Source organism: Streptomyces sp. NPDC006487, from assembly GCF_042870555.1.
GTDB lineage: Bacteria > Actinomycetota > Actinomycetes > Streptomycetales > Streptomycetaceae > Streptomyces.
Genome location: NZ_JBIAHN010000017.1, coordinates 90,246 through 147,242, shown reverse-complemented (window position 1 = coordinate 147,242; position 56,997 = coordinate 90,246). Strand labels below are relative to the sequence as shown.

Below are 56,997 nucleotides of genomic sequence, written 5' to 3'. Positions count from 1 at the left end.
GCTCCACGCCACCACCCACCGCACCCTCCACACAGAGGCGTCCGCCGTGCTCGCGCAGGTCGAGGAAGAAGTGCGTGGTCGCACCGGACCGCTTGAGGCCGTGGATGCGGTCGTCGGGGTAGCCGGCGGCGTTCAGGGCCGCCCTGACCTTGGCCGGGGTGGGCTCCACGATCTTCTCGACGGCCAGGTAGACGTGCTGCTCGTGGCTGACGCCCGCGCACCAGTCGCGGCCGTTCAGCTCCACCTCCGGGCCCGCCGTGGGCGAGCTCGGCACGACGCCCGTGTCCACCGGCTCCTCACCGGGTGGTGCCGGCGGGGGAGTGCTCGGCGCGCCCACGGGCTTGGCGCTCGACGGGGGGCATGCCTGCGCGATGTGCTCCCGCATCTCCGCGAGGGCCGGAGAGGACAGGCTTCCCATGGGCTTCGCGGCAGCTGCCGGGGCGGCCGCCGCGGCAGCCCCGTTGGGCTCGCCGCCGCCGGTCGCCTTCGCCGTGCCGCACGCGCCGAGTGACAGCACGGCGAGGGCCGTCAGGGCGACGGGGAGCAGCGGCCGGCGCGCGGAGCGGGCGAACGCACTGGTGGAGCCATGGGTTCGGGTCATGCGGACAGTCTCCGATCATGCCGAGCCCGGCGCGTGAGTACGCGTACTCACCTGGGCGGGGGTACCTGCTCAAGCTCCGGGCGTGCGCGGACCGGTCGCGACGGCCCCGCCGCGCAGGTTCCGTGCGTACGCCAGGAACGCCGTCAGGCCCACCTCGAAGGCGGCCTCGGCGCGCCCCGGGCCCTGTGCGGCCAGGGCCTGTGCGAGCAGCGGGGTGCTCGGGGTCGGTTCCCACATGGCGTCCGGGGCCGCGAGGTCCAGGGCCGAGCCCAGGACCAGGTTCTCCAGGCCCGTGAGCAGCGGCATCACCTGCTCCGCGGCGAAGCCGGCCCCGAGCAGGAGGGCCACGGCCCGTTCGTACTGCGCGAGCACCGCGGGCGCCCGTACCGGGGTGGTCATCAGCAGCGGGATGGCCCGCGGATAGGCGGCGAAGGCGGCCCGGTACGAGCGGGCCCAGGCCTCCAGCGCCCGGTCCCAGTGCTCCGGGGCGGCCAGGGTGTCGCCGTCGATCGCGGCGCACACCCGCTCCCGGATCAGCTCGATCACCCCGGCCCGGCCGTCCACATGGTGATACAGCGACCCGGTCTGCACCCCGAGCGCCCGGGCGATCCGGGGGACGCTGAACTCGCCCTGTTCGGCGAGCAGTTGCAGGGCGGCAGCGCCGATCCGCTCCCGGTCGAGCAGTGGGGTGCGCGGCCGCGCCATCGTATTTCTCCCGCCGTCAGGTCTTCCCGTACGTCAAAACCGGAGGCTACATTGCCGCAAACCGAAAGCCTTTAGGTTTTTGCTCCCCCGCCGCCTGCCGTTCGCAGAAGGGTGCTCCCGCATGCCCGAAACAGCCGAGCCGCCAAGATCCGGAACAAGCACCGGTACCGACCTGCGCCGCGGCGCGCTCGGTACCGCCGACATCTCCTTCTTCGTCGTCTCCGCCGCCGCCCCGCTCACCGTCATGGCCGGCGTCGCCCCCGTGGCGATCCTCCTCGGCGGCATCGGCGCCCCTGCCGGCTACCTCCTCGCCGGCCTCACCCTCGCGGTCTTCGCCGTCGGCTTCACCACCATGAGCCGCCACGTCCGCAGCGGCGGCGCCTTCTACGCCTACATCGCCCGCGGCCTCGGCAAGCGCGTCGGCATCGGCGCCGCCCTGCTCGCCCTCATCGGCTACAACGGCATGGAGATCGGCGTCTACGGCCTCCTCGGCACCACCACCGCCGGCACCGGGCGGGCCCTCGCCGGCCTCGACATCCCCTGGCTTCCCGTCTCCCTCGCCGGCCTCGTCCTCATCTGGTACGGCGGTTTCCGCTCCATCGACTTCGGCGCCAAGCTGCTCGGCGTCCTGCTCGTCGCCGAAACCGGGATCCTGGTCCTGCTCGCGGGCGGAGTCCTCCTCGAGGGCGGCGCCCACGGACTCTCCGCCGGATCGTTCGCCCCCGGCGCGGTGCTCGTCCCCGGCACCGCCGCCGTCCTGGCCTTCGCCTTCGCCGCGTTCACCGGCTTCGAGTCCACCGTCATCTACCGCCGCGAGGCCCGCGACCCCGACCGGACCATCCCGCGCGCCACCTACATCGCCGTCGCCTTCCTCGGCCTGTTCTACGCCTTCATCGTGTGGACCGTCATCCAGGCCTTCGGCTCCGAGGAAGTCCTCGCCGCGGCGGCCGAGGACCCCGCCGGCCTCTTCTTCACCGCCATCACCACCTACGTGGGCCCCTGGGCGGCCGACCTGATGCACGTCTTCATCGTCACCAGCGTCATCGCCTCCCTCCTCGCCTTCCACAACGCCATCAACCGGTACGCGCTCGCCCTCGCCGAGGAGGGCGTCCTGCCGGCCGCCCTCGGCCGGATCCACCCGCGCCACGGTTCCCCGTACGTCGCCGGCCTCGCCCAGACCGCGCTCGGCGCCGTCATCGTCCTCGCGTTCGCCCTCGCCGGGGCCGACCCGTACCAGCAGCTCCTGCTCTGGGTGAACACTCCGGGCATGATCGGGCTCATGGCACTGATGCTGCTCGCCGCCATCGCCGTACCCGTCTACTTCCGCCGCGTCCGGCATGGGGAAGGGCCCTGGCGGACCCTCGTCGCGCCCGTCACCGCCGCCGTGCTGCTGGCCGTCGCGATCTGCCTGGTCGTCTCCAAGGTGGCCCTCTTCACCATGGCCTCCACCACCGTCAACACCCTCCTCGTGGCCCTCGTCCCCGCCGTCTTCCTCGCCGGGCTCGCCCTCGCCCAGCGCCTGAAGACCCGCCGCCCCGAGGTCTACGCCCGATTCGCCGCAGAGCCCGCAGCCGAAGAGCCCGCGGCCGAAGAATCCGCAACCGAAGCCCCCCAAGGAGCAGAGCCGTGCCCGCTGCCGACACCGTCCTCACCGGAGCCCGCGTCCGCACCCTCGACCCCGCCCGCCCCGAGGCCCGCGCGGTAGCCGTCCTCGGCGGCGAGATCGTCGCCGTCGGGGACGAGGCCGACGTCCGCGACTGGCGCGGCCCCGGCACCGAGACCGTCGACCTCGGCGGCGCCACCCTCACCCCCGGCCTCACCGACGCCCACAGCCACCCCGTCTGGGGCATCGAGATGGCCACCGGTACGGACCTCTCCGCCGTCACCGACCTCGACCGGCTCCGCGCCGCCCTGCGCACCGCGGAGCGGGGCCCCGGCGGCTGGGTCACCGGCTTCGGCCTCGACCACAACGCCTTCGGCGGGCGCCCCGTCGACAAGGCCCTGATCGAGGAGGCCCTCGCCGGAGCCCCGGCCTTCCTGCGCCTCTACGACGGCCACTCCGCCCTCGCCTCCGGCGCGGCCCTGGCCGCCGCCGGGATCACCGGGCCCCGCGCCTTCGCCCAGCGCTCCGAGATCGTCTGCGACCCCGACGGGCGGCCCACCGGCCACCTCGTCGAACACGCCGCCATGGCCCTGGTCGGCTCGCTCGCGCCGAAGCCCACGTACACCGAGCGCCGCGAACGCCTCACCCGGCTGCTCGGCGACATGGCCGCCACCGGCCTGACCGGCGCACACGTCATGGACCTCGGCGACGGGGACGTGCCGGCCCTGCTGGCGACCGCCGAGTACGAGGGCGACCTGCCGCTGCGCCTGAACCTGTCGCCCTGGTGCATGCCGGGTGCCACCGGGGAGGACCTGGAGGAGCTGATCGAGCTCCAGCGGCTCACGGGCCGCCACTGGAAGGTCGGCGGGGTGAAGTTCTTCATGGACGGCACCGTCGAGGGCGGCACCGCCTGGCTGGAGCACGCCGACTGCCACGGCCGGGGCACCGACGCCTTCTGGCCCGACCCGCTCGCGTACGCCGAGGCGGTACGGGTCCTCGACGCGGCCGGGGTACGCACCGCGACGCACGCCATCGGCGACGCGGCGGTCCGCCACGTCCTGGACACCGTGGAAGCGCTGGGCCCGCGGGGCCGGATGCGGCACCGGATCGAGCACATCGAGACGGTCCCGGACGGCCAGCTGAAGCGGTTCGCGGAGCTCGGGGTGATCGCCTCGATGCAGCCGCCGCACACCGCGTACACCCGGGCCGACCACAGCGACGAGTGGTCCAAGCGGCTGGGGGAGGAACGGGCCGGCCGCGCCTGGCGCTGCCGGGACCTGCGCGAGGCGGGCGCGGTGCTCGCCCTGGGCTCGGACTGGCCCATCGCCCACTACGACGCCCGCCAGGTCCTGGCCACCGCCCGCGACCCCCGCGGTGCGGCCTCGGCGGGTACGGGGGCCTGGACCGGGGCGGCCCTGAGCGGGCTGATGGCCCTGGAGGGCATGACCTCGCACGCCGCGCTGGCGGCGGGGGAGGAGGCGGTGGCGGGCCGGATCGCGGCCGGCTTCCGGGCGGACCTGACCGCCTTCGGCGTGGACCCGGTTCGGGCTCCGGCGGACGAGCTGGCCGCAGTGCCGGTCCGGCTCACCATGTCGGGAGGCCGGATCACCCACAGGGAGGGGTGAGAGGCGCAGGACAGCTCACTGCCGACGGGCGCTCAGCGCCGGAAGCGGCCCAGCGCCGGGTGGTTCAGCACGGCCGCCGTCACCGGATGGCGGCCGGTTTCCTCGGGCCGGCGCGGCAGCCGGTGCGGGAGGGACCCGTACCAGGCGCGGGAGACGGCGTAGCCGAAGGCCAGGCAGAGCATGCCGCCGACGGCGTCGAGCCAGAAGTGGTTGGCGGTCGCCACGATCACGATCAGGGTCGCCGTCGGGTAGAGCAGGCCCAGGATCCGGGCCCAGGGGGCGGAGGCGACCGCGAAGATCGTCAGCCCGCACCAGAGCGACCACCCTATGTGCATGGACGGCATGGCCGCGTACTGGTTGGACATGTGCTTGAGGTTGCCCGAGGCCATGGAGCCCCAGGTGTGGTGGACCAGCACGGTATCGACGAAGTTCTGCCCGTTCATCAGCCGGGGCGGCGCGAGCGGGTAGAAGTAGTAGCCGACCAGGGCCACGCCCGTGGTGGCGAAGAGGACGAGCCGCGTCGCCGCGTAACGCCCGGGATGAAAGCGGTAGATCCAGACCAGCACGCCGATGGTCATGACGAAGTGGAGCGTGGCGTAGTAGTAGTTCATGCCCACCACGAGCCAGGTCACCGAATTGACGGCGTGGTTGACCCTCTCCTCCACGGCGATGCCGAGCGCCTGCTCCGCCTTCCAGATCCAGTCGGCGTTCGCGAGCGCGGCCGCCTTCTGTTCGGGCACGGCGTTGCGGATCAGCGAGTACGTCCAGTAGCTGACCGCGATCAGCAGGACCTCGAACCAGATCCGGGGTCGCCGGGGGACGCGCAGCCTGGAGAGCAGTGCGCGCTCGGACGACTCCGGGCGGTCCTTGCTCTCGGTCACGGGGGGTGACGAGACGTCCGTCCGGGTATCCAGTGTCTTCACGCTCGCTTCACCCATAGGAAAAGAGTCTGCCAGATGCGGACTCGCCTCCGATCATCCCTTGGGACGGTCTTGGCCGCAGCCTCTCCGCCTCTGGGACGAGCGGAGGCCTTACGTCCCTAGGGGAAACGGCAGGGGCGTCCCTCAGGGGCGCGCGGCCCCGCGGCCCTGCTGGGGGCCCGAGGCGGTGGAACCGCGGACGACCAGCTCGGGGAGGAACACGAACTCGCTGTGCGGGGCCGGCGTACCGCCGATCTCCTCCAGCAGGGTCCGCACCGCGGCCTGGCCCATGGCCTGCACGGGCTGGCGGATGGTGGTCAGCGGCGGATCCGTGAACGCTATGAGCGGGGAGTCGTCGAAGCCGACCACCGACACGTCCTGCGGGACCTTGAGCCCCCGCTGCCGGGCCGCCCGGATCGCGCCGAGCGCCATCATGTCGCTCGCGCACACCACCGCCGTGCAGCCGCGCGAGATCAGCGCGGCCGCGGCGGCCTGGCCGCCCTCCAGCGTGTAGAGGGAGTGCTGGATCAGCTCCTCGACCTCGTCCTCGCCGAGCCCGAGCCGTTCCTTCATGCCGAGGCGGAACCCCTCGATCTTGCGGAGCACCGGCACGAACCGCTTGGGTCCGACGGCCAGCCCGATCCGGGTGTGCCCGAGCGCGGTCAGGTGCGTCACCGCGAGCTGCATCGCGGCCCGGTCGTCGGGGGAGACGAAGGGGGCCTGCACCTTCTCGGAGAAGCCGTTGATGAGGACGTACGGGACGCCCTGTCCGCGGAGTTGGTCGTAGCGGCCCATGTCGGCCGTGGTGTCCGCGTGCAGTCCGGAGACGAAGATGATCCCGGAGACCCCGCGTTCGACGAGCATCTCCACGAGCTCGTCCTCGGTGGACCCGCCGGGGGTCTGCGTGGCCAGCACCGGGGTGTAGCCCTGCCGGGTCAGCGCCTGGCCGATGACCTGGGCCAGCGCCGGGAAGATGGGGTTGTCGAGCTCGGGGGTTATCAGGCCGACGAGCCCCGCGCTGCGCTGGCGCAGCCGTACGGGGCGTTCGTAGCCGAGCACGTCGAGTGCGGCCAGCACGGATTCACGGGTGCCTGCGGCCACACCGGGCTTGCCGTTGAGCACGCGGCTGACTGTGGCTTCGCTGACCCCCGCCTGGGCTGCGATGTCGGCTAGCCGTGCGGTCACGGGATTGGACTGTACCGGTCGGACGTTCACAATGACCACCACGTGCACGAATCCGGGGGAAGCCGGACGGTGCGGCCGTCCGTCTCCACCGGGGCGCTGGACAGGACGGGGCGCCCGGGCGAGGGCAGTTCGAGCGGGACCGGCCGGGTGTTGAGCGTGCAAGCGAAGCCGGGGCGGGTGAAGAGCAGCACGCCCTCGGGCGCGGGCAGCCACTGCATCCCGGGCTCCGCGGGCGCCCCGAGGCCCGGCATCGCGCGGCGCAGTTCCAGGGCCGCGCGGTAGAGCTCCAGGGTGGAGTGGGGGTCGCCGGTCTGCGCGGCGACGCTGAGCCCGCCCCAGCCGGCCGGCTGCGGGAGCCAGCTCCCGGCCGGCCCGAAGTCGTAGGGGGGCTCCTCGCCGGACCACGGGATCGGCACCCGGCAGCCGTCGCGCAGCCCGTCCTGCCCGGCGCTCCGGGTGAAGGCCGGGTCCTGGCGGACGGCGTCCGGGAGGTCGGTCACCTCGGGGAGGCCGAGCTCCTCGCCCTGGTAGACGTACGCCGATCCGGGCAGGGCCAGCATCAGCAGCGCGGCCGCCCGGGCCCGGGCCAGGCTGCCGTATCGGGTGCGGTGGCGCACGACGTCGTGGTTGGACAGCACCCAGGTGGTCGGCGCGCCCACCGAGGCGGTGGCGGCCAGGGACTCGTCGATGACGGTCCGCAGCGCGGTGGTGTCCCACGGGCAGTTCAGGAACCGGAAGTTGAAGGCCTGGTGCAGCTCGTCGGGGCGGACGTACAGTGCGAGCCGCTCGGAGGTGGGGGCCCAGGCCTCGGCGACACCGATGCGCGGGACCTCGTAGGAATCGAGCAGCCGCCGCCAGGAGCGGTGGATCTCGTGGACCCCGTCCTGGTCGAAGAAGGGGAGCGGCTCGGTGCCGATGAGGGTGGCCTGCGCGCCGCGGCCGATGTCCGGCAGGCCCGGGGCCTTGACCATGCCGTGCGCCACGTCCACCCGGAACCCGTCGACGCCGAGGTCGAGCCAGAAGCGCAGGACGGCGGAGAACTCCTCGGCGACCTCCGGGTTCTCCCAGTTCAGGTCGGGCTGCTCGGGGGCGAAGAGGTGCAGGTACCAGGCGCCGTCGGGGGTCCGGCTCCAGGCGGGGCCGCCGAAGACCGACTCCCAGTCGTTGGGCGGGAGCTCCCCGGCGGGCCCCCGGCCCGGGTGGAAGTGGTAGCGGTCGCGGGCCCCCGGCTCCCCGGCCAGCGCAGCCCGGAACCAGACGTGCTGCTCGGAGGTGTGGTTCGGGACCACGTCCACGATGACGCGCAGCCCCAGCGCGTGTGCGGCGCGGATGAGGTCGTCGGCGTCGGAGAGGTCCCCGAAGAGCGGGTCGACGGCCCGGTAGTCGGCGACGTCGTAGCCGCCGTCCGCCTGCGGGGAGACGTAGAAGGGGGTCAGCCACACCGCGTCGACCCCGAGCCGGGCCAGGTGGGGCAGGTGCTCGCGGACCCCGCGCAGGTCACCGATCCCGTCGCCGTCGCTGTCCGCGAAGGAACGTACGTACACCTGGTAGATGACGGCATCGCGCCACCAGCCGCCGCTCGCGGTGGCGTTGCTGGAAGCGCTTGCAAGCCGGGAGGCGGTCAACTCGTGGGTCATATCGGGTCAACGCGTGTACGCACCCCCTGGTTGCGGGCCCGGACAGTCGAAGAGGCTTCGAACTAACAGCAAGCTGCGGCAACCGTCCGGACACGTGGATGTAACGATCAACCCTTCTTGCAGAAACTTCCCGCAAGGTCTTTCGGTCGGCTTTCAGGCTTGTTACGTTCTCGGCAACTCGGGACCGCGAGGCGCGGCCGGGATCATCGAAGGAGTTCATATGCGGCGTGGCATAGCGGCCACCGCGCTGGTCGCGGCTCTGGCGCTCGCGGCGACGGCTTGCGGCGGTGACACCAAGGACGGCGGCAGCAGCGGCGCCAAGGCCGACGGGGAGCTCTCCGGCACGGTCACGTGGTGGGACACCTCGAACGACGCCGAGAAGGCGTCCTTCCAGAAGATCGCCGAGGCGTTCACCGCCAAGCACCCCAAGGTGACCGTCAAGTACGTCAACGTCCCGTACGGCGACGCGCAGAACAAGGTCAAGAACGCCTTCAGCAGCGGCTCCGAGGCCCCTGACGTGATCCGTGCCGACGTGGGCTGGGTCGCCGACTTCGCCTCCCTCGGCTACCTCGCCGAGGTCCCGGCCGACACGGCCAAGAAGGTCGACGCAGACTTCCTGCCCCAGGCCGCGGCCAGCGGCAAGTACGAGGGCAAGACCTACGCCGTCCCGCAGGTCATCGACACCATGGGCCTCTTCTACAACAAGAAGATGCTCGCCGACGCCGGCGTCGAGCCCCCCAAGACGCTGGAAGAGGTGAAGACCGCCGCCGCGGCCATCAAGGCCAAGACCGGCAAGGCCGGCCTCTACCTGCGCGGCGACGACTCCTACTGGTTCCTCCCCCTCATCTACGGAGAGGGCGGCGACCTCGTCGACGCGAAGACCAAGACGGTCACCGTCGACAACGCGGCGGGCGTCAAGGCCTTCAAGGCCGCCCGCGACCTGGTCACCTCGGGTGCGGCGATCACCAACGCCACCGACGGCTGGGTCAACATGCAGACCGCCTTCAAGTCGGGCGAGGCCGCGATGATGATCAACGGCCCCTGGGCCGTGGCCGACAGCTACGCGGGCGACCAGTTCAAGGACAAGGCCAACCTCGGCATCGCCGCGGTCCCGGCCGGCTCCGTCAAGGCGGGCGCCCCGCAGGGCGGCCACGACCTCGCCGTCTACGCGGGCTCCAAGAACATCGCCGCGGCGAACGCCTTCGTCGACTACATGACCTCGCAGGAGGTGCAGGTCCAGTCCGCCAAGGAGCTGAGCCTGCTCCCGACCCGGACCGCCGCCTACGAGCAGCCCGACGTCAAGTCCAGCGAGATGGTCCAGTTCTTCAAGCCGGCCGTGGACAAGGCCGTCGAGCGCGCCTGGATCCCGGAGAACGGATCCCTCTTCGCGCCGCTCCAGGTCGAATACACCAAGGCGATCACCGGGGCGTCGAGCCCGGAGGACGCGGCCAAGGCGGCCGGCGTCGAATTCCGCAAGATCCTCAAGGGCTGGAAGTAACGGAAACCATGGCTGCTCACACCAGCCAGTCGGTGGCGAAGGCCGCGGGCAGCGAGACCGGTCCTGATGCCGGTCCCGCCGCCCGCGGCCGGAGCCGCAGGACTGACAACAGGAACCGTCCCGGGCTGAAGCGGGCCCTGGCCACCCACTGGTACGCCTGGGCCATGATCACCCCCGTGGTGCTCGTGCTCGGCGTCATCATCGGCTGGCCCCTGGTCCGCGGCGTCTACCTGTCGCTGACCGACGCCACCGAACGCAACGTCGGCCGCACCATCGGCGCCAACCACATCGAGGCGTCGTACGAGTTCATCGGGCTCGACAACTACGCCGCCGTCCTGGCCGACCCGGTGTTCCTGCAGCGGCTGGTGTGGACGGTCCTGTGGACCGTCGCCTGCGTCTCGATCACCTTCGCGCTCGGCCTCGGCCTGGCCACCGTGCTCAACCGCGAGTTCAAGGGCCGCGCCGCCTACCGGATGGCGCTCATCCTGCCCTGGGCGGTGCCCGGATTCGTCTCCGTCTTCGCCTGGCGGTTCCTCTTCAACCGCGACAACGGCATCCTCAACAAGATCCTCGAAGGCGGCGGCATCTCCGCCGTCCCGTGGCTCGACGACCCGACCTGGGCCAAGATCGCCGTCATCTCCGTCAACGTCTGGCTCGGCGTCCCCTTCATGATGGTCGCCCTGCTCGGCGGAATGCAGTCGATCCCCGGCGAGCTCTACGAGGCCGCCGAGATGGACGGGGCCTCCCCCTGGCAGCGGTTCCGCCACATCACCCTGCCCGGGCTGCGCACGGTCAGCATGACCGTGATCCTGCTCTCCACCATCTGGACCTTCAACATGTTCCCGGTGATCTTCCTGCTCACCCGGGGCGGCCCGGGCGACTCCACCGAGATCCTGGTGACCCAGGCCTTCCGCGAGGCGTTCGTGTCGAGCCCGCGCGACTTCGCCGGCTCGGCGACCTGGGGCGTACTGATCCTCCTGCTGCTCATGATCTTCGCGCTGGTCTACCGGCGCTCGCTGCGCAAGCAGGGAGAGGTGTGGTGACCGTGACGACCAACTCCGCGCGTTCCGAGCGTTCCGCGCGGGCGGCTTCTGCCCGCCCCCGCGGCAAGCGCTCCCCGCTCGCCTCCGTCGGCCTGCACTCCACCCTGGCCGTCGCCTCCGTGATCGCCGTCTTCCCGGTGCTGTGGGTCCTGCTGACCTCGCTCAAGCCGGCCAAGCACGCCATCTCCACGGACTTCGTCAAGGAACCGACCCTCGACAACTACCACTACCTGGTGGAGTCGACCTCCTTCCTCTCCTGGTTCGGCAACTCCGTCCTGGTCGCCGGCATCACCACCGTCCTCGGGGTGTTCATCGCCGCCACCACCGGATACGCCGTCAGCCGCTTCAAGTTCCCCGGAATGAAGCCGCTGATGTGGACCCTGCTCATCACGCAGATGTTCCCGATGGCCATCCTCATCGTCCCGCTCTACAACCTCATGGGCGACCTGGGGCTGCTCAACCAGCCGCTCGGCCTGGTGATCACGTACCTCACCATCGCCGTGCCGTTCTGCGCCTGGATGATGAAGGGCTTCTTCGACACCATCCCGGTCGAGATCGACGAATCCGGCCGCGTCGACGGGCTCAACCCCTTCGGCACCTTCTGGCGCCTGATCCTCCCGCTCGCCAAGCCCGGCCTCGCCGTCACCGGCTTCTACGCCTTCATCACCGCCTGGGGCGAGGTCGCGTACGCCTCCGCCTTCATGGTCGGCGAGGACAACCTCACCCTGGCCGGCGGCCTGCAGACCTTCGTCACCCAGTACACCTCCAACTGGGGCGCGATGAGCGCGGCTTCCATCCTCATCGCCATCCCCGCGGCGTTCTTCTTCCTCTTCGCCCAGCGTCACCTCGTCGCCGGGATGACGGCAGGCGCGACCAAGGGCTGACCGCCCCGCGCGCACGGGCCGACCACCCGATGCCTGCCCCCTCTCACCCCCGGCCCGATCTCCCAAGGACGACATGACCCAGCACCTCGCCGCCCTGCCTTCGAGCAGTGGCATCCCCACCTCCCCCGGCACCCAGCCCGGCTGGTGGAGAGAAGCGGTGATCTACCAGGTCTATCCGCGCAGCTTCGCCGACTCCAACGGGGACGGCATGGGGGACCTCGAAGGCATCCGCAGCCGACTGCCCTACCTGAAGGACCTGGGCGTCGACGCCGTGTGGCTCAGCCCCTTCTACGCCTCCCCGCAGGCCGACGCCGGCTACGACGTCGCCGACTACCGGGCCATCGACCCGATGTTCGGCAGCCTCCACGACGCCGACGCCGTGATCCGCGAAGCCCACGCGCTGGACCTGCGGATCATCGTGGATCTGGTCCCCAACCACTGCTCCGACCAGCACGAATGGTTCAAGCAGGCGCTGCGCGAGGGCCCGGGGTCCCCGCTGCGCGAGCGCTTCCACTTCCGCCCGGGCCGGGGCGACGGCGGCGGCGAGCCCCCCAACGACTGGGAGTCCATCTTCGGCGGACCCGCCTGGACCCGGGTCGCCGACGGCGAGTGGTACCTGCACCTCTTCGCGCCCGAGCAGCCCGACTTCAACTGGGAACACCCGGCCGTCCAGGACGAGTTCCGCTCGATCCTGCGCTTCTGGCTGGACCTCGGCGCCGACGGCTTCCGCATCGACGTGGCCCACGGTCTGGTCAAGGCCCCCGGCCTGCCCGACCTCGGCCGCGGCGAACAGCTCAAGCTGCTCGGCAACCAGGTGCTGCCCTTCTTCGACCAGGACGGCGTCCACGAGATCTACCGCTCCTGGCGCCGGGTCCTCGACGAGTACGCGGGCGACCGCATCGGCGTCGCCGAGGCCTGGACGCCCAGCGCCGACCGGACGGCCATGTACCTGCGGCCCGACGAGCTGCACCAGGCCTTCAACTTCCACTACCTGAACACCGGGTGGGACGCCGAGGCGCTGCGCGCCACCATCGACGAGTCCCTCGACGCGATGCGCCCGGTGGGCGCGCCCACGACGTGGGTGCTGTCGAACCACGACGTGGTGCGCCACGTCACGAGGTACGGGGGAGGGGCCGAGGGACTGGCCCGGGCGCGGGCGGCCGCGCTGCTGATGCTGGCCCTGCCCGGATCGGCGTACGTCTACCAGGGCGAGGAGCTCGGCCTGCCGGAGGTCCTCGACCTGCCCGACGGGGTGCGGCAGGACCCGGCCTTCACACGGGGTGCCGGGCAGGACGGGATGCGCGACGGCTGCCGCGTACCGATCCCGTGGTCCGGTACGCAGGCCCCGTACGGCTTCGGCGACGGCGGCAGCTGGCTGCCGCAGCCGGCCGAGTGGGCGGGCCTGAGCGTGGCCGCGCAGACCGGGGACCCGGACTCGACGCTGGAGCTCTACCGCTCCGCGCTGCACCTGCGCCGCTCGCACCCGGAGCTGGGCGCCGGCGACGCGGTGGAGTGGCTGGAGGCCCCGGCGGGCGTCCTGGCCTTCCGCCGGGGGGAGTTCACCTGCACGGTCAACACCACGGGCGGGCCGGTGCGGATGCCCGCGCCGGGCACCGTACTCCTGGCGAGCGGGCCCCTGCCCGACCCGTCGGAGCTGCCGGCCGACACGGCGGTGTGGTGGCGGGGATGACCTCCCCGCTGCGGCTGACGGACATCGCCGCGCAGGCCGCGGTCAGCGAGGCGACCGTCAGCCGCGTGCTCAACGGCAAGGCCGGCGTGGCCTCCGGCACCCGGCACAAGGTGCTGGCCGCCATGGACCTGCTGGGCTACGAACGCCCGGTCCGGCTGCGCCGGCGCAGCAACGGCCTGGTCGGCCTGCTGACCCCGGAGCTGACCAACCCCATCTTCCCGGCGTTCGCCCAGGTCATCGAGCAGACCCTCGCGGGCCACGGCTACACCCCGGTGCTGTGCACGCAGACCCCGGGCGGGGCCACCGAGGACGAGCTGGTGGAGCAGCTCGAGGAGCGCGGGGTCACCGGCATCGTGTTCCTGTCGGGGCTGCACGCGGACTCCTCGGCGGACCCTTCGCGCTACCAGCGGCTCGCGGCGCGGGGGGTCCCCTTCGTCCTCATCAACGGGTTCAACGAGCAGGTCCAGGCCCCCTTCATCTCCCCGGACGACCGCGCGGCGGCGGACATGGCGGTCCGTCACCTGGAGGACCTGGGCCACCGCAGGATCGGCCTGGCCATCGGCCCGACCCGCTACGTCCCGTCGGCCCGCAAGGAGGCGGGTTTCGTCGCGGCCCTCCCCTCGGCCGCGGCCGATGGGCTGATCCAGCGCACCCTCTTCACGGTCGAGGGCGGCCATGCGGCGGGCGGAGCCCTGCTGGACCGGGGCTGCACGGGCATCGTCTGCGGCAGCGACCCGATGGCCCTGGGCGTCATACGGGCCGCCCGCGAGCGGGGCCTGCGCGTCCCGGAGGACGTCTCGGTGGTCGGCTTCGACGACTCCCCGCTCATCGCGTTCACGGACCCCCCGCTGACGACGGTCCGCCAGCCGGTCCGCGCCATGGCCACGGCGGCGGTGGGCGCCCTCCTGGAAGCGGTCGCCGGAACCCCGGTCCAGCGCACCGAGTACGTCTTCCAGCCGGAGCTGGTGGTCCGGGGCTCGACGGGGCAGGGACCCGGGGCGTAGCGCGGGGCCGGTCACGGAAGCGGCGCGGTGCGGCACGGCGGGCTGAAGTCGACCGCCGTGAAGTGCCGGGTCCATTGGGCCCTGGTGATCCGGGGGTGCGCGCTGTCGCAGATGCGGGCGGTGACCCTGTTCAGATCGGTGTCCCACATGCGGATCGTGAAGTCGTTGCCGCCGGTGGACAGGGTGGCGCCGTCCGGGCTGAACGCCACGGCCGGTACGGGGTTCGCGTGGCCGGTGAGAACGGTGGGGGTCGTCGCTCCGGGCACGTCCCAGAGCAGGGCCTTGCCGTCCGCGGCCCCGGCTGCCAGGCGGCGGCCGGCCGGGTCGAAGGCCAGCCGGTAGAGCCAGGAGCCGGACGCCGGCAGCCGCCGCACTCCGGTCGGGCGGCCGATGGTGTCGATGTTCATCAGCCACACCGTCTTGTCCGTGCGGTGGAAGGCGGCCAGTCTCCGGCCGTCGGGACTGAACACTCCGCCGGTCAGCGGGTCCGACCGGTACGGGGACGGCAGTTCCCGCGGGCTGCGCGGATCGCCGATGTCCCACAACCGCAGGGAACCGGACTCTCCGCTGCTCGTCACCAGCGTCCGGCCGTCCGGACGGAACGAAGCCATGGTGACGTCCGGCCCGTCCTCGGCGATCCGGCCCAGCCTCCTGGGACTGCCCGGATCGGTCAGGTCCCACAGTCCGGCCGTGCCCAGGGCCCAGACGGCCAGCAGCCGGCCGTTCGGAGCGAAGCCGGCGCCGCCGACTTCGCCGGCGCCGGGGCTGAGGACCGAAGCCAGACGCGGTTTGCGGGGATCGGTCACGTCCCAGACGCGGACGGTGGCGTCCTCGCTCGCCGTGACGAGGGTGCGCCCGTCGGGGCTGAACGCCACGCACCGGACGAACCGGGTGTGCCCCCGCAGGACCGACAGCGGCCACAGGGCCCGGCCGCCCGTGACCTGCCACAGCCGTGCGGTGCCGTCCCAGCTGGCGCTGGCGAGCAGTCGGCCGCCGGGGCCGTACGCCAGGGACGTGACCACGTCGTCGTGGGTCGCGAGGGACAGGTCCCGCAGGTCCAGCAGCCGGTCGGAGTTGGCGAGCACGAGGCCGTCCGGGCTGAACGCGGCCTGGTAGAAGCCTCCCTGGAGCGTGCTGGTCCGTTTCGGGCCGGCGGGGGTGGCGGGGGTGGCCACATCCCAGAACTGGGTGGACCCCCCCACCGAGACGAGCGTGCTGCCGTCCGGGCTGAACGCCACGGACCAGACGATCGCGGGATGGCCGAGCAGGACGGCCGGTGGCTCCCTTCGCGTGAGGTCCCAGACCCGTGCGGTGCGGTCCCAGCTTCCGGTCGCCACGGTCCTGCCGTCGGGGCGGAAGGCGGCCGAGGTCACCGTGTCGGTGTGTCCGCGCAGGACGTCCCGGAGGGCGGGCTGGGCGGGGTCGGTGACGTCCCACAGCCTGACGGTGGTGTCGCCGGTGGTCGCCAGCGTGTGGCCGTCCGGGCTGAACGTCACCGAGGTCACCGCGTGGGTGTGGCCCGGCAGGGTGGCCAGCAGCCGGGGGTGGCGGGGATCGTTCACCTCCCACAGCCGCGCCGCGCCGTCATCGTGGCCGGTGGCCAGGACACCGCCCGGCCGGTACGCCACCCAGGTCGGCCCGGACCGCTGGTCCGGCAGCGTGCTCAGCTCGGCGGGTGCCCGCCGGTCGGTCACGTCCCACAGCCGCACCGAGCGTTCGCTCGCCGTGGCCAGGACGCGGCCGCCCTCGCCGAACGCCACCGACATCAGCCGCTCCGGCTGGTTCACGACGGCCAGCTGTACGGGGTGGTGGGCCTCCCGGACGTCCCACAGCCGAACCGTGCGGTCCCAGCTCGCGGTGGCCAGGACCCGGCCCTCGGGAGCGAGGGAGACCGCGACCACGTCGGAGGTGTGGCCGGTGACACGGCTCGTGTACGGCGTCGCGAACGCGCTCATGAGCTGGTCGCGGACGTCGCCCGTGGCCGCCAGCCGGTACGCCGCCAGGTTCAGTTGCGCCGAGAGGGATGGGTCCTGCCGCCGCACCTCGGCCGCGTCCGCGGCGGCCTTGCGGGCAATGGCCACGTTGCGCTGGCGGATGGCCGAGTCGCGCGAGTCGACTGCCAGTCCGCCCGCGGTCGCCGCGATGACCACCAGGACCGTGAGCAGCGTGACCAGCTGCCGCAGGCGGACCGACCGGCGCCTGACCGCCGCCATCTCGCCGGCCTGCGCTGCCCGGCCCGCGTCGAGGAAGCGCCGCTCCCTGGAGGTCAGGCGGCTGCCGTCCGCGGCGGCCAGGTCCAGTGCCGCGGCCAGACGGGCACCCCGGTAGAGGGCGTGCGGGTCGCGGTCCTGCGCCTCCCATCCGGCGGTCGCGTCGGTGAGCTGCCGATGCAGGAGCAGCCGGTCCCGGTCCTCGGTCAGCCAGCCGCGCAGCCTCGGCCAGCACCGGATGATCGCCTCGTGGGTGATCTCGACGCACCCTTCGTCCAGGGTCACCAGCCGTTGCCGGGCCAGGGATTCGAGCACGAAGTCCGTGTCGGGGGTCGGGTCCAGCTCGTCCCTGGTGATGCGGCGCCGGGTGTCCTCCGTTCCGTCGCCCAGCGCGGTCAGCCGGAGGAACAGGGATCGGGCGAGGTCCTGCTGTACGGGGGACAGCCCCCGGTAGGCGGCCTCGGCGGTCTGCGCGAGCGCGTGCTGGATGCCGCCGGCCGCCAGATAACCGTCCAGGGTGAGGCGGCTGCCGCTGCGACGCCGCCAGGTCTCGACCATCGCGTGCGAGACCAGCGGCAAGGCACCCGGCTGACCGGTCGCGTCCGCGACCACGGCCGCCAGCAGCGGGCCGGTCACCGTGCAGTCGGCGAGCATCGCCGGCCGGGTGACGGCCTCGCGCAGTTCCTGACTGCTCATCGGTCCGACCGCGATCTGGGCGTCGCGCACCGCCTCGACCAGCCGGGGGTCCTGGACGCAGTGGCCGTAGAAATCGGCGCGCACGCCGAGCACCACCCGGGTGCGGCTGGTCTCCGACCCGGTGGCCGCGATCAGCATGGCGATGAACGCGTCCCGTTCGTCCCGGTCCGCGCAGAGGGTGAAGACCTCTTCGAACTGGTCGACCACGATCAGCACGTCGACGTCCGGGGCCCGGTCGATCACGGTCTGCCGGATCCGCAGGTGCAGCGCCGCGGGATCGCCCAGCAGCTCGGCCACCAGCGAGCCGGGAGCCACGCCCGTCTCCGAGGCCAGGTGGACGGCGCACTCCTCCACGGGATGCGAGCCCGGCGTGAACAGCAGCACCGGCCACCCCGATGCCCGGGCGCGGGCCACGAGCCCCGCCCGCAGCACCGAGGACTTCCCCGATCCGGACGGCCCGAAGACCGCCAGGAACCGGCGCTCGCGCACCTTCGCGACCACCTCGCCGGTCAGCCGCTCGCGCCCGAAGAAGCGGTCGGCGTCTTCCGGCTGGAACGCCGACAGCCCCGCGTACGGGGCGCCCTGCCGGCTGCTCTCCCCGGGCTCGGCGTCCTGTGCGCGCGCCGCGATCTCGGCGGCGACCGCATGCCAGCGGGCTTCCCATACGAGTCGGTCGCCCCGGCACGCCTCGATGTACGCGAGCGTGACGCCGAGGCTGGGAAACGTGTGCCCGCCCGCTGCGTCCGACAGGGTCGTGGACGAATAGTGCGCCTTTTTGGCGAGTGCCCGATAAGGCGGCCGTCCCGCTGCCTCGCGCAGTTTTCGAAGGTCGGCGGCGAACTGTGTCAGAGGACCGGTGTCCGGGTCGAGCGGCCGTTCGGGGCGGGGCATGACCTTCCTTCCTGCGTCTTTCCGCAGTCGTGATGGGAGGTGTTTGTCCAGCTGTTGATGTCCGGAATCCCCGTTCCGGCACCGGACATCAACAGACGGCTAGACAGGGCCCAGCGCAACCTGCGCAAGGCGACACGAAGGAGAATCCATGAGGCCCGTACGGCGACTGATGCTTCTGCTGGCGGCTACCGGACTGCTGGCCGGCGCCACCTTGACGGGCACCCCCGCGGCGGCCGCGGCGCCCCTCCTCAAGTCCAACCTGAACGGAAGGTGCGCCGACATCTTCATGTTCCACCAGGAGAACGGCGCCTCCGTCGTGACGTGGGACTGTCACGGCGGCACCAACCAGCAGTGGTACTGGGACGGTGAGCAGATCCGTTCCAACCTGAACGGAAAGTGCCTGGAGATCTACGGCCCCCACCTCGGTGACCAGGGCTCGGTGAGCATGTGGGACTGCAACGGAGGCAGCCACCAGAAGTGGTTCCGCAACGGCAGTGAGATCCGCAACCGGGTGAACGGAAAGTGCCTGGACATCCTGGCCGGCCGGGCCGACAACGGCCAGCTCCTCGTGAGCTGGGGCTGCAACGGCGCGCTCAGCCAGAGCTGGAACTTCTGAACGCCGGCCCGGTCCGGCACTTCACGTGCCGGACCGGGTCCCCCTCCCGTTTCGAATCGCATCATCAGAAAAGAGGTGGAGCATGTCCTTTCAGGCGATGAAGAACGAGCGAAACCAGCGCTCCGGAACCGAGGGTCCGGACCGGCGGACGTTCCTGTCCAGGGCGCTCGGAGTGACGGCCGGTCTGGCCGGAGCGGCGGCGGCGGGCGCCTTTGGCCTCCCGGCTTCCGCGAAGGAATCCAATTCCTTGGCGAACCAGTCGAACTGGCGCTTCTGCGCGAAGTGCTACGGCCTGTTCTACTACGGCTTCCAGGACAACGGCCGCTGTCCCGCGGGCGGTGCCCACAGCCGCCAGACCAACAGGCCCGACTACGACTTCGTCATCCCCCATGGCGTGCCGGAGACGCCGACGGCCCAGCGCAACTGGCGCTTCTGCGTCAAGTGCTACGACATGTTCTACTACGGCTTCCAGGACAACGGGCACTGTCCCGCGGGCGGCGCCCACAGCCGGCAGCCTTCGGCCGACTACGACTTCGTCATCCCCCACGACGTGCCGGAGACGCCGACGGCCCAGCGCAACTGGCGCTTCTGCGCGAAGTGCTACGTCATGTTCTTCTACGGCTTCCAGGACAACGGCCGCTGCGCCGCGGGCGGGGCCCACAGCCGCCAGACCAACAGGCCCGACTACGACTTCGTCCTCCCGCACCTGTAGATCCGTCCTGCCGCACGGGACGGCCGGCGGTCGCCGGGCCGGGCGGCAGTGCGTGGCGATCCGATGCGCCCACCAACCCCGACGGGCTGGTGGGCGTTCGCGCGCCCGTGCCCCGACTCCACCCGGAAACAATTCTGCAATCTCTTGCGCAAGGTCTTGCAGCACCTCCTCCTGGCACCTACGGTCGCTGCAATCCCCAACTCGGCCGTGACCGGCCCCCACCCGGTCCTGCGCCTCTCCGCCAGGAGGAACACCCGCATGTCGACCCGTGCCCGCGCCGCCAGAGCCGCCGCCGCGCTGCTGTCCGTATCCGCCGTCACCGCCGTCACCGCCGTCACCGCCCTCGCCGTCGTCGGGGGGTCCGCCCAGCAGGCCGTGGCGGCCGCCCCAGGTGAGAAGGACGTCACCGCCGTCATGTTCGAGTGGAAGTTCGACTCCGTGGGGAAGGCCTGCGGGGAGAGCCTCGGGCCCGCCGGGTACGGCTACGTGCAGGTGTCGCCCCCGCAGGAGCACATCCAGGGGAGCCAGTGGTGGACCTCGTACCAGCCCGTCAGCTACAAGATCGCCGGGCGGCTGGGTGACCGTACCGCCTTCAAGGCCATGGTCGACGCCTGTCACGCCGCCGGCGTGAAGGTCGTCGCCGACTCCGTCATCAACCACATGGCGGCCGCGGACGGGGTGGGGACGGGGGGCAGTTCGTACACGAAGTACAACTACCCCGGCATCTACTCCGGTGGGGACATGGACGACTGCCGGTCCTCGATATCGAACTACGGCGATCGCGCGAACGTCCAGAACTGCGAGCTCGTGCAGCTCGCCGACCTCGACACCGGCGAGGACTACGTGCGGGGCCGGATCGCCGGGTACCTGAACGACCTGCTCTCCCTCGGCGTCGACGGCTTCCGGATCGACGCCGCCAAGCACATGCCGGCCGCCGACCTCGCCAACATAAAGTCCCGGATGTCGAACCCGAACGCCTACTGGAAGCAGGAGGCGATCCACGGGGCGGGCGAGGCGGTCTCGCCGAGCGAGTACCTCGGGAACGGAGACGTGCAGGAGTTCCGGTACGCGCGGGACCTCAAGCGGGTCTTCCAGAGCGAGAACCTCGCCTACCTGAAGAACTTCGGCGAGGCGTGGGGGCACATGCCCTCCGGGCAGTCCGCCGTGTTCGTCGACAACCACGACACCGAGCGCGGCGGTGACACCCTCAGCTACAAGGACGGGTCCGCCTACACGCTCGCAAGCGTCTTCATGCTGGCGTGGCCCTACGGCTCTCCCGACGTGCACTCCGGCTACGAGTGGACCGACCGGGACGCCGGACCGCCCAACGGCGGAACCGTGAACGCCTGTTACGCCGACGGGTGGAAGTGCCAGCACGCCTGGCGGGAGATCTCCTCCATGGTCGGCTTCCGCAATGCCGCGCGCGGCCAGGCCGTCACCGACTGGTGGGACAACGGCGCCGACCGGATCGCCTTCGGGCGGGGCTCCAAGGCGTACGTCGCGATCAACCACGAGGGCTCGGCCCTGACGCGGACGTTCCAGACCTCCCTCGCGGGCGGCGACTACTGCGACGTGCAGAGCGGGCGGTCCGTGACCGTGGACTCCGGCGGGCGGTTCACCGCCACGCTCGGGGCCGGGACGGCCGTCGCCCTGCACGTGGGCGCCCGTGGCTGCGGCGCCACCTCCACCCCGACCCCGACCCCGACTCCGACCCCGACGTCCACTCCCGCCGCTGCCGGTGCCTCCTTCGCCGTCAACGCCACCACCGTCGTCGGCCAGAACATCTACGTCACCGGTGACCGCGCCGAGCTCGGCAGCTGGAACACCGGCGCCGCGCTCAAGCTCGACCCGGCCGCCTATCCCGTCTGGAAGCTCGACGTCACGCTCCCGCCCGGCACGGTCTTCGCGTACAAGTACGTCCGCAAGGACGCCGCCGGGAACGTCACCTGGGAGGGCGGAGCCAACCGCTCCGCCACGGTCCCCGCCAACGGCAAGGTCACGCTGACCGACACCTGGCGCAACTGACCCTCCCGCCCCATCCCGTCCCGCACCGAGGAGATCCGCCTTGATACGCCCCGCCCTCGCCGGCGCCGCGGGAGTGCTCGCAGCCACCCTGGCCGTGACGCTCCTGCCCGCCCTTCCCGCCGCTGCGGCGGCCGCCGCCAAGGCGCCACCGGCCCCGCCCTCGGACGCCAGACTGGCCGCCGAGGCCGCGCGGCACGACCTGACCCGGGAGCAGTTCTACTTCGTGCTCCCGGACCGGTTCGCGAACGGCGACCCGCGCAACGACCGGGGCGGGCTGACCGGCTCCCGGCTGGAGACCGGCCTGGACCCGACGGACAAGGGCTTCTACCAGGGCGGGGACCTCAAGGGGATCACCGACCGGCTGGACTACATCAAGGGGCTCGGCACCACCGCCATCTGGATGGCGCCGATCTTCAAGAACCAGCCGGTGCAGGGGACGGGCAAGGACGCCTCGGCCGGCTACCACGGCTACTGGATCACCGACTTCACCCAGGTCGACCCGCACTTCGGGACCAACGCCGATCTGGAGCGGCTGATCGACAAGGCGCACGGGAAGGGGATGAAGGTCTTCTTCGACGTCATCACGAACCACACCGCCGACGTCGTCGACTACCGGGAGGCCTCCTACGGGTACCTGTCGGAGGGCGCCTTCCCCTACCTGACCAAGGACGGAGTGCCGTTCGAGGACTCCGACTACGAGGCGGGCGAGGGGAAGTTCCCGAAGACCGACGCCGACTCCTTCCCCCGCACCCCCTTCGTCCCCGCGGCGAAGAAGAACCTGAAGTCCCCGGCCTGGCTCAACGATCCGACGATGTACCACAACCGGGGCGACTCCACCTTCGCCGGCGAATCCTCCGACAAGGGTGACTTCTTCGGCCTCGACGACCTGTGGACCGAGCGTCCCGAAGTGGTCGAGGGGATGGAGAAGATCTACGAGAAGTGGGTCGAGGACTACGACGTCGACGGCTTCCGGATCGACACCGTCAAGCACGTGAACACCGGCTTCTGGACCCAGTGGGCCACCGCCCTCGACGCGTACGCGGCCCGGCACGGCCGCAAGGACTTCTTCATGTTCGGCGAGGTCTACTCCGCCGACACGGCGATCACCTCCCCGTACGTGACCCGGGGCCGCCTGGACGCCACGCTCGACTTCCCGCTCCAGGAGGCGATCCGCTCGTACGCCGCCCAGGGCGCGGAGGCGGGGAGGCTGGCCTCCGTCTTCGGCGACGACTACCGGTACACCACCGACAAGGCGAACGCCTACGAACAGGTCACCTTCCTCGGCAACCACGACATGGGCCGCTTCGGGACCTTCCTGAAGCAGGACCGGCCGGGGGCGGGGGAGCAGGAGCTGCTGGACCGGTACCGGCTGGCCAACGAGCTGATGTTCCTCTCCCGGGGCAACCCGGTGATCTACTCCGGCGACGAGCAGGGCTTCACCGGTGCGGGCGGGGACAAGGACGCCCGCCAGCCCCTCTTCGCCTCCAAGGCGGGTGACTACCTGGACGACGACCAGCTCGGAACGGCGCGCACCCACGCGAGCGATGCTTACGATCCGGAGCACCCGCTCTACCAGCAGATCAGGGCTCTCGCAAAGCTGACGAAGGACCACCCGGCCCTCCGCGACGGTGTCCAGAGCGAACGATTCTCCGACGGTTCGGCCTACGCCTTCGCCCGCACCGACACCCGCACGCGCACCGAATACCTGGTCGCGGCCAACAACGCCACCACGCCCCGCACCATCGACCTCGACGCCCCGGCAGGCGTCCAGTACGCCGCCCTCTACGGCGGCACGGCCACGCTGATCCGCTCCTCCGCGGCGGGCAAGCTGACCGTCACCCTCCCGGCCCTCGGCTCCGTGGTCCTCCAGGCCGCCACCCCCGCCGCCAAGCCCACCGCCAAGCCCACCCTGACCCTCAAGGCCCCGGCCCCCGGCGCCACCGGCACCGTGGAGCTCTCGGCCGAGGTCACCGGCGACCCCCTGAGCCGGGTCGTGTTCGCCGCCCAGACCGGCACGGACAAGTGGCAGGTCCTCGGCTCCGCCGACCACGCACCGTACAAGGTCACCCAGTTCGTCGACGCCGAAGCCGCCGCCGGCACCCCGCTGCGCTACAAGGCCGTGGTCGTCGACTCCGCCGGCCGCACCGCGAGCGCCCTCGCCGCGTCGGCCACCGGCCAGCTCCCGCCCGCCGAAGTCCCCACCGCCACCCAGCGCGACTACGCGGTCGTCCACTACAACCGCCCCGACGGCGACTACACCGACTGGCGGCTCTACGCCTGGGGCGACCTCGCCGAGGGCGAAGCCACCCCCTGGCCCGCAGGCCACGACTTCACCGGCCGTGACGCCTACGGAGCCTTCGCCCACGTCAAGCTCAAGCCCGGTGCGAGCAGCGTCAGTTACCTCGTCATCGACAAGAACGGCACCAAGGACGTCGCCACCGATCGCACCATCGACGTGACGAAGACCGGTGAGATCTGGCTGGAGCAGGGCAAGGAGACCGCCCGCACCGACCGCCCCGCCTACCCGCCGCAGGACACCTCGAAGGCCGTCCTGCACTACCAGCGCCCCGACGGCGCCTACGAGGGCTGGGGCCTGCACGTCTGGACCGGAGCGGCCACGCCCACCGACTGGTCCAAGCCGGTCCTCCCCGTCCGCACCGACTCCTACGGCGCCGTCTACGAGGTCCCCCTCGCCGCCGGGGCCACCAGCCTCAGCTACATCCTCCACAACGGCGACGCCAAGGACCTCCCGTCCGACCAGTCCCTCGACCTGAAGGGCAACGGGCACGAGGTGTGGATGCTGGGCGGCAAGGAGAAGTACCTCCTCCCGCAGCCCGCCGGCAGCGCCGCCGCACTGGACCTCACCAAGGCCCAGGCCGTCTGGATCGACCGCGACACCGTCGCCTGGAACGCCCCGCAGGCCGCCGCCTCCGTCCAGCTCCTCGCCTCCCGCGAAGGCGCCGTCAAGGCCGAGAACGGCACCCTGACCGGCGCCGGCAGCGCCCAGTGGCTGCGCCTGGCCACGACCGAGCTGACCGCCGCGCAGAAGCAGAAGTACCCGCACCTGGCCGCGTACGCCGCCTTCACCGTCGACCCGCGCGACCGCGACCGCGTCCGCGAAGCCCTGCGCGGCCAGCTCGTGGCCAGTGCCCGCGCCGCCAACGGAGCCGTCCTCGCCGCCACCGGGGTCCAGCTCGCCGGCGTCCTCGACGACCTGTACGCGACCACCGCCAGCCTCGGCCCGGTGTTCAAGGACGGCCGCCCCACCCTCTCCGTCTGGGCCCCGACCGCCCAGCAGGTGACCCTCGAACTGGACGGCCGCCGCCAGGTCCCGATGCGCCGCGACGACGCCACCGGCGTCTGGTCGGTGCGCGGCGACCGCGACTGGACCGGCAAGCGCTACCGCTTCGCCGTCACCGTCTGGGCCCCGAGCACCGGCCGGGTGGTCCGCAACCTGGTCACCGACCCGTACTCCACCGCCCTGACGACGGACTCCGCGTACAGCCTGGCCGTGGACCTCGCCGACCCGAAGCTCGCCCCGGCCGGCTGGCGCGAGCTGAAGAAGCCCGCGCCCGTCCCCTTCACCTCCGCGCAGATCCAGGAGCTGCACATCCGCGACTTCTCGGTCGCCGACACCACCAGCACCCACCCCGGCCAGTACCTGGCCTTCACGGACACCGCCTCGGCGGGCATGCGCCACCTGCGCGACCTGGCCGTCGCCGGCACCTCGTACGTCCACCTCCTGCCCGCCTTCGACATCGGCACCATCCCGGAGAAGCCCGGTGACCGCACCGAGCCGGCCTGCGACCTGAAGGTCTACGCCCCCGACTCCGAGGAGCAGCAGGCCTGCGTGGCCGCCGCGGCCGCGAAGGACGCCTACAACTGGGGCTACGACCCGCTGCACTACACGGTCCCCGAGGGCTCGTACGCCAGCGACCCGAACGGCACGGCCCGTACGGTGGAGTTCCGCCGCATGGTGCAGTCCCTGAACGGCGCGGGCCTGCGCACGGTCATGGACGTGGTCTACAACCACACCGTGGCCGCCGGCCAGTCCGACAAGTCGGTGCTCGACCGCATCGTCCCCGGCTACTACCAGCGGCTGCTGGCCGACGGCTCCGTCGCCACCTCCACCTGCTGCGCCAACACCGCCCCCGAGAACGCCATGATGGGCCGCCTCGTCGTGGACTCGGTGGTCACCTGGGCCAAGCAGTACAAGGTCGACGGCTTCCGCTTCGACCTCATGGGCCACCACCCCAAGGCCAACATCCTGGCCGTGCGCGCCGCCCTCGACGCGCTGACGCCTGCCCGGGACGGGGTCGACGGGAAGAAGATCGTCCTCTACGGGGAGGGCTGGAACTTCGGCGAGGTCGCCAACGACGCCCGCTTCGTCCAGGCCACGCAGCAGAACATGGCCGGCACCGGGATCGCCACCTTCTCCGACCGCGCCCGCGACGCGGTCCGCGGCGGCGGCCCCTTCGACGAGGACCCGCGCGTCCAGGGCTTCGCCTCCGGCCTGTTCACCGCCCCCAACACCTCCCCGGCGAACGGCACTCCGGAGCAGCAGCGCGCCCGGCTCCTCCACGACCAGGACCTGATCAAGGTCGGGCTGACCGGCAACCTCGCCGCGTACGCCTTCACGGACTCCGCCGGCCGGACGGTCAAGGGCTCCGAGGTGGACTACAACGGAGCCCCGGCCGGGTACGCGGCAGCCCCCGGCGACGCCCTCGCGTACGTCGACGCCCACGACAACGAGACGCTCTTCGACGCCCTGGCGTTCAAGCTCCCGGAGGGCACCTCCACGGCCGACCGGTCCCGCACCCAGGTCCTGGCCCTGTCCGTGGCCGCCCTCTCCCAGGGCCCGGCCCTCTCCCAGGCCGGTACGGACCTGCTCCGCTCCAAGTCCCTGGACCGCAACTCCTACGACAGCGGCGACTGGTTCAACGCGGTCCACTGGGACTGCAAGGACGGCAACGGCTTCGGCCGGGGCCTGCCCCCGGCGGCCGACAACCGCGCGAAGTGGCCCTACGCGAAGCCCCTGCTGGCCGCGCCCGCACCCGGCTGCGCGGAGATCGACGGCGCCTCGTCCGCGTACCGTGACCTGCTGAAGATCCGTACGACGGAACCGGCCTTCGCCCTCGCCACCGCCGCGGCGGTCCAGGCGAAGCTGGCCTTCCCCCTCTCGGGGCCCGAGGAGACCCCGGGCGTGATCACGATGACCCTGGGCGACCTGGTGGTGGTCTTCAACGCCACCCCCACCACCCTGACCCAGCGGGTCCCGGCCCTCGCGGGCACGGCCTACGCCCTGCACCCGGTCCAGGCCTCGGGCGCGGACCAGGTGGTCCGGCAGGCGGCGTACGACCCGGCGAAGGGAGAGTTCGCCGTCCCGGCCCGCACGGCGGCCGTCTTCAAGCGGGGGTGACGACGCGGGGGCGGGTCAGTCGGGGTTGACCAGAGTGAGCTGATCCAGCCGCTTCTCCAGCAGGATCACCCCGTATACCCGCCCGTCCTTGCCCTCCTTGTGGGGGAACTCCCCGACCACCCGGTAGCCCGCGGACTGGTAGTACGCGACCAGCCGGGGGTTGGTGGAGACGCAGTCCAGCCGCGCCCGTTCGCGGCCGGTCCTGGCGATGCGCCGCTCGAAGTGTTCGAGCAGCCGCCGGCCGGCCCCGGCGGGCGCGGCCTCGCGTTCGACCATGAGCCGGTGCACGTAGCCGGCCACGGGCGGCTGGATGCCCCAGGCCTCCTCGTCGGACCACCACAGCTCGTACGCGCCGACGGCGTGCCCGTTGCCGTCCGAGGCGATCCACACCTCGCCCTCGCGCATGACCGCCCGGAAGTGCGCGGCGTCCTTCTCCCCGGGCTTCCACTGCTCGATCCCGTGTGCGGCCATCCAGCGGGCGGCCTGGTCGTACAGCGCCACCAGCGTGCCGGAGTCCTTCTCCTCGGCCTGCCGGAACACGATCCCGTCGTCAATGATCACGCGGGCATTATCGCGCGCCATTCGATCAAGAACGGTCCATCAACGCGGACCGGGCACCGAGGGGCCGGATCCGGTGGGGCCGCGGTCCGTGGGGACAAGGGCCACCAGCCGCCCCACCAGTTCCCCGAACGGCCCGTCGGCCGGCTCGTCCACGAGGATCCGTACGAGGATCCCCGCCATCTCCGCGTCGTACGCGGCGCTCACCGCGGCCAGCGCCGCGAAGTCGTGCACCAGCTGCAACTCCAGCTCGGCGCGCGGGATCCGCCGGCCGTCCAGCCAGATCAGCGCGGTCGACTCGGCCAGCGACACCCACGAGCGCACCACGAGCTCCAGCCGGGCGGGCGGAGCCTGCAGGTCGACCCCCAGGTGCGAGAGGATCTGCTCGTACGCCGCCTGCCGCACCTCGTCGATCATCGCGTTGGCCCGGCTGCTGCCGACCGCCGGCCCGCCCCGCATCAGCGCCGAGAACCCGGGCCCGTGCTCGTCGACGAAGGCGAAGAACCGGCCCATGACCCGGAGCAACCGGGCCCCGAGCGGCCCCTCCCGGGGCTCCACGAAACGCAGCGCGAGCTCGTCGGCCGCCCGCCGCAGCGCGGCCTCGTACAGGCTCAGCTTGCCGGGGAAGTAGTGGTAGACCAGCGGCCGCGATATCCCCGCGGCCGCCGCGATCTCGTCGATGGACACATCGTCGGGCGACCGGTGGCTGAACAGCTCCAGCGCCACTCCGATCAGCTGCTGCCGCCGCTCCTCGACACCCATCCTGCGCCGCACCCCGGTTGTCATGCGGCCACCCTACTGCGCACCCCCGCAGGGGCTCCCTACAGGTCCAGGACCAGGCGGTCAGAGGCCGCGCGGGAGACGCACAGGAGCATGGAGTCCTCGCGTTCGCCGTCCGTGAGGAGGGTGTCGCGGTGATCGATGTCCCCCGACAGGACCCGGTGTTGGCAGGTGCCGCAGAAGCCCTGCTCGCAGGAGTACGGAGTGCCGGGGAGCTCCCGGCGGACGGCGGTCAGGGCGGACTCCGCCGCCGCCACCTCCACGACCCGCCCCGAGCGGCGCAGTTCCACCGTGAAGGGCTTCGCGTCCCCGCCGGCCGCCGCCGGGGCGAACCGCTCCAAGTGGACCGGGGTGCCCGCCGGTGCCGCCGCCTCGACCGCCGCCATCAGCGGAGCCGGGCCGCAGCAGTAGACCGGCGCGTCCGGTCCCAGCGCGCCGAGCACGCTCAGGTCGGGGAGGCCCGCCTCGTCCTCGGGGACGACCGTGACCCGGTCCCCGTACCGCGCGAGTTCGGCGAGGAAGGGCATCGAGGCCCGCGAGCGGCCCCCGTAGAGCAGGGTCCAGTCCGCGCCGGCCGCCGTCGCCGCCCGGAGCATCGGGAGGACCGGGGTGATGCCGATCCCGCCCGCGACGAAGACGTAGGACGGGGAGGGGACGAGGGGGAAGCGGTTGCGGGGCGGGCGGACCGGGAGCTCCGCGCCCTCCACCAGCTGGGCGTGCGCCTCGCGCGAGCCGCCGCGGCCGTCCGGTACGAGCCGGACCGCGATCGTGTAGCGGCCCCGGTCGGCGGGGTCGCCGCACAGGGAGTACTGGCGGACCAGACCCGAGGGGAGCTGCACGTCCAGGTGCGCGCCCGGAGCCCACTCCGGGAGCTCCGCCGATTCCAGGGTCAGGGACAGCACCCCGTCCGCCGGCTCCGTACGGGAGACGATCAGCGCCGGGATCCACCGGCGCGGCGAGTACCCCGAGACAGGGGTCTCCAGCGCGGGCAGCGGCCACAGGGGCGAACCGGAGTCGATGCGCCGGCCGATCGCGCGCTTCGCCAGCCATGCGGCGCCCGCGAGCGCGGTCACCGTGAGGGCGCGCCTCATCCGCGGGCACCGCCGTTCGCGCCGGGGGAGGAGGCCAGGTAGGCGACGGCCTGCGCCGTGGACCCCTCCTGCGAGGGGTGGTAGGTGCGCGAGAGGTAGGTCGGGATCGACTTCAGCATCGCGCCCGCCGACGGCAGGGTCCCCTTGCGGCCCGAGCGGTAGAACTGGCCCACCGAGGCCTTGGACCCGGGCGGGAGTCCGGGATCGTGCTCCATGAAGTAGCGCGATCCGCGCTGCCACAGGAAGACCAGCGCGGTGAAGGCCGTGGCCCAGGTGCGCGCCCGGCGCCGGTAGTTGCCGTCCAGGTGCATGAACAGGTCGAAGGCCACCGACCGGTGCTCGACCTCCTCCGCGCCGTGCCAGCGCAGCAGGTCCAGCATCACCGGGTCGGCGCCGCGCCGGTCCAACTCGTCCGCGTTGAGCACCCAGTTGCCCAGGAAGGCCGTGTAGTGCTCGATCGCGGCGATCATCGCCACGCGCTCCATCAGCCACCACTTGCGGGGCGCGCCCGGCGGCAGCGTCCGGTCCCCGAGCAGCTTCTCGAAGAGCCAGTCGATCTGCGCCGTGTAGGGCGTCGGGTCCAGGCCCAGCCGCTTGAGGTGGGGGAGCACGTCGTCGTGCGCGCTCGCGTGCATGGCCTCCTGGCCGATGAACCCGACGACGTCCTCGCGCAGTCGCTCGTCCGTGATGTACGGCAGCACCTGCTTGTAGACGTGCACGAACCAGCGCTCGCCCGCGGGGAGCAGCAGGTGCAGCACGTTGATGGTGTGGTTGGCGAAGGGATCGCCGGGCAGCCAGTGGAGCGGGGTGTCCTCCCAGGAGAAGGACACGTTGCGGGCCTTGAGATCTATGTGTTCCGACGCCACGGGGGCGGGCGACGCGGGCGGCGTATTAGACATGGCGTCAATGTACTGATGGGTAGAGGGGAGGGAAACCCCTCTGCCGCCACTTCCTTCGGCCCCCGGGGCGGGCCCGGGACTACCTCAACACCCCGGCCTTCGAACCGTCCGTGAGCTTGCCCGTCAGCTCCACCTGCGCCCCCGCCGGAGCCTTCACGGCCAGCCGGTTGCCCACCGCGACCCCACTCACCCGGCCGCCGCCCACGGTCAGCGAAGCGAACTGCGCACTGCCCGCCGCCAGGACGTACCACTGCCCGGCCTTCGACTTCCACAGCACCCCGGCCAGCACCCGCGGCTCCCGCGGCCCGCACGCCGGCGAGCCCTCGGCCTTCGCCGCCTGCGCCGCCAGCGGCGCACCCGGGGCCAGGAACTGCGCCTGCACCCGGTCCGCCGTCCCCTGCCAGGTCTCCGCGCGGGTGCACAGCCAGGTCGCCGTGCCGTCGCCCTCCGGCAGCGGCTGCTTCGCGTACGTCCACGCGTTGACCGTGCGCACCCCGTGCGAGCGCACCGAGGGCAGCAGGCACGCGATCCGCGACCAGTCGCCCAGCTCCGCGCCCTCCGTCACGTTCCGCTCGGCGCCCGGCGCCCCCGAGGTCAGCCGGGCCGGGGTCAGCTCGCCCAGGTCGGTGATCAGCCGGGTCGCGCCGTCGCCGGTCACGGCCAGGGCGTTCCAGCTCGTACAGGTGCCGTCCGGGGCGGGGCTCGGCACCGGCGGAGTGACGCCCTGCGACGTCAGCTCGAGCCCCGTCGGGGCGTCAGCGGGCTTCAGCAGGTCCCGCCGCGTCATGCCCGTCACCCACGGAGCCGCCAGATAGCGGACGTTGCCGTCGACCCGGCTGAGCACCAGGGCCGCCGCCGTGTCCGCCGAGGCGCCGTCGGTCCGGGCGAAGTCGAGGGCGGCGATCTCGGTGCCCGAGCGCGGTTCGGCGTACCGGGCCACGCGCAGGCCGTCGTACAGCAGGACCACGACGGCCTGGTCCACGGTCCCGGCGAACAGCAGCTGCGGGGGTCCCATCGGCGGCCCGGACGGGGTGCCGGGGGTGGCCGAGACCACGACCGAGCGGCCCGGCCGGGCCCAGACGGCCAGCGCCCGCCGCAGCAGCGCGGCATCGTCGACGCGGTCGCCGCGCGCGGGCCACCCGGAGTAGTCGGTACGGGAGGAGGTGCCCCAGACCGTGGGCGCGACCCGGACCAGCTGCCCGGGGTCCAGGGCCTGCTCGGCCGCCGCGTTCCTCGCGTAGAGCGGGGCGGCGGCCCCGTCGGCCCCCCACCCGCCGCCGGGCAGCGCGAGCAGCACCCCGCACACGGCGAGGGCGACCCCGGCGGCGATCCCGGCCCGCACGAGCCGTCGGCGGCGCAGCAGGTCGGTGGGCCGGGCCTGCAGCACGCAGGGGTCGAACTCGGGGGAGGAGAACAGCTCGTCGGTCGACGGATCCCCCGACTCCGCGACGGCGGCGGCCGGGTTGGCCACCCCCGCCTCGGTCAGCACCCGCAGCACCTCGGGCTCGGGCAGCCGCTCCAGCGCCCGCAGCACGCACGCGGCCCGGCCGGGCCCGTCGAGGGTGGCCAGCCACTGGTCCAGCGCCAGCTCCTCGGCGCCGCCCGAGCGCGGGAACAGCCGCAGCCCCCACACCTGGGGCAGCAGCGGCGGCAGTTGGGCCCGCCGGGGCAGCGCGCGGAACGTCACCGGGATCCCGGCCTCCAGCGCCGAGCGCAGCACCCGCAGCCGTACGTACGCGTACCCGGATTCGGGCCCCGCCCCGCCCCGCTGCCCCGGCACCCCGCCCTGTACCGCCGCCTGCGCGGCCGTTCCGTCCCGCCGCCCGCGCGGCAGGGCGCGCTGGGCCAGCGAGTGGGCGGTGAGCACCCGCCGGTTGCGGCCGAGGGCGGGCGGCAGCACCAGATAGGCCAGTCGCACCAGCCGTGGATAGTGCTCGACGATGGCGGCCTCGGCCTGCTCGACATCGGGCGGGAGGGGGCGGGTGGCGGTATCCGGCGCAGTCACGTTCAGCAGAACGAGCGAATGGTCGGATGGTCACCGGGTCCCAGCGCGCATGTTCGGGCGGGCTCTCCCGGCGCGGCCGGGAGGATCCCGGCGGAGGGCTCAGACGATCAGGCGGGCGCGCAGCGCCTCGACCGTTTCGTCGGGGACGCCGAGGCCCTCGCGCACGTACTTCTCCATCGAGCCGTAGCGCGTGTTCACCTCGTCCAGCGCGGCCTCCAGGTAGGAGGGGAAGACGCCGATCAGCGCCAGCGCGATGTCCGGGTCGCCGCCGGCCGCCGTGAAGCCCTCGATCATCGGGGCGAAGGCGATCCGCACCGCCGGATTGACCGACAGGTACTCGCTCATCAGCGTCTCGTCGTCGGCGCCGAGCAGGGACAGGACCACGGTCGCACCCCAGCCCGTACGGTCCTTGCCCGCCGTGCAGTGGAAGAGCAGCGGCCCGGACCGCGGGTCGGCGAGCTCGGTGAGCAGCAGCCGGTACGCGGCCTGCGCGGAGGCGGAGCTCACCAGGGAGCGGTAGATGCCGGCGAACAGGGCCTGAGCCTTGCCGCCGCCCAGGTGCTCCTCGGCCACCACCGGGTCCGACAGCAGGTCCTTGAGCTGGGCCGCGGGAATCTTCCCCGGGCCGCCGTTGCCCGTGCTGTCTCCGGCCATCTTGTCGGCCAGGGCGTCGGCTATGAGCAGCCGGGCGCCGGCCGGTATCCGGTCGGGGTGATCGCCGCGCTCGGCGCCGGAGCGGAAATCGATGACGGTGCCGATGCCCAGCGCGGCCACCGCCCGGTCGACGTCGAGGTCGAGCCGGTCGAGCTGGCCGGAGCGCAGCGCCAGGCCCGGGCGGACGCTGCGGCCGTCGGCGAGCGGGGTACCGCCGAGGTCCCGGAGGTTGGCGACGGTGGTGGCGGGGGTGGCGGTCATCGTGGCGGCTCCAACGTGATCAGAGGAACGCGATCAGAGAATCGAATGATCGAAGAAGTGGACGGATCAGGACGAAGCGCGCTGGGTGACGCGTGTCATCCGTATGATTTTCGGAGATTTCGCTCCGGAAAGGTAATCGGCGGCCAGCGATACCCCGAGACCGAGGCCCAGGGCCACCAGGTGCCCGGCGTCGGTGAAGGTCCGTTCCCGCCGCAGTACCGGTCGGACGGCGAGGGCCAGCAGCCCGACCCGGGCGCTGGTGCGCACCGGCCCGCGCGGGAGCGCCGAGGTCAGCGCCCCGAGCACGGTGTTGAACCCGTAGCTGGTGCCCACGTCCACCGCCCGCCGGGTCCGGGGGCCGGCCGTCCGGCGGAGCACCCCGTAGACCAGGAGGGTGGCCGTGACGTGCCCGAACAGGAAGGCCGCCGCCGTCCACCAGGCCCCGTGGGCGTACTCGGCGTACCCGAGCACGGCCACCAGCAGGAGCGCGTACGGCAGCGGCATCGGCTCCTCGACGAGGAGGGCGCTGGCCGGCAGGGTCTCCCAGCGGCCGGCGTCCAGGTTGTCGGCGTTCGTGGAGCAGCGGCGCAGCAGGCGCTCCCGCGCGGCCGGATCCAGCCGCTCCAGGGCGTACGCCCCGAGCTGGACCGTGCCCGTGTAGACGGCGCTGATCGGGACCACTAACGGCAGGGGAGTCATCGGACCATGATCGGCCACGGGGGTGCCGTCCGGCGAGGCGGGGGGCCGTGGCAACATTCCCAGGTCATGTCACACAGCCCCGCGCCGATGCGCGCCACGCGGGCCGCGATGTTCGCGGCGGTGGCCGTCGCACTGGGTGCGGCGGGGCATTCGTACATGTCCGGTACGGACCTTCCCGGGCTGGTGCTTCTGTCCGCATTCGGGCTGACCGGCGGGCTCGCCTGGCTCTCCGCCGGGCGCCGGCGCGGACCGCTCCCCATCGCCGCGGCGCTGCTCGCCGTACAGGCGGTCCTGCACCTCCTCTTCTCCTCGGCCTCGGCAGGCGGCCGCCATCAGGCGGATACGGGCATGTCCATGGACACGGACATGGGTGCGGGCAGGGGCATGGGCATGGGCGCGGATGCCGGCACGGAGGGCGCGGCAGCCGATGCCGTGCATGCCGCGCACGGCATGCAGCCCATGGACGGCATGAGCGGCATGGAGGGCATGACCGGTATGGCCGGCATGGGTGACATGGCCGCGGGCCACGCCCATGACGGGCTCGGCATGATCGCCGCGCACGCCCTCGCCGGGCTGTTCTGCGCGCTCTGGCTGGCCTGGGGCGAAGCCGCCGTCTTCCGGCTCGCCGCCGCCCTCGCCGCCGGGGCGCTGCTCGCCGCCCGGCCGCTCTCCCGGGTCCTCGCCCTGCTCCGGTCGCGCGGGATCCCCGTACCCCCTGCGCGGGCGTTCCGGCCCGCCGGGTACGAGCGGCCGCGGACCCTGCGCGGTGCCGTGCACGCGCACACCGCCGAGCGGCGCGGGCCGCCCGCGCGCGGACGGATCCGTATCACGGCCCCCGGCCGTCCTGCCCGCGCCTGACCGAACGGCGCACCCCTGGCAAGGGGGCGAGACCTGGGGCCGCTCACCCATGTCTTCGCCAACACCTAGGACACCCATGTCTCTCGACGAGGTCGGGGAACTCCGCGCAGCGGACCCCGACGCCCACGAAACCCCCCTCGCCGCGGCCGAGCCCGCTCCCGCCCGCACGCCCGGGACCTGGGCCGCCCTGCGGCCGCTGCTCCTGCGCCTGCACTTCTACGCCGGGGTGCTCATCGCCCCGCTCCTGCTCGTCGCCGCCACCACCGGGCTGCTCTACGCCGGTTCCTGGCAGGCCGAGAAGATCCTCTACGTCGACCAGCTGACGGTCGACCGCGTCGGCGCGAGCGCGCAGCCGCTCGGCGCACAGGTCGACGCGGCCGCCGACGCCGCGCCCCAGGGCACCGTGACGGCCGTATGGCCCGCGCCCGAGGCGGATGCCACCACCCGGGTGATCATGGAGAGCCCGGGACTCGCCGAGGGCGAGACCCTCACCGTGTTCGTCGATCCGTATACGGCCGAGGTCCGCGGGAAGCTCACCACCGTCGGGGACGCGCTGCCGCTGCGGGCCTGGCTGAGCGAGTTCCACGCCAGCCTCCACCTGGGGGAGTTCGGCCGGAACTACAGCGAGCTCGCCGCGAGCTGGCTGTGGGTGGTCGCGCTCGGCGGGCTCGCGCTGTGGATCGGCCGCAGGCGCGCCCGCAGGGCCGGCCGTGCCGCGCTCGTCCTGCCCGACCGCACGGCGACCGGCCGCCGCAAGACCCTGTCCTGGCACGGCTCCGTCGGCGTGTGGATCGCCGTCGGCCTCGTCGGTCTCTCCGCCACCGGCCTGACCTGGTCGAGGTACGCCGGCGAGAACATCGGGGAACTCAAGGACGGCCTCGGCGGGGGCACTCCGGCCGTGGCCGCCAAGCTCCCCGGCGCCCCGGCCTCCGACGCGGGCGGTGAGCACGCCGGACACGGCGCGGCCGGCGGAACCCACGAGGCGGTGCCCGCCCCGGCGGCGCCGGCCGATGTGATCGGCATCGACGGAGCGGTGGCGGTGGCCCGGTCCGCCGGGGTCACCGAGTCGCTGCGGATCACCCTGCCCGCCCAGGGCAAGGGGTACGTGCTCAAGGAGCAGGACAAGCAGGTGCCGGTGCACCTGGACGCGGTCTCCGTGGACCCCGCCGACGGCCGGATCATCGACGAACTCCGCTTCGCCGACCACCCGCTGCTCGCCCAGCTGACCCGCTTCGGCATCGACCTGCACATGGGCCTGACCTTCGGGCTCGCCAACCAGCTGGCGCTGGCCGCGCTGGCGGTCCTGGTGATGTTCATGGTCGTCTGGGGCTACCGCATGTGGTGGCTGCGCCGCCCGACCAAGGAGCGCACCCTGTCCGCAGGCCGCCCCCAGCCGCGCGGAGCGTGGCGGAAGCTGCCGGTGACGCTGCTGCTGCCGCTGGCCGCGGCGACGGCGCTCGTGGGCTGGTTCGTACCGATGCTGGGCATCAGCCTGCTGGTGTTCCTTGCGGGGGACCTGGCGCTGGGCTTCGTCGCGTCGAGGCGCGGGGCCGGGGCCGGCGCCGGAGCCGAGGTCTAGTTCGCCGTCCGTGGGCCCGGGCCTCCCCCTGAGGAGCCCGGGCCCACTGCGTCAGCCGATCTTCCAGAGGGTGAATGCGGTGACGTAGTCCGGCATGGGGCCGATGGACCCCTTGCTCGTGTCGAGCACGACCTCGGTGATGCGGAGCATCGCCAGGTTGTTGTCACCGGTGACGGTGCACAGCACCGTCCCCTTCGTGAGCGTCTTGCCCGCCTTCAGCTCGTCCTTGCCCACCCTGGAGGCCAAGGTGTTGGTGGCGACGGCGTCCCGGCACTCCTCCGGCGTGGTGCCGGTGCTCTTGCCCATGGCCGTCAGGAAGCGCAGATCGGCGTCGCCCCAGTCCTGGTAGGTGAGCTCCATGCCCTGGGTCCTGCCGATGGCTCCTTTCGGGAAGATCTGCGGGGCGTCCAGGTCGACGTGGGTCCCGGTGCTGGAGGAGGGCGCGCGCAGGGTCAGGGGCTTGTCCTGGAAGACCGGCGTGTACGCGGACTTCGGCGAGGAGGAGGCCGAGGGCGCGGTCTTGGGCCCGGACGAGACCGGGGCCGGAGCCGGGTCCTGGGCCTGGGCCTGCGCCTGGTCGGAGGAGGCGGGCGCGACCGGCCCCTCCTGCTTCGCGTCGTCCTTCGCGGCGCCGCCGCCGTCGAGCAGCCGGACCGCGCCGGCGCCCGCGAGGACGGCCAGTACGAGGCCGGCCCCGATCAGCACGCCCCGGAACCGCTTCGGTCCGGGGGCCGGCGCGGGCGCCGGGCCCGGCACCGGGGGGTGCGTCGGGTGGCCGGCGGCCGGCGGGGGACCCGCGGGCCGGGGCGGCGCGCCCACCGTCGGCGCCCCGTACACCCCGCCGAAGGCGCCGGCGGGACCAGCGCCCGTACCGCCCGTACCCGATCCGCCCGCGCCAACGCCCGCGCGGCCCGTACCTGCGTCCGCGACCGTGGGCACCGGCGGGTTCTCCGCGGCCCGCACCCGCCGGGCGATCTCCAGCCCGACCGGCTCCGGGAGCCAGCCGTCGAAATCGTTCAGCGGCCGCCCGGCGAACAGTTCGCACAGCGCGGCGAGCTCCTCCGTGCCGATCCGCGCCGCCGGATCCGCCGTCAGGCAGCGTTCCAGCAGCGGCCGCAGCTCGGCCGGGTAGCCGTTCAGGTCCGGAGGCAGCCTGTTGGTGTTGGCGATCCGCACGCCGAGGGCCGTGGCCCCGCCGGTCCCGTACGGATGCCGCCCGGTGGCCGCGACGGCGGCGATGAGCCCGATCGCGAACAGGTCGCTCGCGGTGGTGACCTCGGCGCCCAGCGCGTGTTCGGGGGACATGTACTGCGGGGTGCCGATGACCCCGCCGGTACGGGTGAGCTGCGTACTGTCGGCGGCCCGGGCGATCCCGAAGTCGATGACGTACGGACCGGCCGCGCCGAGCAGCAGGTTGGCGGGCTTCAGGTCGCGGTGCACGACCCCCGCGGCGTGGATGGAGCCGAGGGCCCGCGCCGTGCACCCGACCAGCTGGAAGACGGTGCTCAGCGGGAGCGGACCGTAGGCGTTCAGGGTGTCGTGCAGCGACAGTCCCGGTACGAACTCCGAGGCGAGCCAGGGCAGGGCGCCCGTGGTGTCGTGGTCGAGGACCGGTACGAGGTGGTAGCCCTGGACCCGGCGCGCGGCCCGCACCTCCTGCTCGAACCGGCTGCGGAAGCCGGGGTCCTGCCCGAACTCCCGGCGGATCAGCTTCAGTGCGACCGGCTGCCCGCCGCGCGTGTGCGAGAGGTAGACGGTGCCCATGCCGCCCTCGCCGATCCTGGCGATCAGCCGGTATCCGGCGGTCTCGCGGGGGTCCTGGGGCTCAAGTGGGGCAAGTACGCTGCCGGTTCCGATGGTCACGACGGAAAAGCCTACGGCAGGAACCGGGCCTGATCAGCACGGATGTGCGAGGAAGCCCCCTGTGTCGCGGCCCGAGTTGACCAGCCGGCCCATGGGGCCCGTACTCCCTGTCCTTCGCACGAGTACGGGCCCGTCGCCATGGTCGCGGGCCGGCCTGCGTCCCCGTCAGGGGGCGTACTTGTACCCCACCCGGCGCACGGTCTGGATCGCGCCGCGGTGGGCGGCGCCCAGCTTGCGGCGCAGCCGCGCGACGTGGACGTCGACCGTGCGGCCGTCCCCGACGTGGCCGTAGCCCCAGACGGTGGTCACCAGCTGGTCGCGGCTGTGCACCCGGTGCGGGTGCGCGACCAGGTGGGCCAGCAGCTCGAACTCCAGGTAGGTCAGGTCCAGGACCTCGCCGTCCACCTCGGCGGTGCGCTGCGCGGGGTCGATGCGGACCAGGGCGTCGCCGGTGAGGGGCGTCGAGCCGGGGGCCGGGGCGGCGGGAACGGACTGCGGGGCGAAGGAGACCGGCGGCTGCTGATCGGCCGGTACGAGCACCAGGTAGCCGACCATCGGAGGCTGGCCGGGGAGGCTGGGCAGGGTGTGCGCCGGGGCGGGCAGCCAGGTGGCGCCGGGCGGCAGGAAGTCCACGACGCGAGCCACCTCGTCGCGGTCCACGGCCCGCAGGCGGTGGCGCGGACTGGGCGGGAAGGCCGGGTAGGTCAGGGGAGAGGTCGCAGCGGAGGAGGCGGAAGCGAAGGAACGGGTGTTCGCCATGAGTGGTCAGCTCTTTCACGCGGAGTGGTCGGCAGGAGACGTACGTAAAGGCGTCGTCTTGTGTCGTACCGCGCAGACCGAAGGCCTCGGGGAAGGTCGGTTGGAGATCCCGGAGGCTTTAGAGGGCCGGCGCGTTCTTCGCGCGGCAACACACCCGGTCGAAATCGTGGTCCTGACGGGAAGGCCAGAACGGCTCGAGGTCGCTGCGACCGGTCGAGGTGTGCGAGTGGCTGGCCATGGCCCCATTCAAGCAGATGCGCGGGCCCCGGGGCAGACCCCGTCTCACCTGATGGAGCGGAATTCCAGATTCCGTGATCATGGCATGAACGGACCATTGCAATCCCGACAAACCGTCACCCGCCCGGCTGCTTCTTCCCCTCCGTTCCGGTGGCCCGTATCGGATCGTGGGCGGATCCGTCCCAGGCTTGCGTCGGCCGCGCCGCGTCCGGCGCCGTGGGCACGGGAGCCGCGGACAGCGCGGCGCCCGCCCTCCCCGAGGGGAGGACGGGCGCCGGGGCGGTGTCAGGGGTGGCCGGCCGGGATCAGACCAGGCCGTCCTTCTCCAGGGCGGTGCAGCAGGTGTCCGTGATGAGGCGGGTCACCACGTACGGGTCCACGTTCGCGTTCGGGCGGCGGTCCTCGATGTAGCCCTTGCCGTCCTTCTCCACCTGCCACGGGATGCGGACGGAGGCGCCGCGGTCCGAGACGCCGTAGCTGTACTCGTTCCACGGGGCCGTCTCGTGCAGGCCCGTCAGGCGCTCGTCGATGCCCGCGCCGTAGTTCTTGACGTGGTCCAGCGGCTTGCTGCCCTCGCCCAGGGACTCGGCCGCGCAGATGATCGCGCGGTAGTCCTCGCGCATCGCCTTCGTGGAGAAGTTGGTGTGCGCGCCCGCGCCGTTCCAGTCGCCCTTGACCGGCTTCGGGTTCAGCGTCGCAGAGACGTTGAAGTCCTCGGCGGTGCGGTAGAGCAGCCAGCGCGCGATCCACAGCTGGTCGGAGACCTCCAGCGGGCCGACGGGGCCGACCTGGAACTCCCACTGGCCGGGCATGACCTCGGCGTTGATGCCGGAGATCGCCAGGCCCGCCGTGAGGCAGTGGTCCAGGTGCTTCTCGACGATGTCGCGGCCGAAGATCTCGTCCGAGCCGACACCGCAGTAGTAGCCGCCCTGCGCGGCCGGGAAGCCGTTGACCGGGAAGCCGAGCGGGCGGGTGCCGTCGAAGAAGGTGTACTCCTGCTCGATGCCGTAGATCGGCTCCTGAGCGGCGAACTTCTCGGCGACCGGGCGCAGCAGGGCGCGGGTGTTCGACTCGTGCGGGGTCATGTCGATGTTCAGGACCTCGCACAGGACGAGGACGTTGTCGCCGCCGCGGATCGGGTCCGGGCACGAGAACACCGGCTGCAGCACGCGGTCGGAGGCGTGGCCCTCGGCCTGGTTGGTGCTCGATCCGTCGAAGCCCCAGATCGGCAGCGCGTCGCCGTCGCCGAGGATCTTCGTCTTCGAGCGCAGCTTCGCAGTCGGCTCGGTTCCGTCGATCCAGATGTACTCAGCCTTGTAGCTCACGGGCCCCATCCTTCGGTGCGTCGCTCCGGCGCAGACTCTGCGGGTGCTGCGTTGCGTCCTGCGGCTCGCGTACGGCGGTTCACGTCCCTGTGGCTCGCGTACTGCGAATTCGTTCTGCGGTGTAGACCGCAGCGTGCCCGCTCGCGATTTCTCTTCCGTTGCCCGTGTGTGAACCCCGTGTTACCGAGGTTTACGCCGCAGGTGGGCGCGGTCGAGAGGGTTGGCGTCCGGACGCCCGTCCGGGTGGGGCAGACTGAGCGGGTGAGCATTTCGTACGATTTGACGTCCGCCGGAGATGCCGCCGCAGAGGCCGCTTCCGGTCCCCGCCCCCGGGTCGGGCTGCTGGGCACCGGCCCATGGGCCCGCCGCACGCACGCCCCCGCCCTCGCCGCGCATCCCGGCTCCGAGTTCGCCGGAGTCTGGGGCCGGCGCCCCGAAGCCGCGGCCGAGCTGGCGCGCGAGTTCGGCGTGAAGGTGTACGAAGACCCCGACGCGCTGTTCGCCGACTGTGACGCCGTGGCCTTCGCGCTCCCGCCCGACGTGCAGGCCCCGCTCGCCGTGCGCGCGGCCGCCGCCGGCTGCCACCTGCTGCTCGACAAACCCGTCGCCACGACCCCGGCCGACGCCCGCGCGGTCGCCGACGCCGTGGCCGAGCACCGGGTCGCCTCCGTCGTCTTCCTCACCCTGCGGTTCGCCGAGCCGACCGCCGGCTGGGTGACGGAGCAGGCGGAGCGCACGGGCTGGTTCACCGCCGCCGCGCACTGGCTCGGCGCGGTCTTCCCGCCCGACGGCGAGCCCAGCGCCTACGCGGACTCGCCCTGGCGCAAGGCCAAGGGCGGGCTGTGGGACGTGGGCCCGCACGCCCTGTCCGTACTCATCCCGGTCCTCGGCGACGTCACCGAGGTCAGCGCCACCCGCGGCCCCGCCGACGTGGTCCAGCTGGCCCTGCGCCACAGCTCCGGCGCCGCCAGCACCGCCGTGCTCAGCCTCAGCTCCCCGCGCGCGGCCGCCGGTGTGGGCCTGGAACTGCGCGGGGCCGCAGGCGTCTTCGGCCTGCCGGACTGGAGCGACGTACCGGGGGCCTACGGCCGCGCCCTGGACGCACTCCTCACCTCGGCCCGCACCGGGGTGCCGGACGTGCGGGGGGCGGAGTTCGGAGCCCGGCTGACGGAGATCCTGGCGGAGGCGGAGGGGCAGCTGCCGCAGTAGCCCCCGGCTTCCCTCGGGTGTCCGGTCCGGGTGGCGCCCCCGCCGCGCTTGGCGGGGGCGTCACTTGATGACCGCGTTGGCCACGATGATGGCCAGCCCGATCGTGGCGTCGGCGACCCCGATGAGCAGGGCCGAGGCGACCTTGTAGCCGACCCGGAGGGCCACGAAGGCGCCCCAGGCGAACAGCAGCGCGGTGTTCACGCCGAGCCCGACCGCCGTGACACCGTGCGAGTCCCAGTCGGCGAGTCCGGCGACGAGCAGGAGCAGCACCGTGGGCAGGGTGGCCGCGATCATGGGCCACTCGTTCCACAGCGCGCGCCCCAGGATCCGCCACCGGTGCCCGGCGGATCCGGCCCGATGGGTGCTCATGTGGTGCGAGTACCCGTGCGCGAGACCGGCCGTGGCGGCGGTGACGAGCACCCAGCTGGCGTCGTAGAAGGGGGTGTACTCCCCGCCCTTCTGGTCGAGCGCGGCCAGCAGCCCGGACGCGAGGACGGTCCCGTACACCCCGCCGAACATCCAGTCGGCGCCGCGCCGGGGCTGGGGGAGCGGAGGGAGCGGAGGCACCGGGAAGCCCGGCGGCGCCGGCGGCGCCGGAGGCTCGCCGGGCGTGGTGGGCCTCGGGTGCTGCTGCTCGTTCACGACGGATCCTTTGGTGCGGTACGTCCCCTTTGTGCTGGCCCCACCCTACGAGGCGCGGGATGGGGCCGAGGTGAAGGCCGGTGGCGGGGCCGGGGCGCCGACAGGGCGGGAAGGCCTCGCCACCGGTGGCGCAGCGGTGGAATACCGTGGATCGCGGGCGACTTGAACCCCACATGGCAACTCTTGCACTCATCGGAAGCGGCAACGTCGGAAGCACCCTCGCGCGGCTCGCCGTGGACGCGGGGCTGGACGTGGTCCTGAGCAACTCCAGGGGACCCCAGACGCTGGACGCCCTGGTCACCGAGCTCGGCCCGCGGGCCCGGGCCGCCACCCCCGCCGAGGCGGCCGCCGCCGGCGACTGGGTCGTGGCCACCATCCCGCTCAAGAACTACCGCGAGCTGCCCGCCGACGCGCTGGCGGGCAAGGTCGTACTCGACACGCTCAACTACTACCCGCAGCGGGACGGGGTCTTCCCCGCACTGGAGGCGGAGGAGACCACCACCAGCGAGCTCGTCCAGGAACACCTCTCCGGGGCGCAGGTCGTCAAGACGTTCAGCAACATCTACTTCAAGCACCTGCTCTCCCTCGCCCGCCCGGCCGGCTCCCCGGACCGCTCGGCCCTGCCCCTCGCGGGCGAGGACCCGGCAGCCCGCGCGTCCGCCGCCCGCCTCCTCGACCTGCTCGGCTACGACGCGGTCGACGCGGGGACGCTCGCCGACAGCTGGCGCTTCCAGCGCGACACGCCCGTGTACGTCCTCCCCTACGCCGCGGACCCGGCCGGCCCGGGGGGCATCCCCGAGACCCCGGGGACCGTCGCCGACGCGGCGGCCGTGCGCACCGCCCTGGCGAAGGCCGTCCGGCCCGGGGGCTCCGCCGGATGAGGATCCTGACGGTCGGAGCAGGCGCCGCGGGCGGCTACTTCGGCGCGCGCCTCGCCCGGGCCGGCCGGGACGTCACCTTCCTGGTGCGCCCCCGGCGGGCCGAAGCCCTGAGGGCGCGCGGGCTGCGGGTGAGCGGGCCGGGGGAGGAGTTCACCCTCGCCCCGCGGCTCGTCACCGCCGACGAGCCGGCGGGCACGTACGACCTCGTGCTGCTGTCGGTGAAGTCCACCTCCCTCGAAGCGGCCGTCCGGGACCTGGCCCCGGCGGTCGGTCCGGGCACGGCGATCCTGCCCCTGCTCAACGGGATGGCCCACCTCGACCACCTCGCGGACCGGTTCGGGGACGCGGCGGTGCTCGGCGGGGTGGCCAAGGTGGTCACCACCCTGAACGAGCACGGCGACATCCTCCGGCTGGCCCCGCCCACCGTGCTGCTCACCGGCGAACGCGACGGCAGCCCCTCGGCGCGGGTGGACGCCGTGCGCGAAGTGCTGGCCGGGGCGGGGATCGACACCCCCGAAGTGCCCGACATCATCGGCGCCATGTGGCACAAGTGGGTCTTCATCGCCACCCTGGCGACGGTGACCTCCCTGGCGCGCGGAGCCGTCGGAGAGGTCAACGCCGTGGCCGGCGGGACCGGGTTCGGCCTCGCGGTCCTCGCGGAGGCGGCCGCGGTGTCGGCCGCCGCCGGGTACCCGGTACCCGAGTCCGAACGCGCCTTCATCGCGCGGACGCTGGCCACCCCGGAGTCGCCGCTGACCCCGTCGATGTACCGGGACCTGGTCGCCGGGCATCCGACCGAGGTGGAGCACGTGCTCGGCGACCTGACCGCCCGGGCCCGGGGCCTCGCCGTCCCCACCCCGCTCCTCGATCTCGCCGCCCTCCAACTGCGGGTGCACCAGCGGAGGGTGACGGTGGGGGAGTAGGGCGGTGGGCGCGTAGGGACGGCGGGCCTCAGGGTCCGCCCCTCGGCCCCTCCGGGGTGGCCTCGGGGCCCGGTCAGGGTGATCACCGATGGGCAACGCGCGCCGGACGGCGCAGTGTTGGTGTCAGAGCCCACCGAGCCGCCTTTCCCAGGAGCCACCGATGAACGCACGCCCCCGCACCGCTCGCCGGATCGCCGTCACCGGCATCGCCCTGGCGGTGCTCGCCGTGGGCGTGGGCGCCCCGGCCGCCCTGGCCGCGCCCGGCGGGTCCGAAGGATCCGCCGCGGCCGCGGTCCACGCCCGGCAGGGGGCCGTCCACGACCCCGCCGCGCTGCCGGCCTTGCTGGCCTCCCTGCCCGACGGGCTCTCGACGGGGGCCCTGGTGCGGCTGTCCGGCGCGGGGCTGCGGACGCCGTGGACCGGGACCGGCGGGCCGGTCGCCGCCGACGCGGAGGTGCCGATCGGCAGCGTCACCAAGCTGTTCACCAACGCCCTGGTGCTGCGGCTCGTCGCGGAGCACCGGATGGAGATCGACGCGCCGGTGCGCCGCCACCTGCCCGACCTGATACCCGAGGCCTACGCCGGGGTGACCGTCCGGCAGCTCATGGACCACACCGCCGACCTGCCGAAGGCCGCCGGAGATTCCACCGACCCGCGCGCCCTCGTGGTCGAGACGTTCGCGCGGGACGCGGCCGCCCACCCGGGCCGCACACCCGCCCCGGGCACGGTCCAGCAGTACAACGGGACGAACACCTTCGTCGCGGGCCTGCTCGTGGAGCGGATATCCGGCCGGACCTACGAGGAGGAACTGCAGCGCCGCATCCTGCACCCCCTGGGGCTGCGGCAGACCCGGATGTCGACGGATCCGCGGACGGCCAGGTTCTGGGCGGAGGGCGGCCTGGTCTCCACCGCGGCCGATCTGGACCGCTTCATGGCCGCACTGCTGGGCGGCCGACTGCTGCCGCCCGCCCAGCAGCGGCACCTGTACGAGGTTCCGGACGTGCCCAACGCCCCGGAGAACCGCTGCCTGTCGCCGAGGGCCTGCTTCAGCGCGGCCGGCCTGATGCGCCACGAGACCGCCGGCGCCACGGTCTGGGGCAAGACGGGCTCCGGCCCCGGCTGGTCGACCGGAGTGTTCGCCACCGAGCACGCCGGGCGCCGGCTCGTCTTCGCCTCCAACCCGCGGCCCGGTACGAGCGGGACCCAGCAGGTGGGGCGCGTCGTGGAGTTCGTGAACGCGGGATTCGCCGGCTAGGCCGAGCGGGAGAGGGCCTCGCGGACGGCCTCCTCCGAGCGGGCCACCACCGCCGTGCCGTCCTCGGCCGTGATGATCGGGCGCTGGATCAGCTTCGGGTGCGCCGCCAGGTGGCTGATCCAGGCCCCGCGGGCCTCGTCGGTTTCTTCGCGCGGCAGGTCCCGTACGCCGGTCTCCTTGGCCAGGGGGTCCGAGGTGCGGGTGATGTCCCAGGGCTCCAGGCCCAGCCGGCCCAGGACCTCGCGGATCTCGGCTTCGGAGGGCACGTCCTCCAGGTAGCGGCGGACGGTGTACTCGGCGCCCTCCGCGTCCAGCAGGGTCAGTGCGCTGCGGCACTTCGAGCAGGCGGGATTGATCCAGATCTCCATGCCCGAAAGCTTAGCGAGGTGCTGTCTGGCCAGGTCCTTTGTCAGTGGTCGCCGGTAAAATTCAAGGAGAAGGACAGGACGCCAACTTGCCTTTGGGAGGCTGTAGATGGCCACTGCCATGACCCTGCGCACCATCGAGCCCGTCAAGAAGAAGCCGCTGCCGGCGGGGCTGCCCCGCGAGTGGTACGAGAGCCACAACCGGCGGCTGAAGGCGATGCGCCTGGCGATATCGCTGCTCGACTCGGGCACGTACGACGCCCAGCGCGCCACCAACCGCAAGATCCGCACGATGGCCGTCCGGACGGGGATCCGCCGGCCGTCGAACGTGACCTGCAAGCTGGTCCGTTCCTTCATCCGCGACGCCGGGTAGGCGGGGCGGGGGCGGGCCGGGCAGGCGGGCAGGCAGCCTCAGCCCGCCTCGGGGATCTTCGGGAAGCTGAAGCCGTAGCCCTGCTCCTTGAGCCACGGCAGCAGCTTTTCCAGGGCCTCGACGGACTGGGAGCGGTCGCCGCCCCCGTCGTGCATGAGGATCGTCGGCCCTTTGGTCTTCAACTGCTCCTGCACGGTGCTGACGATCGTGTCCGCGCCGGGCCGGTTGAAGTCGCCGGGGTCGACGTTCCAGCCGAGGCTGGCCATCCCGGCGCGGGCCGCGATCTCGCGGCTCTCGGGGGTGAAGGCGCCGCCGGGAGCGCGGTAGTACCAGATGCGGGCGGAACCGCTCGCCTCGTCGATCATCCGCTTCGCGTCCATGATCTCCTTCTCCTGGTGCGCGACGTCCTTCTTGTCCATGGCCGTGTCGTGGCTGACCGCGTGGTTGCACAGGCGGTGGCCGGCCGCGGTGATCTCCTTCACCAGGCCCGGATGCTTCTTCGCGTTCGGCCCGGTCAGACAGAAGGTGGCCTTCGCGCCGTGGGTCTCGAGGAGTTCGAGCGCCTTCGGGGTCCACTTCGGGTCCGGGCCGTCGTCGAGGGTGAGGTTGACGACCTTGCCCCCGTCCTCGGCAGCGCGCACCAGGGCCGATCCCACCCGGAGCGGGGCGGGAGCCCCGATCTGCTGGTTCTGCGCCGAATCCGGTTCCGCCACCGCTTCTTCCCCGGCCAGGCCGACCACGAGCGCGCCGGTGACCAGGGCGACGGCGCCGGCCGCCGCGATGACCGCCGTGATCCGCTGGTTGTGTTTGTACGGTGCGCGCATCGATGGGGCCTCGATTTCCGTGCTCGGGGGGCTGGAAAACCCGAGCGAAACACGGAAATTGACCCAAATGGCCGATTGTCGTCATTTGGTCATGTGATCAGTACGGCGTGGTCACCGTGCGCCGGGTTCCCCGCCCCGCGCCCGGGCCGCCGCCCCGTCCGGCTCCGGGGACGGGGAGAGGGACAGCACCAGCAGGGCCACGTCGTCGCGCGGCCCTCCCCCGGTGAAGGACCGCAAGTCCCGCCACACCGCCTGGGCCAGCCCCGCCGGATCCGACGCCAGTACGGGCACGCGCGCGGCCAGCGGGTAGAAGTTCCCCGCCGCGTCGCGGGCCTCCGTCACCCCGTCCGTATACATCACCAGCCGGTCCCCGGGGAGGATCCGGAGCTCCGCCGGCGCCGCCGGGGTGGGGCCGGCCAGGCCCAGGCCCAGTGGAGGCCCCGGGTCCACCTCGACCTCCGAGACCCCGAATCCCCGTAGCAGCAGGGGCGGGGGATGCCCGCACGACACGATCCGTACCAGGTCCAGCCCGGGCGGGAACTCCAGCAGCGCCGCCGTCGCGAAGAGCTCCGCGTGCGCCACCGACTCGGCCGCCGAGTCCGCGAGCAGCCGCCGGTCCAGCCGGGCCGCCACCGTCGTGAGCTCCGCGTCGTCCAGGACCCCTTCCCGGAAGGCGCCGAGCAGCGAGGCCACGGTGCCGACGGCGGCCAGGCCGTGGCCCTGGACGTCCCCGATCAGCGCGCGCACGCCGTAGGGGCCGACCCGTACGTCGTACAGGTCGCCGCCGACCAGGGTGCCGTGCTGGGCCGCCCGGTAGAGGCCCGCGCAGCCGACCGCGCCGACCTGTTCGGGGACGGGAGGCAGCACCGCGAGCTGCGCCGCCTCCGCGACGGTCCGCACGCTCACCAGCTGGGCGTCCCGGCGTTTTCGGACCCAGGCGACCACGATGCTGAGCAGCCCGATCACCGCGACGGTCCCGAGGTCGGAGCCCTGGGCGTGGGCGATCCCGAGCGAGGGCAGGCCGATGAGGACCAGCACCACTCCGGCGAAGACGGCCGTCCCGGCGGCCCCGTAGGCGAAGGCGGCCACCGGGGGGAGTCCGGCCAGGAAGTAGCCCAGCTCGACGTCGCCCGGGGTGATCCGCTGCACGAGCACCAGCACGACGAGGGCCACCGCCGGCGCGAGGCGGGCCCAGCGCGGCGGCGGCGCCCCGCGCAGCCAGCCCGGCTCCTCGCGTCGGCGTCTCACCCCTCCACCCTGATCCCGCCGCCGAAGGCGCGCACGCCGGGTGGCTCCGTAGGGCTGGGGCCGCGACAGTGGGGGCGTGACGGAAGCGGATGGTACGGCGGAGCAGAGCGCGGCGATCAGTACCCGGCTGAACTGGCTGCGCGCGGGGGTGCTCGGCGCGAACGACGGCATCATCTCCACGGCGGGGCTGGTCGTCGGTGTCGCCGGAGCCACGACCTCGCGGACGGCGATCCTGGCGGCGGGTGTCGCCGGGCTGCTGGCGGGCGCGCTGTCGATGGCGGCGGGGGAGTACGTGTCGGTCAGCTCCCAGCGGGACTCGGAGAAGGCCGCGCTGGACGTGGAGCGGCGCGAGCTGGAGGAGTCGCCGGAGGAGGAGCTGGAGGAGCTGACGGGGCTGCTGGTGGGCCGGGGGCTGAGCGAGCCGGTGGCCCGCGAGGCCGCGGAACAGCTGACGGAGCGGGACGCGCTGCGGGCGCACGCGCGGGTGGAACTGGGGATCAACCCCGACGAGCTGGCCAACCCCTGGCACGCGGCGGTGGCGAGCCTGGTGGCGTTCACGGTCGGGGCGCTGCTGCCGCTGCTGGCGATCGTCCTGCCGGAGGCGTCCCGGAGGGTCCCGGTGACCGTGGTCGCGGTCCTGCTGTCCCTGACCCTGTGCGGGATGCTCGGCGCACGCCTGGGCGGCGCGCCCGCGGCCCGCGCGATCCTGCGCAACGTCACCGGCGGCGCGCTGGCCATGGCGGTGACCTACGCGGTCGGCACCTGGCTGGGCGCGGCCACCTGAGGGGCTCGCCGCCGGAGCCCCGGCCCGCACCCGGTGCGGCGCCGGAGTCCGCGCGGCGGCCGGGCAGCCCCGCGGTCACCGGTCCGCTGCCAAGATGGGGCCATGCGTATCGCGGTCACCGGTGCCACCGGGCTCATCGGCAGCGCCCTCGGGCGGTCACTGAAGGCGGACGGACACGAGCTGGTCCGCTTCGTGCGGCGGGAGCCGGCGGGGCCCGGCGAGGCGCGGTGGGACCCCGCGCGCGGGTACGTGGACCCGGCCGGGCTCGCCGGGTGCGCAGCCGTCGTGCACCTCGCCGGGGCCGGGGTCGGCGACCACCGCTGGACGGCCGCCTACAAGCGGGAGATCCGCGACAGCAGGGTCAAGGGCACGGCCGCCATCGCCTCGGCCGTCGCCGCGATGGACGAGCCGCCCGCGACGCTCGTCTGCGGCACCGCCGTCGGGTACTACGGCGACACGGGCGACAGGTGGGTCGACGAGGACGCCCCGGCGGGGGAGGGGTTCCTCTCCGAGGTGTGCGTCGCGTGGGAGGCCGCCGCAGCGCCCGCCCGGGACGCCGGGGTCAGGACCGTGTTCGCCCGTACCGGACTGGTCGTCTCCGCCGAGGGCGGGGCCTGGGGGAAGCTGTTCCCGGTCTTCAGGGCCGGTATCGGCGGCCGCCTCGGCAACGGCCGCCAGTACTGGTCGCACATCTCGATGCACGACGAGATCGCCGCCCTGCGCCACATCATCGACACCCCGGCCCTGGCCGGGCCGGTGAACCTGACCGCCCCCGAGCCCCTGACCAACCGCGAGGTCACCGCCGCGATGGGCCGGGTCCTGCACCGCCCGGCGGTGTTCGCCGTGCCCGCGCCGGTCATGCGCGCGGTGCTCGGGGAGTTCGCCCAGGACGTGCTGGGCAGTCAGCGGGTGCGTCCCGCCCGGCTGCTGGAGTCCGGGTTCGTCTTCCGGTACCCGGGGATCGAGGAGTCGATCAGGGCCGCGCTGGAGGCCTGAAAGGCCCAGGCGCTCCGGGCCTGAAAGCCCCGGGGCTCCGGGGGGAGCGCCCCGGCGCACGCATGCGACCGTCCGTGAGCCGAATGCGACCGCCGTGCGACCGGAGTTGACCGCATCAACCGTAATGGCACACCCAACTCGGGTTCCGCTGGAGTCCGTTGGGGGAAGGAGGTTCCCCACACAGCCGGGCCGACCTCGGGGAGGGGCACGTGCTCAACAGCGCACACGCACACCATGCGGACGTGGTCATCGTAGGAGCCGGAGTCTCCGGACTCGCGGCAGCGCACCACCTGATCGCGGCCGGAGTCACGGTCATCGTCCTGGAGGGCGCGGACGATCCCGGCGGCCGGATGGCCACCGAGACAGTGGACGGCTTCCGGCTCGACCGGATCGGCCAGCTCCTCAACACCGCCTACACCGAACCGGCCCGCACCCCGGGCCTGGAAGGCCTGGTCCTCAAGCCCTTCGCACCCGGCGCCCTCGTCCACAGCGAAGGCCGCACCCTGCGCGCCGGCGCCCTCACCCCCGCCCGCGCCCTGGCCAGCGGCTCGCTCGACCAGGCCCGGATCGGCGCGGCGCTGGCCCGCCTCGCCGCCCTGCCCGAGGAACGCCTCCTCGCCCGCCCAGAGCGCACCGCGCACGCGGCCCTGAGCTCCAGGAGCCTCGGTACGACGCTGCGCCCGCTCCTCGCCGCGCTCCTGCGCGACCCCGCACTCGGCACCTCCAGCCGCGTCGCCGACACGGCCCTGCGCACCTTCGCGCGCGGCCGCCTCGCCGTACCCGAGGGAGGCGCCGCCACCCTGCCCGGACTGCTCGCCGCGGCGCTGCCGCCCGGCACCGTGCGCACCGGGGTCCGGGTCCGCTCCGTCGCCACCAACCTGGTCACCACCGAGGAACACGGCGACTTCAGCTGCCGCTCCGCCGTCCTGGCCACCGGCGCCCGGGCCGCCGCCGAACTGCTCCCGGGCCTGCGCGTGCCCGCCTTCCACCAGGTGACCGTGCTGCACCACGCCACCACCACCCCGCTCGCCTGGGACGGCTCGCTGCTCCTGGACGGGGACCCGGACTGGCCCGTCGCCCACACCGCGGTGATGAGCGCGGTCGACCCGACGCGTGCCCCGGCCGGCCGCAGCCTGGTCACCACCACCGTGCTCGGCCCGCCGCCGCCCACCCGGACGGTCGCGTCCCGCCTGGCCCGGCTCTACGAGACCGCGACCCGTGACTGGGAGCTGCTCGCCGTCCACCACACCCCGGAGGCCGTCCCCGCCATGCCGCCGCCGCAGGACACCCGGCGCACCGTCCGGGTCCTGGCCGGTCTGTACGTGTGCGGCGACCACCGGGACACCAACACCGTCGAGGGGGCCCTGCGCTCGTCCCGCCGCGCCGCCGCCGCGGTCCTCCGCGACTTCGGCATCCCCGTCCCGACCGCCCCCCAGGCCGCCCTCCCGGTAGCGGCCTGAGCCAACCACCCACCGGTGCCCGCGGGGCAACCCCGGCCCCGCGGGCAACCACGCGCCCCGGGGCCGGAGCCGCCCCGCGGGCAACCACCCACCCCGGTGTCAGGTCGCCCGCAGGGCAAAGCGGCCCGCAGGGCAAAACCAGCCCCTCGGGCGTTTGAGCAGCGGGGGCCGGGGCGGAGGCCCCGGGAGCGGACCCGCAGGGACTCCACGGGGCAGCCACCCGCCGGGCCCCGGCGGCGCAGCCGGCACCGCAGCCGACCCGCAGGGTCACGACAAGGCGGCCACCCGGTCCCGATACCCCCGCACCGCCGACGCGTCCCGATACGGCTCGAGCCGACGCTCGAAGTCCCGTACGTACTCCACCGCCCGCACCGACCGCATCTCCATCGCCTGCTGCGCCGCCTCCGCACCCAGCGCGCACGCCTGGTCCAGCTCGCCCAGCCCCAGCCGGGCCGTGGCCAGCACCACCCGGCAGAAGAGCCGCGAGCGCGCGTACGAGGGCGCCCGCAGCTGCAGGGACCGCTCCGCGTGCTGCGCGGAGGCCCGGTACTGCTGGAGGTCCCGGTGACAGTGCCCGAACTCGTCCGCGAGCTGAGCCTCGTCGTAGTCCCGCGCCCAGTGCGGCACGTCGTCGCCCGGCCGGGCCGCGCCCAGCGCCCGCTCGGCCCGCACCAGCGAGGCCGTCGACGCCCTGACCTCCCCGAGCACCGCGTGTCCGCGAGCCTCCGCCGAGTGCAGCAGCGCCTGTACCACCGGCGGCGGCCCCGAGCCCACGCCCTGCTGGGCCACCCGGGCCAGCTGCACCGCCTCCCGGCCGTGCCCGAGGTAGACCGCCTGCCGGCTCATCGTGATCAGCACGTACGCCCCGTACGGCCGGTCCCCGGCGGCCTGGGCCAGGCGCAGCGCCTGGACGAAGTACCGCTGGGCGAGCCCGTGCGCGGCGATGTCGTACGAGGTCCAGCCCGCGAGCCGGGTCAGATCGGCGGCGGCGGAGAACAGCCTGCGCCCGGTGGCCTCCCCGTAGGTGCCGCGCAGCATCGGCTCGGCCTCGTGCTCCAGGTACCGCACCAGGGCCTGGCGGGCATGGCCGCCGCCGTAGGCGTGGTCCAGGGTGCGGAACAGCTCGCCCACCGATCTGAGCGCGGCGATGTCACCGCCCGTCACCCGCTGCCCGGGACCGCGGTCGATCTGCCGCTGCCGCGGCACCGAAGCCCGGCCCGGCAGGGGACGGCTCTGATCGGGACGGCCCTGTTCGGGACGGCCCTGTTCGGGAACGCGCGAGGCGGCCTGCTCCGCGCCCCGGCCGACCCGCTCGTCGGCGCGCCCGATCAGCCAGTCCCGGCTGGGCACCACCAGCCCGGCCGGGGTGAAGGCGATCTTGCGCAGCTCGGCGTGCGAACCGGAGTCCTTGCGCCACAGCCCGCTCGCGATGTCGACGGCCTCCTCGGGGGTGGCCGCGAACTCCAGCCCCGCGTACACCGGGGCGCACGCGTCCAGGCCCAGGTCCTGGGCGGACAGCCGCCGCCCCAGGCGCCGGGTGAACACCTCCGCGATCAGCGCCGGGGTCGTGCCGCGCGGCTGCTGCCCGCGCAGCCAGCGGGTTACGGAGGTCTTGTCGTACCGCAGATCGAGACCGTGCTCCAGACCGAGCTGGTCGACACGGCGGGCGAGCCCGGCGTTGGAGAACCCGGCCTCGGCGATCAGTGCCGAGAGCTGCCGGTTGGGGACACGCTGGGCAGGTCGTTCCGTCATCGGCTCCACGGTCTCCTGACGTGACGGACCGGAGTCCCGGCCCTGTGAACGGCGTGAATGTAGCGGCGAACCTTGCCCGTACCGCCCTCTCTGTCCCACATTCATCCGATCGTGTGCAGAACCGGTGGGTCTCTTTACGGACCGACCCCCTCCACCCGCGTACGCTGCGCCCCATGACCCGCCGGCCCACCGAGGAGCTTCCCCCCGGCACTTGCGAGCGCCCCGACGGCGACGACAGCCACGCAGAGTCCACGGCCCTGCCGCCCGTACCCGAGCTGGCCGCGCCCGAGCTGACCGAGGCGGAGTGCCGGCGGTGCGGGACCTACATCGCGGGTCTCGACGGGCGTTACGCGTGCGGGGTCTGCGGCTGGGTGAACGACCACACCGAAGGACACCGCCGGCTGCCCCGGGCGGACGAGGACCCGGACCGGCCGCCGAAGGGCCGCCGACGGCCGAAACAGCTCCCAGGGCCCCAGGATTCCGGGCCCTTCGCCGTGTCCGGGACGGGCGGCTGACGGGGTCCGCGGGGGCCGCCGTACCCTTGCTTGGTGCGATAGGTGCACACAGCAAGTTCGTCGGCAGGTTCAACGAGGAGGCGCCGCGGTGGCTGAGCTTGGGTTTGTCCGCATGGGCTTCGGCCCGGAGGCCGTCGAGTACACGGTGGCCTGGGAAGAGCAGCGCCGGGTGCACGCGGCCCGCTTCGCGGACGAGATCGAGGACACCTGCCTGCTGCTGGAACACCAGCCGGTCTACACGGCCGGCCGGCGCACCGCCGACAACGAGCGCCCGCTCGACGGCACGCCCGTCGTGGACGTGGACCGCGGCGGCAAGATCACCTGGCACGGTCCGGGCCAGCTGGTCGGCTACCCGATCATGAAGCTGCCCCGCCCGGTCGACGTGGTCGCCCACGTCCGACGGCTGGAGGACGCGCTGATCCGCACGGCCGCCGAGTTCGGCCTGGAGACCACCCGCGTCGAGGGGCGCAGCGGGGTCTGGGTGCTCGGCGACCCGGTGGAGGAGCGCCCGAAGATCGGCGGCCTCTCGCTGGACTTCGACCCGCGGCTGCAGGACGAGGAGTTCGACCCCCGGCTGAACGGCCCCGAGTACGCCCCGTCCAACGCCGGCCAGCGCCGCGAGGACCGCAAGCTCGCCGCCATCGGCATCCGGGTCGCCAAGGGCGTCACGATGCACGGCTTCGCGATCAACGTGAACCCCGACAACACCTGGTTCGACCGGATCGTCCCCTGCGGGATCCGCGACGCCGGTGTGACCTCGCTCTCGTACGAACTGGGCCGCGAGATCACCATCGCCGAGGTGCTGCCGGTGATCGAACGGCACCTGAAGGGCGTGCTGGAGCAGGCCGAGCTGCGCCCGCGGGAGATAGAGCCCGCCGCGGGCTGATCCCGGGGGGACGCCCGGGAATGGGCAGGGCCGCCCGCAGGTTGGCCGACGTAAGAACGTATGAAATTACGGGCGTACCCTGGTGGGCGCCGAAGAATCGAAGTCACAGGGAGCCGGTCGTGTCCGCAGTCGCACCCGACGGACGCAAGATGCTGCGCCTAGAGGTCCGTAACGCCCAGACGCCCATCGAGCGCAAGCCCGAGTGGATCAAGACGCGGGCCAAGATGGGTCCCGAGTACACCAAGATGCAGGCCCTGGTGAAGGGCGAAGGACTGCACACGGTGTGCCAGGAAGCCGGCTGTCCGAACATCTACGAATGCTGGGAGGACCGCGAGGCCACCTTCCTCATCGGTGGCGACCAGTGCACCCGGCGCTGTGACTTCTGCCAGATCGACACGGGCAAGCCCGAGGCGCTGGACCGCGACGAGCCCCGCCGCGTCGGCGAGTCCGTCGTCACGATGGACCTGAACTACGCCACCATCACGGGCGTCGCGCGCGACGACCTGGCGGACGGCGGAGCCTGGCTCTACGCGGAGACCGTGCGCCAGATCCACCAGCAGACGGCGGGCCGCGAGAGCGGCCACACCAAGGTCGAGCTGCTCGCCCCGGACTTCAACGCGGTCCCGGAGCTGCTGGAAGAGGTCTTCGCCTCCCGCCCCGAGGTCTTCGCCCACAACATCGAGACGGTGCCGCGCATCTTCAAGCGGATCCGCCCCGGCTTCCGCTACGAGCGCTCGATGGACGTCATCACCCGGGCGCGGGCCTACGGCCTCGTCACCAAGTCCAACCTGATCCTGGGCATGGGCGAAGAGCGCGAGGAGGTCAGCCAGGCGCTGAAGGACCTCCACGAGGCGGGCTGCGAGCTCATCACCATCACGCAGTACCTGCGGCCCTCGCCGCGTCACCACCCCGTCGAGCGCTGGGTGAAGCCGGCCGAGTTCGTGGAGCTGGCGCAGGAGGCCGAGGAGATCGGCTTCTCCGGCGTCATGTCCGGTCCGCTGGTCCGGTCCTCGTACCGTGCCGGTCGCCTCTACCAGCAGGCGATGGAGAAGCGCGCGACGGTCTGAACGCGCGCGGAGTGACGCGTGGTGCGGGAGGTATGTGAACTCGCGCACAAAGTATTACTTACGGGTAACACCGCATCGATGCGGCCCCTAGGCTCTTTCTAGCGAGAGTCCTGGTGGGCCGCATCAAGGTTTCATCACTGTTTGACCAGTCGGTCATGCCCTGGTAACACCAGTCAGTGACGATTGTTCGACGCACCGCACACACGCTTGGCACCCCCCGACGTGAGCTCCGTGAAAGGGTCGACACCATGCAGGCCGCGCCCGTACGCGCCATCGCCATCCCGTCCTTCACCGACGCCGTCCGCGGCCTGGAGTCGCTGCTCATGAGCGGCGCCCGCCGGAACGCCTGGACGGCCGTGCTCGAAGACCGCCGCAGGGCCCAGGACCGGGTCGAAACCGAGCACGTACTCGAGGCCGCGGCGACCCGGACCGAGAAGGCCACGTAAACTTCGCTGCATGGCGAGGAAGTCAAACGCAGAGACTGCTGCGAACCCCGGGCGACTGAAGCAGATCGCCCTGACGTACAAGATGACGCGCAAGGCCGACCCGAAGGTCGGTCTGATCGTCGCGGGCGTGGGAATCGTCACCTTTGGTGTCTTTCTTGCGATCGGCTTCCTGATCGACCACCCGGTCTACCTGGGCATCCTGGGCTTCCTGGTGGCGTTCCTGGCGATGGCGATCATCTTCGGACGGCGAGCCGAGACGGCCGCCTTCGGACAGATGGAGGGACAGCCGGGCGCGGCCGCGGCCGTACTGGACAACGTGGGCAGGGGCTGGAGCACCACCCCCGCCGTCGCGATGAGCAAGCAGCAGGACATCGTCCACCGTGCCGTGGGCAAGGCCGGCGTGGTCCTGATCGCCGAGGGCAACCCGAACCGGGTGAAGCCGATGCTCGCGAACGAGAAGAAGAAGCTGGCCCGGATCATGCCCGACATCCCGGTCCACGACTTCATCGTGGGCACGGGCGAGGGCGAGGTGCCGCTCAAGAAGGTCCGTACGACCCTGATGAAGCTGCCCCGTGTGCTGTCCGGGCCGCAGATCACCCAGGTCAACGACAAGCTGCGGGCCATGGGCGACTTGCTGAGCAACATGCCGATCCCGAAGGGCCCGATGCCCAAGGGGATGCGCATGCCGCGCGGCGGAAAGATGCGCTGATCCGCTTTTCGTATACGACACAGAGGGGGGGGGGGGGGGGGGGGGGGGGGGGGGGGGGGGGGGGGGGGGGGGGGGGGGGGGCGCGGGGGAGGGGGGGCGGCGGGAGGGACGGTAAGGGGGGGGCGCGGGG

At 72.9% G+C, this 56,997-nt stretch carries 47 protein-coding genes (1 of these 47 cut by a window edge); 26 read left to right on the top strand and 21 right to left on the bottom strand.

What is annotated here, in order from left to right; translation table 11 throughout:
* Both ACFYM0_RS28840 and ACFYM0_RS28835 read right to left on the bottom strand, forming a co-directional pair.
* On the bottom strand, nucleotides 1-601 hold the 5' portion of the coding sequence (locus ACFYM0_RS28840) for a hypothetical protein (RefSeq protein WP_388506408.1). Its footprint begins 65 nt before the window's first position; only the first 601 of its 666 coding nucleotides appear in the window; the start codon lies at nucleotides 599-601; the stop codon falls past the left edge of the window.
* A gap of 69 nt (nucleotides 602-670) precedes the next feature.
* Nucleotides 671-1,306, bottom strand: a complete 636-nt coding sequence (locus ACFYM0_RS28835; RefSeq protein ID WP_388506406.1) for a TetR/AcrR family transcriptional regulator C-terminal domain-containing protein — start codon at nucleotides 1,304-1,306, stop codon at nucleotides 671-673.
* A 121-nt stretch (nucleotides 1,307-1,427) separates the two neighbouring features.
* Between ACFYM0_RS28835 and ACFYM0_RS28830 the strand changes: the two genes are divergently transcribed.
* Both ACFYM0_RS28830 and ACFYM0_RS28825 read left to right on the top strand, forming a co-directional pair.
* Nucleotides 1,428-3,011: an APC family permease gene (locus ACFYM0_RS28830; RefSeq protein ID WP_388506404.1), complete on the top strand. Its 1,584-nt coding sequence runs from the start codon at nucleotides 1,428-1,430 to the stop codon at nucleotides 3,009-3,011.
* Nucleotides 2,933-4,534, top strand: a complete 1,602-nt coding sequence (locus ACFYM0_RS28825) for an amidohydrolase (RefSeq protein WP_388506402.1) — start codon at nucleotides 2,933-2,935, stop codon at nucleotides 4,532-4,534. The genes ACFYM0_RS28830 and ACFYM0_RS28825 overlap by 79 nt, the downstream gene beginning before the upstream one ends.
* A gap of 32 nt (nucleotides 4,535-4,566) precedes the next feature.
* Here ACFYM0_RS28825 and ACFYM0_RS28820 read toward each other — a convergent pair whose 3' ends face one another.
* The 3 genes from ACFYM0_RS28820 to ACFYM0_RS28810 form a co-directional block, all read right to left on the bottom strand.
* A complete protein-coding gene (locus ACFYM0_RS28820) occupies nucleotides 4,567-5,472 on the bottom strand; it encodes a phosphatase PAP2 family protein (protein WP_388506400.1) in 906 nt (301 codons plus the stop codon).
* Nucleotides 5,473-5,598: 126 nt separating this feature from the next.
* Nucleotides 5,599-6,639: a LacI family DNA-binding transcriptional regulator gene (locus tag ACFYM0_RS28815; protein WP_388506398.1), complete on the bottom strand. Its 1,041-nt coding sequence runs from the start codon at nucleotides 6,637-6,639 to the stop codon at nucleotides 5,599-5,601.
* Nucleotides 6,640-6,665: 26 nt separating this feature from the next.
* Nucleotides 6,666-8,276: a glycoside hydrolase family 13 protein gene (locus ACFYM0_RS28810; RefSeq protein WP_388506394.1), complete on the bottom strand. Its 1,611-nt coding sequence runs from the start codon at nucleotides 8,274-8,276 to the stop codon at nucleotides 6,666-6,668.
* A 220-nt stretch (nucleotides 8,277-8,496) separates the two neighbouring features.
* Between ACFYM0_RS28810 and ACFYM0_RS28805 the strand changes: the two genes are divergently transcribed.
* From ACFYM0_RS28805 to ACFYM0_RS28785, 5 genes are all read left to right on the top strand, one after another.
* Complete coding sequence (locus ACFYM0_RS28805; protein WP_388506391.1) at nucleotides 8,497-9,774, top strand: extracellular solute-binding protein; 1,278 nt, start codon at nucleotides 8,497-8,499, stop codon at nucleotides 9,772-9,774.
* 8 nt (nucleotides 9,775-9,782) lie between these two features.
* Entirely contained in the window at nucleotides 9,783-10,817 is a 1,035-nt protein-coding gene (locus ACFYM0_RS28800; protein WP_388506389.1) for a carbohydrate ABC transporter permease, read from the top strand.
* Nucleotides 10,818-10,819: 2 nt separating this feature from the next.
* Nucleotides 10,820-11,701: a sugar ABC transporter permease gene (locus tag ACFYM0_RS28795; protein ID WP_388506387.1), complete on the top strand. Its 882-nt coding sequence runs from the start codon at nucleotides 10,820-10,822 to the stop codon at nucleotides 11,699-11,701.
* 73 nt (nucleotides 11,702-11,774) lie between these two features.
* A complete protein-coding gene (locus tag ACFYM0_RS28790) occupies nucleotides 11,775-13,391 on the top strand; it encodes a glycoside hydrolase family 13 protein (protein ID WP_388506386.1) in 1,617 nt (538 codons plus the stop codon).
* Nucleotides 13,388-14,395 (top strand): LacI family DNA-binding transcriptional regulator, encoded by a 1,008-nt coding sequence (locus ACFYM0_RS28785; protein ID WP_388506384.1) that lies wholly within the window; start codon nucleotides 13,388-13,390, stop codon nucleotides 14,393-14,395. Before ACFYM0_RS28790 ends, ACFYM0_RS28785 begins: the two co-directional genes overlap by 4 nt.
* An 11-nt stretch (nucleotides 14,396-14,406) precedes the next feature.
* Here ACFYM0_RS28785 and ACFYM0_RS28780 read toward each other — a convergent pair whose 3' ends face one another.
* Nucleotides 14,407-18,192, bottom strand: coding sequence for a hypothetical protein (locus ACFYM0_RS28780; protein WP_388506382.1), 3,786 nt, complete (start codon nucleotides 18,190-18,192; stop codon nucleotides 14,407-14,409).
* A gap of 148 nt (nucleotides 18,193-18,340) precedes the next feature.
* Here ACFYM0_RS28780 and ACFYM0_RS28775 point away from each other — a divergent pair, with 148 nt between their 5' ends.
* The 4 genes from ACFYM0_RS28775 (at nucleotide 18,341) to pulA (ending at nucleotide 26,964) form a co-directional block, all read left to right on the top strand.
* Complete coding sequence (locus ACFYM0_RS28775; protein WP_388506381.1) at nucleotides 18,341-18,808, top strand: RICIN domain-containing protein; 468 nt, start codon at nucleotides 18,341-18,343, stop codon at nucleotides 18,806-18,808.
* An 82-nt stretch (nucleotides 18,809-18,890) separates the two neighbouring features.
* The gene (locus tag ACFYM0_RS28770) at nucleotides 18,891-19,520 is read left to right on the top strand and encodes a hypothetical protein (protein WP_388506379.1); all 630 of its coding nucleotides are present in this window, start codon (nucleotides 18,891-18,893) and stop codon (nucleotides 19,518-19,520) included.
* Between the two features lie 258 nt (nucleotides 19,521-19,778).
* Nucleotides 19,779-21,545 (top strand): carbohydrate-binding module family 20 domain-containing protein, encoded by a 1,767-nt coding sequence (locus tag ACFYM0_RS28765; protein ID WP_388506377.1) that lies wholly within the window; start codon nucleotides 19,779-19,781, stop codon nucleotides 21,543-21,545.
* Between the two features lie 40 nt (nucleotides 21,546-21,585).
* The gene (gene pulA / locus ACFYM0_RS28760; protein WP_388506375.1) at nucleotides 21,586-26,964 is read left to right on the top strand and encodes a pullulanase-type alpha-1,6-glucosidase; all 5,379 of its coding nucleotides are present in this window, start codon (nucleotides 21,586-21,588) and stop codon (nucleotides 26,962-26,964) included.
* Between the two features lie 15 nt (nucleotides 26,965-26,979).
* Here pulA and ACFYM0_RS28755 read toward each other — a convergent pair whose 3' ends face one another.
* The 7 genes from ACFYM0_RS28755 to ACFYM0_RS28725 form a co-directional block, all read right to left on the bottom strand.
* Nucleotides 26,980-27,525, bottom strand: a complete 546-nt coding sequence (locus ACFYM0_RS28755) for a GNAT family N-acetyltransferase (protein ID WP_388506373.1) — start codon at nucleotides 27,523-27,525, stop codon at nucleotides 26,980-26,982.
* Between the two features lie 39 nt (nucleotides 27,526-27,564).
* A complete protein-coding gene (locus ACFYM0_RS28750) occupies nucleotides 27,565-28,308 on the bottom strand; it encodes a TetR/AcrR family transcriptional regulator (protein WP_388506371.1) in 744 nt (247 codons plus the stop codon).
* A gap of 35 nt (nucleotides 28,309-28,343) precedes the next feature.
* Nucleotides 28,344-29,393, bottom strand: a complete 1,050-nt coding sequence (locus tag ACFYM0_RS28745; protein ID WP_388506369.1) for a PDR/VanB family oxidoreductase — start codon at nucleotides 29,391-29,393, stop codon at nucleotides 28,344-28,346.
* Nucleotides 29,390-30,292: a metal-dependent hydrolase gene (locus ACFYM0_RS28740; RefSeq protein ID WP_388506368.1), complete on the bottom strand. Its 903-nt coding sequence runs from the start codon at nucleotides 30,290-30,292 to the stop codon at nucleotides 29,390-29,392. The genes ACFYM0_RS28745 and ACFYM0_RS28740 overlap by 4 nt, the downstream gene beginning before the upstream one ends.
* A 79-nt stretch (nucleotides 30,293-30,371) precedes the next feature.
* Nucleotides 30,372-32,297 (bottom strand): hypothetical protein, encoded by a 1,926-nt coding sequence (locus tag ACFYM0_RS28735; protein WP_388506366.1) that lies wholly within the window; start codon nucleotides 32,295-32,297, stop codon nucleotides 30,372-30,374.
* Between the two features lie 99 nt (nucleotides 32,298-32,396).
* On the bottom strand, nucleotides 32,397-33,212 hold the full coding sequence (locus ACFYM0_RS28730) for a tyrosine-protein phosphatase (RefSeq protein WP_388506365.1): 816 nt from the start codon (nucleotides 33,210-33,212) through the stop codon (nucleotides 32,397-32,399).
* A 66-nt stretch (nucleotides 33,213-33,278) separates the two neighbouring features.
* Entirely contained in the window at nucleotides 33,279-33,911 is a 633-nt protein-coding gene (locus ACFYM0_RS28725) for a rhomboid-like protein (RefSeq protein WP_388506363.1), read from the bottom strand.
* Nucleotides 33,912-33,977: 66 nt separating this feature from the next.
* On the opposite strand from ACFYM0_RS28725, the gene ACFYM0_RS28720 reads away from it, so the two are divergent.
* Both ACFYM0_RS28720 and ACFYM0_RS28715 read left to right on the top strand, forming a co-directional pair.
* On the top strand, nucleotides 33,978-34,769 hold the full coding sequence (locus ACFYM0_RS28720) for a hypothetical protein (RefSeq protein WP_388506362.1): 792 nt from the start codon (nucleotides 33,978-33,980) through the stop codon (nucleotides 34,767-34,769).
* A 76-nt stretch (nucleotides 34,770-34,845) separates the two neighbouring features.
* The gene (locus tag ACFYM0_RS28715; RefSeq protein ID WP_388506360.1) at nucleotides 34,846-36,348 is read left to right on the top strand and encodes a PepSY-associated TM helix domain-containing protein; all 1,503 of its coding nucleotides are present in this window, start codon (nucleotides 34,846-34,848) and stop codon (nucleotides 36,346-36,348) included.
* A gap of 51 nt (nucleotides 36,349-36,399) precedes the next feature.
* Here ACFYM0_RS28715 and ACFYM0_RS28710 read toward each other — a convergent pair whose 3' ends face one another.
* From ACFYM0_RS28710 to glnII, 3 genes are all read right to left on the bottom strand, one after another.
* Nucleotides 36,400-38,211, bottom strand: coding sequence for a serine/threonine-protein kinase (locus ACFYM0_RS28710; RefSeq protein WP_388506358.1), 1,812 nt, complete (start codon nucleotides 38,209-38,211; stop codon nucleotides 36,400-36,402).
* 165 nt (nucleotides 38,212-38,376) lie between these two features.
* Nucleotides 38,377-38,970: a winged helix-turn-helix domain-containing protein gene (locus tag ACFYM0_RS28705; protein ID WP_388506356.1), complete on the bottom strand. Its 594-nt coding sequence runs from the start codon at nucleotides 38,968-38,970 to the stop codon at nucleotides 38,377-38,379.
* 542 nt (nucleotides 38,971-39,512) lie between these two features.
* Entirely contained in the window at nucleotides 39,513-40,532 is a 1,020-nt protein-coding gene (glnII, locus tag ACFYM0_RS28700) for a glutamine synthetase (RefSeq protein ID WP_388506355.1), read from the bottom strand.
* A gap of 279 nt (nucleotides 40,533-40,811) precedes the next feature.
* Here glnII and ACFYM0_RS28695 point away from each other — a divergent pair, with 279 nt between their 5' ends.
* Complete coding sequence (locus ACFYM0_RS28695; protein WP_388506547.1) at nucleotides 40,812-41,741, top strand: Gfo/Idh/MocA family protein; 930 nt, start codon at nucleotides 40,812-40,814, stop codon at nucleotides 41,739-41,741.
* Nucleotides 41,742-41,801: 60 nt separating this feature from the next.
* On the opposite strand, the gene ACFYM0_RS28690 is transcribed toward ACFYM0_RS28695, so the two are convergent.
* Nucleotides 41,802-42,383: a hypothetical protein gene (locus ACFYM0_RS28690; RefSeq protein ID WP_388506353.1), complete on the bottom strand. Its 582-nt coding sequence runs from the start codon at nucleotides 42,381-42,383 to the stop codon at nucleotides 41,802-41,804.
* A gap of 173 nt (nucleotides 42,384-42,556) precedes the next feature.
* Here ACFYM0_RS28690 and ACFYM0_RS28685 point away from each other — a divergent pair, with 173 nt between their 5' ends.
* The 3 genes from ACFYM0_RS28685 (at nucleotide 42,557) to ACFYM0_RS28675 (ending at nucleotide 45,442) form a co-directional block, all read left to right on the top strand.
* A complete protein-coding gene (locus tag ACFYM0_RS28685) occupies nucleotides 42,557-43,264 on the top strand; it encodes an NADPH-dependent F420 reductase (RefSeq protein ID WP_388506351.1) in 708 nt (235 codons plus the stop codon).
* Nucleotides 43,261-44,187: a 2-dehydropantoate 2-reductase gene (locus ACFYM0_RS28680; RefSeq protein WP_388506349.1), complete on the top strand. Its 927-nt coding sequence runs from the start codon at nucleotides 43,261-43,263 to the stop codon at nucleotides 44,185-44,187. Before ACFYM0_RS28685 ends, ACFYM0_RS28680 begins: the two co-directional genes overlap by 4 nt.
* 160 nt (nucleotides 44,188-44,347) lie before the next feature.
* Entirely contained in the window at nucleotides 44,348-45,442 is a 1,095-nt protein-coding gene (locus ACFYM0_RS28675; protein WP_388506347.1) for a serine hydrolase domain-containing protein, read from the top strand.
* Here the strand turns inward: ACFYM0_RS28675 and ACFYM0_RS28670 are convergent.
* Complete coding sequence (locus ACFYM0_RS28670) at nucleotides 45,439-45,810, bottom strand: ArsC/Spx/MgsR family protein (protein WP_388506345.1); 372 nt, start codon at nucleotides 45,808-45,810, stop codon at nucleotides 45,439-45,441. The two genes, ACFYM0_RS28675 and ACFYM0_RS28670, sit on opposite strands and share 4 nt — an antisense overlap.
* 106 nt (nucleotides 45,811-45,916) lie before the next feature.
* Here ACFYM0_RS28670 and ACFYM0_RS28665 point away from each other — a divergent pair, with 106 nt between their 5' ends.
* On the top strand, nucleotides 45,917-46,180 hold the full coding sequence (locus ACFYM0_RS28665) for a hypothetical protein (protein ID WP_327252408.1): 264 nt from the start codon (nucleotides 45,917-45,919) through the stop codon (nucleotides 46,178-46,180).
* A gap of 38 nt (nucleotides 46,181-46,218) precedes the next feature.
* Here the strand turns inward: ACFYM0_RS28665 and ACFYM0_RS28660 are convergent, their stop codons facing one another.
* Nucleotides 46,219-47,004: a polysaccharide deacetylase family protein gene (locus ACFYM0_RS28660; RefSeq protein ID WP_388506343.1), complete on the bottom strand. Its 786-nt coding sequence runs from the start codon at nucleotides 47,002-47,004 to the stop codon at nucleotides 46,219-46,221.
* Nucleotides 47,005-47,115: 111 nt separating this feature from the next.
* On the bottom strand, nucleotides 47,116-48,252 hold the full coding sequence (locus ACFYM0_RS28655; protein ID WP_388506341.1) for a PP2C family protein-serine/threonine phosphatase: 1,137 nt from the start codon (nucleotides 48,250-48,252) through the stop codon (nucleotides 47,116-47,118).
* A 76-nt stretch (nucleotides 48,253-48,328) separates the two neighbouring features.
* On the opposite strand from ACFYM0_RS28655, the gene ACFYM0_RS28650 reads away from it, so the two are divergent.
* The 3 genes from ACFYM0_RS28650 to ACFYM0_RS28640 all read left to right on the top strand — a co-directional run bounded on the left by ACFYM0_RS28650 (nucleotide 48,329) and on the right by ACFYM0_RS28640 (nucleotide 51,492).
* Entirely contained in the window at nucleotides 48,329-49,036 is a 708-nt protein-coding gene (locus ACFYM0_RS28650) for a VIT family protein (RefSeq protein WP_388506339.1), read from the top strand.
* Between the two features lie 102 nt (nucleotides 49,037-49,138).
* Complete coding sequence (locus ACFYM0_RS28645) at nucleotides 49,139-50,032, top strand: TIGR01777 family oxidoreductase (protein ID WP_388506337.1); 894 nt, start codon at nucleotides 49,139-49,141, stop codon at nucleotides 50,030-50,032.
* Nucleotides 50,033-50,241: 209 nt separating this feature from the next.
* A complete protein-coding gene (locus ACFYM0_RS28640; protein ID WP_388506335.1) occupies nucleotides 50,242-51,492 on the top strand; it encodes an FAD-dependent oxidoreductase in 1,251 nt (416 codons plus the stop codon).
* Nucleotides 51,493-51,759: 267 nt separating this feature from the next.
* Here the strand turns inward: ACFYM0_RS28640 and ACFYM0_RS28635 are convergent, their stop codons facing one another.
* Nucleotides 51,760-53,244, bottom strand: a complete 1,485-nt coding sequence (locus tag ACFYM0_RS28635) for a regulator (RefSeq protein WP_388506333.1) — start codon at nucleotides 53,242-53,244, stop codon at nucleotides 51,760-51,762.
* Between the two features lie 173 nt (nucleotides 53,245-53,417).
* Here ACFYM0_RS28635 and ACFYM0_RS28630 point away from each other — a divergent pair, with 173 nt between their 5' ends.
* From ACFYM0_RS28630 to ACFYM0_RS28610, 5 genes are all read left to right on the top strand, one after another.
* Nucleotides 53,418-53,759 carry a hypothetical protein gene (locus ACFYM0_RS28630; protein WP_388506331.1) on the top strand — a complete coding sequence of 114 codons (342 nt, stop codon included), beginning with the start codon at nucleotides 53,418-53,420 and terminating at the stop codon, nucleotides 53,757-53,759.
* A gap of 88 nt (nucleotides 53,760-53,847) precedes the next feature.
* On the top strand, nucleotides 53,848-54,645 hold the full coding sequence (gene lipB / locus ACFYM0_RS28625) for a lipoyl(octanoyl) transferase LipB (protein ID WP_388506329.1): 798 nt from the start codon (nucleotides 53,848-53,850) through the stop codon (nucleotides 54,643-54,645).
* 119 nt (nucleotides 54,646-54,764) lie between these two features.
* Nucleotides 54,765-55,712 carry a lipoyl synthase gene (lipA, locus tag ACFYM0_RS28620; protein ID WP_254383412.1) on the top strand — a complete coding sequence of 316 codons (948 nt, stop codon included), beginning with the start codon at nucleotides 54,765-54,767 and terminating at the stop codon, nucleotides 55,710-55,712.
* A 248-nt stretch (nucleotides 55,713-55,960) separates the two neighbouring features.
* A complete protein-coding gene (locus tag ACFYM0_RS28615) occupies nucleotides 55,961-56,158 on the top strand; it encodes a hypothetical protein (RefSeq protein ID WP_266909348.1) in 198 nt (65 codons plus the stop codon).
* Between the two features lie 10 nt (nucleotides 56,159-56,168).
* The gene (locus ACFYM0_RS28610; RefSeq protein ID WP_388506326.1) at nucleotides 56,169-56,867 is read left to right on the top strand and encodes a DUF4191 domain-containing protein; all 699 of its coding nucleotides are present in this window, start codon (nucleotides 56,169-56,171) and stop codon (nucleotides 56,865-56,867) included.
* Nucleotides 56,868-56,997: the final 130 nt, after the last annotated feature.

What these genes read in the sequence shown, in the direction of transcription:
- ACFYM0_RS28835 (WP_388506406.1), bottom strand. Translation starts at nt 1,306, where the DNA reads ATGGCGCGGCCGCGCACCCCACTGCTCGACCGGGAGCGGATCGGCGCT.
- ACFYM0_RS28830 (WP_388506404.1), top strand. Translation starts at nt 1,428, where the DNA reads ATGCCCGAAACAGCCGAGCCGCCAAGATCCGGAACAAGCACCGGTACC.
- ACFYM0_RS28820 (WP_388506400.1), bottom strand. Translation starts at nt 5,472, where the DNA reads ATGGGTGAAGCGAGCGTGAAGACACTGGATACCCGGACGGACGTCTCG.
- ACFYM0_RS28810 (WP_388506394.1), bottom strand. Translation starts at nt 8,276, where the DNA reads ATGACCCACGAGTTGACCGCCTCCCGGCTTGCAAGCGCTTCCAGCAAC.
- ACFYM0_RS28805 (WP_388506391.1), top strand. Translation starts at nt 8,497, where the DNA reads ATGCGGCGTGGCATAGCGGCCACCGCGCTGGTCGCGGCTCTGGCGCTC.
- ACFYM0_RS28800 (WP_388506389.1), top strand. Translation starts at nt 9,783, where the DNA reads ATGGCTGCTCACACCAGCCAGTCGGTGGCGAAGGCCGCGGGCAGCGAG.
- ACFYM0_RS28790 (WP_388506386.1), top strand. Translation starts at nt 11,775, where the DNA reads ATGACCCAGCACCTCGCCGCCCTGCCTTCGAGCAGTGGCATCCCCACC.
- ACFYM0_RS28785 (WP_388506384.1), top strand. Translation starts at nt 13,388, where the DNA reads ATGACCTCCCCGCTGCGGCTGACGGACATCGCCGCGCAGGCCGCGGTC.
- ACFYM0_RS28780 (WP_388506382.1), bottom strand. Translation starts at nt 18,192, where the DNA reads ATGCCCCGCCCCGAACGGCCGCTCGACCCGGACACCGGTCCTCTGACA.
- ACFYM0_RS28775 (WP_388506381.1), top strand. Translation starts at nt 18,341, where the DNA reads ATGAGGCCCGTACGGCGACTGATGCTTCTGCTGGCGGCTACCGGACTG.
- ACFYM0_RS28770 (WP_388506379.1), top strand. Translation starts at nt 18,891, where the DNA reads ATGTCCTTTCAGGCGATGAAGAACGAGCGAAACCAGCGCTCCGGAACC.
- ACFYM0_RS28765 (WP_388506377.1), top strand. Translation starts at nt 19,779, where the DNA reads ATGTCGACCCGTGCCCGCGCCGCCAGAGCCGCCGCCGCGCTGCTGTCC.
- ACFYM0_RS28750 (WP_388506371.1), bottom strand. Translation starts at nt 28,308, where the DNA reads ATGACAACCGGGGTGCGGCGCAGGATGGGTGTCGAGGAGCGGCGGCAG.
- ACFYM0_RS28745 (WP_388506369.1), bottom strand. Translation starts at nt 29,393, where the DNA reads ATGAGGCGCGCCCTCACGGTGACCGCGCTCGCGGGCGCCGCATGGCTG.
- ACFYM0_RS28740 (WP_388506368.1), bottom strand. Translation starts at nt 30,292, where the DNA reads ATGTCTAATACGCCGCCCGCGTCGCCCGCCCCCGTGGCGTCGGAACAC.
- ACFYM0_RS28730 (WP_388506365.1), bottom strand. Translation starts at nt 33,212, where the DNA reads ATGACCGCCACCCCCGCCACCACCGTCGCCAACCTCCGGGACCTCGGC.
- ACFYM0_RS28725 (WP_388506363.1), bottom strand. Translation starts at nt 33,911, where the DNA reads ATGACTCCCCTGCCGTTAGTGGTCCCGATCAGCGCCGTCTACACGGGC.
- ACFYM0_RS28720 (WP_388506362.1), top strand. Translation starts at nt 33,978, where the DNA reads ATGTCACACAGCCCCGCGCCGATGCGCGCCACGCGGGCCGCGATGTTC.
- ACFYM0_RS28715 (WP_388506360.1), top strand. Translation starts at nt 34,846, where the DNA reads ATGTCTCTCGACGAGGTCGGGGAACTCCGCGCAGCGGACCCCGACGCC.
- ACFYM0_RS28705 (WP_388506356.1), bottom strand. Translation starts at nt 38,970, where the DNA reads ATGGCGAACACCCGTTCCTTCGCTTCCGCCTCCTCCGCTGCGACCTCT.
- ACFYM0_RS28685 (WP_388506351.1), top strand. Translation starts at nt 42,557, where the DNA reads ATGGCAACTCTTGCACTCATCGGAAGCGGCAACGTCGGAAGCACCCTC.
- ACFYM0_RS28680 (WP_388506349.1), top strand. Translation starts at nt 43,261, where the DNA reads ATGAGGATCCTGACGGTCGGAGCAGGCGCCGCGGGCGGCTACTTCGGC.
- ACFYM0_RS28675 (WP_388506347.1), top strand. Translation starts at nt 44,348, where the DNA reads ATGAACGCACGCCCCCGCACCGCTCGCCGGATCGCCGTCACCGGCATC.
- ACFYM0_RS28670 (WP_388506345.1), bottom strand. Translation starts at nt 45,810, where the DNA reads ATGGAGATCTGGATCAATCCCGCCTGCTCGAAGTGCCGCAGCGCACTG.
- ACFYM0_RS28665 (WP_327252408.1), top strand. Translation starts at nt 45,917, where the DNA reads ATGGCCACTGCCATGACCCTGCGCACCATCGAGCCCGTCAAGAAGAAG.
- ACFYM0_RS28660 (WP_388506343.1), bottom strand. Translation starts at nt 47,004, where the DNA reads ATGCGCGCACCGTACAAACACAACCAGCGGATCACGGCGGTCATCGCG.
- ACFYM0_RS28645 (WP_388506337.1), top strand. Translation starts at nt 49,139, where the DNA reads ATGCGTATCGCGGTCACCGGTGCCACCGGGCTCATCGGCAGCGCCCTC.
- ACFYM0_RS28635 (WP_388506333.1), bottom strand. Translation starts at nt 53,244, where the DNA reads ATGACGGAACGACCTGCCCAGCGTGTCCCCAACCGGCAGCTCTCGGCA.
- ACFYM0_RS28630 (WP_388506331.1), top strand. Translation starts at nt 53,418, where the DNA reads ATGACCCGCCGGCCCACCGAGGAGCTTCCCCCCGGCACTTGCGAGCGC.
- ACFYM0_RS28615 (WP_266909348.1), top strand. Translation starts at nt 55,961, where the DNA reads ATGCAGGCCGCGCCCGTACGCGCCATCGCCATCCCGTCCTTCACCGAC.
- ACFYM0_RS28610 (WP_388506326.1), top strand. Translation starts at nt 56,169, where the DNA reads ATGGCGAGGAAGTCAAACGCAGAGACTGCTGCGAACCCCGGGCGACTG.